General features: G+C 71.4%; 55 protein-coding genes, 2 tRNA genes and 2 pseudogenes. 29 read left to right on the top strand and 30 right to left on the bottom strand.

Features of this window, described 5'->3' with window-relative positions; genetic code table 11:
* Positions 1-132 precede the first annotated feature (132 nt).
* Complete coding sequence (locus ACQEV1_RS01015) at positions 133-1,965, top strand: sensor histidine kinase (RefSeq protein WP_285629627.1); 1,833 nt, start codon at positions 133-135, stop codon at positions 1,963-1,965.
* A gap of 139 nt (positions 1,966-2,104) precedes the next feature.
* Positions 2,105-2,608: an ATP-binding protein gene (locus ACQEV1_RS01010; protein ID WP_433390109.1), complete on the top strand. Its 504-nt coding sequence runs from the start codon at positions 2,105-2,107 to the stop codon at positions 2,606-2,608.
* 15 nt (positions 2,609-2,623) lie between these two features.
* On the opposite strand, the gene ACQEV1_RS01005 is transcribed toward ACQEV1_RS01010, so the two are convergent.
* The 8 genes and pseudogenes from ACQEV1_RS01005 to ACQEV1_RS00970 all read right to left on the bottom strand — a co-directional run bounded on the left by ACQEV1_RS01005 (position 2,624) and on the right by ACQEV1_RS00970 (position 9,820).
* Positions 2,624-3,817, bottom strand: coding sequence for an arginine deiminase (locus ACQEV1_RS01005; protein WP_285577563.1), 1,194 nt, complete (start codon positions 3,815-3,817; stop codon positions 2,624-2,626).
* A gap of 77 nt (positions 3,818-3,894) precedes the next feature.
* A complete protein-coding gene (locus ACQEV1_RS01000) occupies positions 3,895-4,584 on the bottom strand; it encodes a ComEA family DNA-binding protein (protein WP_433390105.1) in 690 nt (229 codons plus the stop codon).
* A gap of 33 nt (positions 4,585-4,617) precedes the next feature.
* A pseudogene (locus ACQEV1_RS00995) lies at positions 4,618-6,240 on the bottom strand (long-chain-fatty-acid--CoA ligase); the annotation flags it as partial.
* 38 nt (positions 6,241-6,278) lie between these two features.
* Positions 6,279-6,824, bottom strand: coding sequence for a hypothetical protein (locus tag ACQEV1_RS00990; RefSeq protein ID WP_433390102.1), 546 nt, complete (start codon positions 6,822-6,824; stop codon positions 6,279-6,281).
* Complete coding sequence (locus ACQEV1_RS00985) at positions 6,821-7,984, bottom strand: molybdopterin-dependent oxidoreductase (protein ID WP_433390100.1); 1,164 nt, start codon at positions 7,982-7,984, stop codon at positions 6,821-6,823. Before ACQEV1_RS00985 ends, ACQEV1_RS00990 begins: the two co-directional genes overlap by 4 nt.
* Positions 7,954-8,568: a class I SAM-dependent methyltransferase gene (locus tag ACQEV1_RS00980; RefSeq protein ID WP_433390098.1), complete on the bottom strand. Its 615-nt coding sequence runs from the start codon at positions 8,566-8,568 to the stop codon at positions 7,954-7,956. The genes ACQEV1_RS00985 and ACQEV1_RS00980 overlap by 31 nt, the downstream gene beginning before the upstream one ends.
* Complete coding sequence (locus ACQEV1_RS00975) at positions 8,565-9,197, bottom strand: TIGR04282 family arsenosugar biosynthesis glycosyltransferase (RefSeq protein WP_433390095.1); 633 nt, start codon at positions 9,195-9,197, stop codon at positions 8,565-8,567. Before ACQEV1_RS00975 ends, ACQEV1_RS00980 begins: the two co-directional genes overlap by 4 nt.
* The gene (locus ACQEV1_RS00970; RefSeq protein ID WP_433390092.1) at positions 9,194-9,820 is read right to left on the bottom strand and encodes a glycosyltransferase family 2 protein; all 627 of its coding nucleotides are present in this window, start codon (positions 9,818-9,820) and stop codon (positions 9,194-9,196) included. The genes ACQEV1_RS00975 and ACQEV1_RS00970 overlap by 4 nt, the downstream gene beginning before the upstream one ends.
* A gap of 516 nt (positions 9,821-10,336) precedes the next feature.
* On the opposite strand from ACQEV1_RS00970, the gene ACQEV1_RS00965 reads away from it, so the two are divergent.
* The 3 genes from ACQEV1_RS00965 to ACQEV1_RS00955 are packed head-to-tail and all read left to right on the top strand — an operon-like array spanning position 10,337 to position 13,772.
* A complete protein-coding gene (locus tag ACQEV1_RS00965) occupies positions 10,337-11,968 on the top strand; it encodes a hypothetical protein (RefSeq protein WP_433390090.1) in 1,632 nt (543 codons plus the stop codon).
* Positions 11,962-12,654, top strand: coding sequence for a response regulator transcription factor (locus ACQEV1_RS00960; protein ID WP_285629154.1), 693 nt, complete (start codon positions 11,962-11,964; stop codon positions 12,652-12,654). Before ACQEV1_RS00965 ends, ACQEV1_RS00960 begins: the two co-directional genes overlap by 7 nt.
* Positions 12,651-13,772, top strand: coding sequence for a sensor histidine kinase (locus tag ACQEV1_RS00955; protein WP_433390087.1), 1,122 nt, complete (start codon positions 12,651-12,653; stop codon positions 13,770-13,772). Before ACQEV1_RS00960 ends, ACQEV1_RS00955 begins: the two co-directional genes overlap by 4 nt.
* Here the strand turns inward: ACQEV1_RS00955 and ACQEV1_RS00950 are convergent.
* The 3 genes from ACQEV1_RS00950 to ACQEV1_RS00940 are packed head-to-tail and all read right to left on the bottom strand — an operon-like array spanning position 13,769 to position 15,755.
* Positions 13,769-14,248, bottom strand: a complete 480-nt coding sequence (locus ACQEV1_RS00950) for an N-acetyltransferase family protein (protein WP_433390085.1) — start codon at positions 14,246-14,248, stop codon at positions 13,769-13,771. The genes ACQEV1_RS00955 and ACQEV1_RS00950 overlap by 4 nt on opposite strands.
* 23 nt (positions 14,249-14,271) lie before the next feature.
* On the bottom strand, positions 14,272-15,036 hold the full coding sequence (locus tag ACQEV1_RS00945) for an SDR family NAD(P)-dependent oxidoreductase (RefSeq protein WP_433390082.1): 765 nt from the start codon (positions 15,034-15,036) through the stop codon (positions 14,272-14,274).
* Positions 15,037-15,053: 17 nt separating this feature from the next.
* The gene (locus ACQEV1_RS00940; RefSeq protein WP_433390079.1) at positions 15,054-15,755 is read right to left on the bottom strand and encodes a hypothetical protein; all 702 of its coding nucleotides are present in this window, start codon (positions 15,753-15,755) and stop codon (positions 15,054-15,056) included.
* 77 nt (positions 15,756-15,832) lie between these two features.
* On the opposite strand from ACQEV1_RS00940, the gene ACQEV1_RS00935 reads away from it, so the two are divergent.
* Together ACQEV1_RS00935 and ACQEV1_RS00930 are read left to right on the top strand one after the other, a co-directional pair.
* On the top strand, positions 15,833-16,318 hold the full coding sequence (locus ACQEV1_RS00935; protein WP_433390076.1) for a MarR family winged helix-turn-helix transcriptional regulator: 486 nt from the start codon (positions 15,833-15,835) through the stop codon (positions 16,316-16,318).
* Positions 16,319-16,408 (top strand): annotated as a pseudogene (locus ACQEV1_RS00930) (ABC transporter ATP-binding protein); the annotation flags it as partial. It abuts the gene before it with no gap.
* Between the two features lie 57 nt (positions 16,409-16,465).
* Here ACQEV1_RS00930 and ACQEV1_RS00925 read toward each other — a convergent pair.
* Both ACQEV1_RS00925 and ACQEV1_RS00920 read right to left on the bottom strand, forming a co-directional pair.
* Positions 16,466-17,593 carry an epoxide hydrolase family protein gene (locus ACQEV1_RS00925; protein ID WP_433390074.1) on the bottom strand — a complete coding sequence of 376 codons (1,128 nt, stop codon included), beginning with the start codon at positions 17,591-17,593 and terminating at the stop codon, positions 16,466-16,468.
* Between the two features lie 26 nt (positions 17,594-17,619).
* The gene (locus ACQEV1_RS00920) at positions 17,620-18,609 is read right to left on the bottom strand and encodes an NAD-dependent epimerase/dehydratase family protein (protein ID WP_433390071.1); all 990 of its coding nucleotides are present in this window, start codon (positions 18,607-18,609) and stop codon (positions 17,620-17,622) included.
* Between the two features lie 169 nt (positions 18,610-18,778).
* Here ACQEV1_RS00920 and ACQEV1_RS00915 point away from each other — a divergent pair, with 169 nt between their 5' ends.
* Both ACQEV1_RS00915 and ACQEV1_RS00910 read left to right on the top strand, forming a co-directional pair.
* On the top strand, positions 18,779-20,320 hold the full coding sequence (locus ACQEV1_RS00915; protein WP_433390068.1) for an FG-GAP repeat protein: 1,542 nt from the start codon (positions 18,779-18,781) through the stop codon (positions 20,318-20,320).
* Positions 20,321-20,467: 147 nt separating this feature from the next.
* Positions 20,468-22,018, top strand: coding sequence for an FG-GAP repeat protein (locus tag ACQEV1_RS00910; RefSeq protein WP_433390065.1), 1,551 nt, complete (start codon positions 20,468-20,470; stop codon positions 22,016-22,018).
* A gap of 23 nt (positions 22,019-22,041) precedes the next feature.
* Here the strand turns inward: ACQEV1_RS00910 and ACQEV1_RS00905 are convergent, their stop codons facing one another.
* Positions 22,042-22,425, bottom strand: a complete 384-nt coding sequence (locus ACQEV1_RS00905; RefSeq protein ID WP_285577599.1) for a hypothetical protein — start codon at positions 22,423-22,425, stop codon at positions 22,042-22,044.
* A 294-nt stretch (positions 22,426-22,719) separates the two neighbouring features.
* On the opposite strand from ACQEV1_RS00905, the gene ACQEV1_RS00900 reads away from it, so the two are divergent.
* Genes ACQEV1_RS00900 through mptB form a run of 3 tightly spaced genes read left to right on the top strand, consistent with a single transcriptional unit; the run spans position 22,720 to position 25,734 of the window.
* Entirely contained in the window at positions 22,720-23,055 is a 336-nt protein-coding gene (locus ACQEV1_RS00900; protein WP_285577871.1) for an STAS domain-containing protein, read from the top strand.
* A gap of 20 nt (positions 23,056-23,075) precedes the next feature.
* The gene (locus ACQEV1_RS00895) at positions 23,076-23,816 is read left to right on the top strand and encodes a glycosyltransferase family 2 protein (RefSeq protein WP_285577600.1); all 741 of its coding nucleotides are present in this window, start codon (positions 23,076-23,078) and stop codon (positions 23,814-23,816) included.
* A complete protein-coding gene (mptB, locus tag ACQEV1_RS00890) occupies positions 23,803-25,734 on the top strand; it encodes a polyprenol phosphomannose-dependent alpha 1,6 mannosyltransferase MptB (protein ID WP_433390060.1) in 1,932 nt (643 codons plus the stop codon). The genes ACQEV1_RS00895 and mptB overlap by 14 nt, the downstream gene beginning before the upstream one ends.
* Here mptB and ACQEV1_RS00885 read toward each other — a convergent pair.
* Positions 25,616-27,733, bottom strand: coding sequence for a hypothetical protein (locus ACQEV1_RS00885; RefSeq protein ID WP_433390057.1), 2,118 nt, complete (start codon positions 27,731-27,733; stop codon positions 25,616-25,618). The two genes, mptB and ACQEV1_RS00885, sit on opposite strands and share 119 nt — an antisense overlap.
* A 114-nt stretch (positions 27,734-27,847) precedes the next feature.
* Here ACQEV1_RS00885 and ACQEV1_RS00880 point away from each other — a divergent pair, with 114 nt between their 5' ends.
* The 6 genes from ACQEV1_RS00880 (at position 27,848) to ACQEV1_RS00855 (ending at position 34,178) form a co-directional block, all read left to right on the top strand.
* Entirely contained in the window at positions 27,848-29,086 is a 1,239-nt protein-coding gene (locus ACQEV1_RS00880; RefSeq protein ID WP_433390054.1) for a glycosyltransferase 87 family protein, read from the top strand.
* Complete coding sequence (locus tag ACQEV1_RS00875) at positions 29,083-29,538, top strand: DUF4446 family protein (RefSeq protein ID WP_285577609.1); 456 nt, start codon at positions 29,083-29,085, stop codon at positions 29,536-29,538. Before ACQEV1_RS00880 ends, ACQEV1_RS00875 begins: the two co-directional genes overlap by 4 nt.
* Before the next feature lie 72 nt (positions 29,539-29,610).
* The gene (pheA, locus tag ACQEV1_RS00870; protein ID WP_285577611.1) at positions 29,611-30,570 is read left to right on the top strand and encodes a prephenate dehydratase; all 960 of its coding nucleotides are present in this window, start codon (positions 29,611-29,613) and stop codon (positions 30,568-30,570) included.
* Positions 30,571-30,670: 100 nt separating this feature from the next.
* Positions 30,671-32,059 (top strand): hypothetical protein, encoded by a 1,389-nt coding sequence (locus tag ACQEV1_RS00865; RefSeq protein ID WP_433390051.1) that lies wholly within the window; start codon positions 30,671-30,673, stop codon positions 32,057-32,059.
* A 59-nt stretch (positions 32,060-32,118) separates the two neighbouring features.
* Positions 32,119-33,378, top strand: coding sequence for a serine--tRNA ligase (gene serS, locus ACQEV1_RS00860; protein ID WP_285577614.1), 1,260 nt, complete (start codon positions 32,119-32,121; stop codon positions 33,376-33,378).
* Positions 33,375-34,178: an HAD family hydrolase gene (locus ACQEV1_RS00855; protein WP_285629179.1), complete on the top strand. Its 804-nt coding sequence runs from the start codon at positions 33,375-33,377 to the stop codon at positions 34,176-34,178. Before serS ends, ACQEV1_RS00855 begins: the two co-directional genes overlap by 4 nt.
* On the opposite strand, the gene ACQEV1_RS00850 is transcribed toward ACQEV1_RS00855, so the two are convergent.
* Positions 34,173-34,697 carry a bacterial proteasome activator family protein gene (locus ACQEV1_RS00850; RefSeq protein WP_285629181.1) on the bottom strand — a complete coding sequence of 175 codons (525 nt, stop codon included), beginning with the start codon at positions 34,695-34,697 and terminating at the stop codon, positions 34,173-34,175. The genes ACQEV1_RS00855 and ACQEV1_RS00850 overlap by 6 nt on opposite strands.
* A 6-nt stretch (positions 34,698-34,703) precedes the next feature.
* Positions 34,704-35,669 (bottom strand): NAD(P)H-quinone oxidoreductase, encoded by a 966-nt coding sequence (locus ACQEV1_RS00845; protein ID WP_285577620.1) that lies wholly within the window; start codon positions 35,667-35,669, stop codon positions 34,704-34,706.
* 188 nt (positions 35,670-35,857) lie between these two features.
* Between ACQEV1_RS00845 and ACQEV1_RS00840 the strand changes: the two genes are divergently transcribed.
* Positions 35,858-37,687: an AAA family ATPase gene (locus ACQEV1_RS00840; RefSeq protein WP_433390047.1), complete on the top strand. Its 1,830-nt coding sequence runs from the start codon at positions 35,858-35,860 to the stop codon at positions 37,685-37,687.
* Positions 37,688-37,745: 58 nt separating this feature from the next.
* Here ACQEV1_RS00840 and ACQEV1_RS00835 read toward each other — a convergent pair whose 3' ends face one another.
* Entirely contained in the window at positions 37,746-38,351 is a 606-nt protein-coding gene (locus tag ACQEV1_RS00835; RefSeq protein ID WP_433390044.1) for a TetR/AcrR family transcriptional regulator, read from the bottom strand.
* Positions 38,352-38,439: 88 nt separating this feature from the next.
* On the opposite strand from ACQEV1_RS00835, the gene ACQEV1_RS00830 reads away from it, so the two are divergent.
* Positions 38,440-38,874 (top strand): hypothetical protein, encoded by a 435-nt coding sequence (locus ACQEV1_RS00830; protein WP_433390042.1) that lies wholly within the window; start codon positions 38,440-38,442, stop codon positions 38,872-38,874.
* A 135-nt stretch (positions 38,875-39,009) separates the two neighbouring features.
* Here the strand turns inward: ACQEV1_RS00830 and ACQEV1_RS00825 are convergent, their stop codons facing one another.
* From ACQEV1_RS00825 to ACQEV1_RS00815, 3 genes are all read right to left on the bottom strand, one after another.
* The gene (locus tag ACQEV1_RS00825; RefSeq protein ID WP_285629191.1) at positions 39,010-40,080 is read right to left on the bottom strand and encodes a hypothetical protein; all 1,071 of its coding nucleotides are present in this window, start codon (positions 40,078-40,080) and stop codon (positions 39,010-39,012) included.
* Positions 40,081-40,103: 23 nt separating this feature from the next.
* A complete protein-coding gene (locus ACQEV1_RS00820) occupies positions 40,104-40,451 on the bottom strand; it encodes a PadR family transcriptional regulator (protein ID WP_433390040.1) in 348 nt (115 codons plus the stop codon).
* 281 nt (positions 40,452-40,732) lie between these two features.
* Positions 40,733-40,821 (bottom strand) — tRNA-Ser (locus tag ACQEV1_RS00815).
* 98 nt (positions 40,822-40,919) lie between these two features.
* Between ACQEV1_RS00815 and ACQEV1_RS00810 the strand changes: the two genes are divergently transcribed.
* A complete protein-coding gene (locus ACQEV1_RS00810) occupies positions 40,920-41,828 on the top strand; it encodes a TIGR03620 family F420-dependent LLM class oxidoreductase (protein WP_285629195.1) in 909 nt (302 codons plus the stop codon).
* Positions 41,829-41,834: 6 nt separating this feature from the next.
* On the opposite strand, the gene ACQEV1_RS00805 is transcribed toward ACQEV1_RS00810, so the two are convergent.
* Entirely contained in the window at positions 41,835-42,170 is a 336-nt protein-coding gene (locus ACQEV1_RS00805) for a hypothetical protein (RefSeq protein ID WP_285577632.1), read from the bottom strand.
* A gap of 115 nt (positions 42,171-42,285) precedes the next feature.
* Between ACQEV1_RS00805 and ACQEV1_RS00800 the strand changes: the two genes are divergently transcribed.
* Positions 42,286-43,467: a hypothetical protein gene (locus ACQEV1_RS00800; RefSeq protein WP_285629197.1), complete on the top strand. Its 1,182-nt coding sequence runs from the start codon at positions 42,286-42,288 to the stop codon at positions 43,465-43,467.
* Positions 43,468-43,753: 286 nt separating this feature from the next.
* The gene (locus tag ACQEV1_RS00795; protein ID WP_285577635.1) at positions 43,754-43,921 is read left to right on the top strand and encodes a hypothetical protein; all 168 of its coding nucleotides are present in this window, start codon (positions 43,754-43,756) and stop codon (positions 43,919-43,921) included.
* 21 nt (positions 43,922-43,942) lie between these two features.
* Here the strand turns inward: ACQEV1_RS00795 and ACQEV1_RS00790 are convergent, their stop codons facing one another.
* Positions 43,943-44,686, bottom strand: coding sequence for a M15 family metallopeptidase (locus ACQEV1_RS00790; RefSeq protein WP_285629199.1), 744 nt, complete (start codon positions 44,684-44,686; stop codon positions 43,943-43,945).
* Between the two features lie 89 nt (positions 44,687-44,775).
* On the opposite strand from ACQEV1_RS00790, the gene ACQEV1_RS00785 reads away from it, so the two are divergent.
* Complete coding sequence (locus tag ACQEV1_RS00785; RefSeq protein WP_285577638.1) at positions 44,776-45,090, top strand: hypothetical protein; 315 nt, start codon at positions 44,776-44,778, stop codon at positions 45,088-45,090.
* On the opposite strand, the gene ACQEV1_RS00780 is transcribed toward ACQEV1_RS00785, so the two are convergent.
* Positions 45,091-45,552 carry a MarR family winged helix-turn-helix transcriptional regulator gene (locus ACQEV1_RS00780; protein WP_285629201.1) on the bottom strand — a complete coding sequence of 154 codons (462 nt, stop codon included), beginning with the start codon at positions 45,550-45,552 and terminating at the stop codon, positions 45,091-45,093.
* Between the two features lie 231 nt (positions 45,553-45,783).
* On the opposite strand from ACQEV1_RS00780, the gene ACQEV1_RS00775 reads away from it, so the two are divergent.
* Positions 45,784-46,779, top strand: coding sequence for a pirin family protein (locus ACQEV1_RS00775; protein WP_285629203.1), 996 nt, complete (start codon positions 45,784-45,786; stop codon positions 46,777-46,779).
* A gap of 338 nt (positions 46,780-47,117) precedes the next feature.
* Entirely contained in the window at positions 47,118-48,299 is a 1,182-nt protein-coding gene (locus ACQEV1_RS00770; RefSeq protein WP_285577644.1) for an ATP-binding protein, read from the top strand.
* A gap of 189 nt (positions 48,300-48,488) precedes the next feature.
* Here ACQEV1_RS00770 and ACQEV1_RS00765 read toward each other — a convergent pair whose 3' ends face one another.
* Both ACQEV1_RS00765 and ACQEV1_RS00760 read right to left on the bottom strand, forming a co-directional pair.
* On the bottom strand, positions 48,489-49,289 hold the full coding sequence (locus ACQEV1_RS00765) for a MauE/DoxX family redox-associated membrane protein (protein ID WP_285629208.1): 801 nt from the start codon (positions 49,287-49,289) through the stop codon (positions 48,489-48,491).
* Positions 49,289-50,239: a hypothetical protein gene (locus tag ACQEV1_RS00760; RefSeq protein WP_285629210.1), complete on the bottom strand. Its 951-nt coding sequence runs from the start codon at positions 50,237-50,239 to the stop codon at positions 49,289-49,291. Before ACQEV1_RS00760 ends, ACQEV1_RS00765 begins: the two co-directional genes overlap by 1 nt.
* Before the next feature lie 224 nt (positions 50,240-50,463).
* Here ACQEV1_RS00760 and ACQEV1_RS00755 point away from each other — a divergent pair, with 224 nt between their 5' ends.
* Both ACQEV1_RS00755 and ACQEV1_RS00750 read left to right on the top strand, forming a co-directional pair.
* Positions 50,464-51,003, top strand: a complete 540-nt coding sequence (locus tag ACQEV1_RS00755; protein ID WP_433390031.1) for a SigE family RNA polymerase sigma factor — start codon at positions 50,464-50,466, stop codon at positions 51,001-51,003.
* Positions 51,004-51,074: 71 nt separating this feature from the next.
* Positions 51,075-52,694: a fatty acid--CoA ligase gene (locus ACQEV1_RS00750; RefSeq protein WP_285629214.1), complete on the top strand. Its 1,620-nt coding sequence runs from the start codon at positions 51,075-51,077 to the stop codon at positions 52,692-52,694.
* A gap of 9 nt (positions 52,695-52,703) precedes the next feature.
* Here ACQEV1_RS00750 and ACQEV1_RS00745 read toward each other — a convergent pair whose 3' ends face one another.
* Positions 52,704-53,150: a hypothetical protein gene (locus ACQEV1_RS00745; protein ID WP_433390028.1), complete on the bottom strand. Its 447-nt coding sequence runs from the start codon at positions 53,148-53,150 to the stop codon at positions 52,704-52,706.
* Positions 53,151-53,380: 230 nt separating this feature from the next.
* Between ACQEV1_RS00745 and ACQEV1_RS00740 the strand changes: the two genes are divergently transcribed.
* Positions 53,381-53,470 (top strand) — tRNA-Ser (locus ACQEV1_RS00740).
* A 167-nt stretch (positions 53,471-53,637) separates the two neighbouring features.
* Here ACQEV1_RS00740 and ACQEV1_RS00735 read toward each other — a convergent pair.
* From ACQEV1_RS00735 to ACQEV1_RS00725, 3 genes are all read right to left on the bottom strand, one after another.
* Positions 53,638-54,519 carry a hypothetical protein gene (locus ACQEV1_RS00735; protein WP_285629219.1) on the bottom strand — a complete coding sequence of 294 codons (882 nt, stop codon included), beginning with the start codon at positions 54,517-54,519 and terminating at the stop codon, positions 53,638-53,640.
* Between the two features lie 235 nt (positions 54,520-54,754).
* Entirely contained in the window at positions 54,755-55,432 is a 678-nt protein-coding gene (locus ACQEV1_RS00730) for a hypothetical protein (protein ID WP_433390026.1), read from the bottom strand.
* Positions 55,429-55,566, bottom strand: coding sequence for a hypothetical protein (locus ACQEV1_RS00725; RefSeq protein ID WP_285629223.1), 138 nt, complete (start codon positions 55,564-55,566; stop codon positions 55,429-55,431). The genes ACQEV1_RS00730 and ACQEV1_RS00725 overlap by 4 nt, the downstream gene beginning before the upstream one ends.
* Positions 55,567-55,631 lie beyond the last annotated feature (65 nt).

The following is a 55,631-nucleotide window of genomic DNA, read 5'->3' as shown; positions in this document are numbered from 1 at the left end:
CGACATTCACCGCGTCGGCGACGACTCATGCACAAATGCGAAGTCCCCTTGACCTTCGCTTAAGAGTGGTTTCGCAACCGTTCGACCCGTCGGCGGTGGCACTATGGCCCCGTGGACACCTCCGACGCGACGATGCGCGCGGCCGTGGCCTCGGCCGCCGACGCAATGATCGCGCTCGGGCCCGACCTGACCGTACGCCTGTGGAATCCCGCTGCCGAGCGGCTGTTCGGCTGGTCCGCCGACGAGGCGATCGGCCGGCCGCTGCGGACGGTTCCGGAGGAGTACACCGCCGAGCACCGGGCCGTGCTCGAGCGGGTACGCGAGGGCGGGCACATCTCCTTCGCCACCCGGCGGCTGCACCGCGACGGACGCCTGCTCGAGGTACGCGCCGTGGTGAGCTCCATGCGGTCCGACGACGACGAGCTGCTCGGCTGGGTCGGCTTCTACCGGGCCGCCGACGAGGACGAGGCGGTCCAGCACCAGGCGGCCGAGCGGATCCGCCTCGTACGGCGGCTCAACGACGTCGTGGCCGACCTGAACGCCGAGCGTGAGCTGTCCGCCGTCCTCGACCGGGTCGCGGACAGCGTCATCGAGCTGACCGGCGCCGACGCGGCCGGGTTCGTGCTCATCGAGCAGGCCACCGGCACGCTGCGGCTCGTCAGCATCAGCGGCCTGCCGGAGCGCCTGCGCGGCGTCACCTCCGACCTGCGCACGAGCCTGGTCGGCGAGCTGCTGCGCTCCGGCCGTACGGTCATGCTCGCCACCGCCGACACGCGCAGCCTCGGTGACCTGATCTGGTCGGAGCTGGACGGCCTGCACACGATCGCGCTCGGCGTCTCCACCGTGCACGGCCGGCCGTACGGGGCCCTCTACGCCCTGTTCTCCGGGCACAGGGCGGGCCACATCGAGCTGGAGCTCCTGGAGCTGTTCGCCGGCCACGCCGGGGTCGTCGTCGGCAACGCGGTGAGCTACGCCGAGGTGGTCAAGCAGCGCAAGCACGAGCGGGCGGTCATCGAGGCCAGCGCCGACGGCATCGCCGTGCTCGACCGCGACGGCATCGTCCGGCAGTGGAACCCCGCCGCCCGCGCGATCACCGGGATGGACGCCGACGAGGTGATCGGCCGGCCGCTGCCGTTCGCGCTGCCCGCGCCGGACGCGGAGCCGACGATCCAGGTCGAGTCGGGCACCTGGCTCAACGTGCTGTACTCCGAGATCGAGGACCACGACGAGATCGTCGTGGACTTCCGCGACGTGACCGAGGCCAAGTCGCTGGAGGCCGCCAAGGACCTGTTCCTGTCGATGACGAGCCACGAGCTGCGCACCCCGATCACCGTCGTGCACGGGTTCGCCCGCACGCTCGTCAACCGGTGGGACAAGCTCGGCGACGCCGACCGGCGGCAGGCGGTCGCGATCATCGCCGAGCGCGCCCAGACGCTCGGGCAGCTGGTGGACAACCTGCTCTACTCCCGTACGGTGCCCGACGGGCTGGACGTGACCAACGAGCCGTTCGACCTGGACCGCCTCCTGCGCGGCGCGGTCGAGGGGTTCCGCGGGATGTCGGAGCAGCACACGCTGGAGCTGGTCATCGACGAGAAGCTGCCCGCGGCACTCGGCGACGCGATGGCCACCGACATCATCGTCGGGCAGCTCCTGGAGAACGCCGTGAAGTACTCCCCGGGAGGCGGCACGGTCACCGTACGCGCGGGGGCCGAGGACGAATTGATCGTTGTCACCGTCGAAGACGACGGGGTCGGCATCCAGGCCGCAGACCGCGAGCGGATCTTCGAGCGCTTCGTCCAGGGTGAGGCGGGGGACCGCCGCCGGTTCGGCGGTCTCGGGCTCGGGCTCTACATCGTGCGCAGACTCGCCCGTGCCCAGCACGGAGAGGTCACCGCGCACGCCAGGCCGGACGCTCCGGGCACCTGCATGCGGTTCACCCTCCCCCGTGTCGACCACGCACAGTAGTCGGTCATACTGGACGTTCTGTGCCTATCTACGCCATCATTTCGTGCGCGGTCGAGGTCACCGTTGCTCGTTGTGTTGGCAATAGATTCCTGTGGCAGGGTTTCCGACCGCTTTAACTGGGCATTTCGGTCGTACCGGAGTGACGTTACGGGGAGTGTCCGGGAGAAGTTCCGCGCCCCCTGGGGAGGTGAGGGCGTCGAGCGTCGTATTCCTGCCGCATGCGCCGTCGAGTGTGTCGATGGTCCGCAGGCGTCTCGCGGCGGAGCTGCTCGAGTCGGGGGTGTACGAGGACATCGCCGACGACGCCGCTGTGATCGTCAGCGAGCTGATCAGCAACGCTCTGCGGCACGCGCGCCCCCTGCCCTCCGGCGACATACGCGTCGCGTGGACCCGCCAAGGCGATCTCATCCAGCTCGCGGTCAGCGACGGCGGCGCCATGACCGAGCCCCGGCGTGCCCGCGCCACGCTGTCCTCACTCGGCGGACGCGGCCTCGGCATCGTCGAGTCCCTCGCGGACGGCTGGGGCGTCCTCCACGACGACGACGGCACCACCGTCTGGGCCACCCTCCACTCCCCGCACACCAGCAACGGCCGCTCGGCGGCCGATCCCCCGCAGAGCCTGATCGACCAGCCGACCCACTGAACGGCGCGGCTCGGCTCAGACCGGGTCGCGCAGCACCGGGCAGGACATGCAGCGCGGGCCGCCTCGCCCGCTGCCCAGCTCACTGCCCTCGATCCGGATGACCTCGATGCCCGCCGCCTCCAGCCGGGCGTTGGTCTCGACGTTCCGCTCGTACGCCACCGCCAGCCGCGGCCCGACCGCGAGCGTGTTGTTGCCGTCGTCCCACTGCTCGCGTTCGGCGGTGACCGGGTCGAGGCCGGTGTCGATCACGCTGAGCCGGTCGATGCCCATGGCCTGGGCGGCGGCCTCCAGGAACGGCCGGGCGCGCGACACCCGCAGGTCGCCGTTCTCACTGGTCACCGTGTAGGCGGTGAGGGAGTACGCCACGGCCGGGTACATCACGACCTTGTCAACGTCGACCATCGTGCAGATCGTGTCGAGGTGCATCGTCGCGCGGTCCTGGGCGATCGGCACCGCGAGCACGGTGTGCACCAGCCCGCTGGCGAAGACCTGCCGGGCCAGCCGCTCGACACCCGCCGGCGTCGTCCGCTCTCCGGTGCCGATGGCCAGCACGCCCGGGGCCAGGAGCAGCACGTCGCCGCCCTCCAGGTGCTCCAGGGCGGGCTCGTACACGGGCGCGGCGTGCTCGAACCTCGGGTGGTGCCGGTAGATCAGCTGGGTGAGCGCGGTCTCGCGCTGCCGCGCCGGCATCGCCAGGCTCGTCACCGCCACCCGGTCGCCGATCCAGACGCTGGAGTCGCGGGTGAACAGCAGGTTCGGCAGCGGGTCGATGACGAAGTCGTGCCGGTCCATGAGCTGGTAGACCAGGCCCCGGCCGGTCTTCAGCTCCTCGTGGGCGAGACCGGCGACGAGCACCTGGGTCAGGCCCTCCGGCGTCAGGTCGCCGAGGAACGCCCCCAGGATCCGGCGAAGCTGGTCGCCGAGCCGGGGGTCGTCGAGCACGCCGGCGATGGCCTCGTCGCGCGCCGGCTGGTACTCCAGCGTGTCCTGGAGCAGTTCGGTGAGGTAGAGGACCTCGACGTCGTGGTCCCGCAGCGCCTGCGCGAAGGCGTCGTGCTCCTGCTGGGCGCGGCCGACCCACGGGATGCCGTCGAAGAGGAGCTGGTCATTGTTCCGCGGCGTGAGCCGCCTCAACTCAGCGCCAGGACGGTGCAGGAGCACCGTCCTCAGGCGGCCGACCTCACTGTCGACACGGTAGGCATGAGTCACATTTGCGAGCTTAGTCGCCCTAAGTGAAGCCGTGAGTTTTCGCCCAGTCGGCATCTTTCATGGACTTTCCCACCTGCTCATGGCAGAAAGATGCCGTACTCCTTGATCTCCGGTGTCAGGTCCGGGTGCAGGTCCGCGGTCGCCACGAGCTCCTCGGCGGAGGAGAAACCGCCGACGTGCTCGCGCATCGACACGATCCGCTCGGCGATCTCCGGGGTCACGCCGGACAGCATGGTCAGCGCGCGCGCCGGCACGTGGTTGACGTCGACCAGCCCGCCGTCGTCGTACTGCCGGGGCAGGTCGGGCCGGCCGATGCGCAGCTCACGGGCGAGCGCGGGGTCCTCCGCGGCGTGCTCGCGAGCCTGCCGGCGCAGCTCGCGGCGCATGTTGGCGGCGGCGATCGCCTGAGCGTTGGCGTCGCCGCGCGGTCGGGGACCGCGCCGCGGCCGGCCCGGCGGCGGGGCGACCATCGGCGCCGGGCGGCCGTTGAACAGCACGACGCCGTTGCCGTCGATCGTGATGACCACCCGCTTCTCGCTGTTGACCAGGCCGATGATCAGCCAGACCGGCACCCACGCGCCGCACGTCAGCACGCTGATCAGCAGGTGCGCCGCATGGTTGACGTCGCCGCCGGTGGCCATGACCGCCTGGCTGTCGACCTGCGACTCGATCCGCCAGCCGCGCGCGACCTGGCGCATGATCGCATTGCCGAGGATCGCGCGAAGCCGGTCGGGCGGCAGCGGAGACCCGGGCTGGAACGGAACCATGCTCCCCCTCTTGACCCCTTCGCTCTCGGCGGCTCAGTGCACCGCGCGGGACTCGCCGGCCCAGTACGGCTCGCGGAGCTGCCGCTTGAGGACCTTGCCCGTCGGGTTGCGCGGGATCGTGTCGACCCACTCGACCGAGGTCGGGCACTTGAAGTGCGCCAGCCTCTCGCGGCAGTGGTCGATCAGTTCCCGTTCGGTGACCTCGCCGCCGCTCACGACGATCGCTTTCGGAGTCTCGCCCCACTTCTCGTGCGGCACGCCGATCACCGCGCAGTCGGCCACGGCCGGGTGACTCATCAGGACGTTCTCCACCTCCGCCGGGTAGATGTTCTCCCCTCCAGAGATGATCATGTCCTTGACGCGGTCGTGGATGAACAGGTAGCCGTCCTCGTCGAGGTAGCCGGCGTCGCCCGTGCGCAGCCAGCCGCCGGGCAGCAGGGTGTCGCGCGTCGCCTGGTCGAGCGACCAGTAGCCCCGCATGTTCTGCGCGCTGCGGCAGACGATCTCCCCGACCTGGCCGGTGGGCAGTGCGTCACCGGTGGCCGGGTCGAGGATCCGCAGCTCGACGCCGGGGCCCGCCACGCCGGCGCTGCGCAGCCGGGCGCCGTCGGGCACGTGGTCCTCCGGAGGCAGGTACGTGATCGAGCCGGTCGTCTCCGTCAGCCCGTACACCTGCATGAACCCGGTGCCCGGCAGCAGCGCCATCGCGCCGCGCAGCACCTCGTCGCTGATCGGGGAGGCGCCGTACAACAGGAGCCGGAGGCTGGACATGTCCGCCTCGCGGACCTGCGGGATCTGCTGCATGAACAACAGCAGCGCCGGGACGAGGAAGACGTGCGTGACCCGGTGAGCCTCGATCGCCCGCGCGATCGCGACCGGGTCGGGCTCCCGGATGATCACCGCGGGGATGCCGGCGTAGACCACGCCGACCGCGAGGGCGCAGCCCGCGATGTGGTACAGCGGCATCGCGACCATGTCGACGCTCTCGGGCCCGAGGTTCCAGAGCTGGTCGACGACCGGCAGCAGGGCGGCGAAGTTGTCGTGCGTGAGCATGACGCCCTTGGGCCGGCCGGTCGTGCCGGAGGAGTAGAGCTGGACGAACACCTCACCGGTGTCGTCGCGCCGCTCCGCCTCATGAGCGGATGCGGTGTCCTCTGGTCGCGTTCGCTCCTCACTCGCTCCGTGGGCGGCTCGTCCCTCACCGCCCACGCCGCTCGCTCGGTCGCTCCCGCTCCACGAGGAGTACTCCTCGTATCTGTCGCTCTCGCCCACCACGATGACGTGCTCGGTGTGCTGGAGGCCGTCGGCGATGGCGTCCAGCACGGGGGTGAACTCGGCGCCGGCGACGAGGACCTTCGCCTTGGCGTTGTCGACGATATAGGCGATCTCGGCGGGCGCGAGCCGGTAGTTGACCGGCACCTGCACCCCACCGGCACGCGCCGCGCCGAACAGCAGCTCGACACAGGCCAGGGAGTTCTTGTCGAGCACGGCGACACGGTCGCCGGGCCCCACACCCGAAGCGCGCAGCGCTGCGGCGACCTCGTCCACCCGCCGGTCGAACTCGGCGAACGTGACCTGTTCGTCCTGGTAGATGTAGGCGATCTGGTCGGGGCGTGTCGCCGCGCACTCACGGAGCATGCCAGTGAGATTCATGGCCGAATCATGCGCGACCCGACATCACGCGACAAGGTTCGCTAACTGCTTTTCGCCATCTTGCTGATGAGGGTTACGACCACCGCGGCGATGACCGCGAGGAAGCCGATCCAGATGAGAAACTTCAACGCCGAGATGATCATGCCGATCACCATGAAGACCAGCCAGATCGCCAACAGGATGCCGACAATCGAAAGTATCGCCTTGCCCATGGGGCGAGCGTACGCGTTCAGCGCGGCGACGGCACCGGTTACAAGCCCGATCAAAATGACAATCGCGACAAGATGCTTCCCGTACGCCTGCGGGAGCACCGACGGATTGTCGCGGCGCCGGCCGAACCCGAGTACCGCGGGCAGGGCGACGAGTGTGACCGTGCCCGCGATGACGGCCGCGCGGCGCCACGGCGCCGGCATCCGCCTCGTCACGTACGCCACGCCGAAGACCAGCGGCGCGAACACCGCGTCGTGCGCGACCGCGACGCCCGCGAACCAGAGCGCCCAGCCCGCGACCCCGACGTGGCGGCCGATCCCGGCGAGCCCGATGGCGACGAACACGGCGCCGGCCGCGTAGAGCGCCCTGCGCGTCATCGGCTCACCTCCAGCCGCGCGACCCACTTCGTCTGCATGACACCCGGCCGGTCCGGCGCGATCAGCCGGCAGGGGTAACCGTGGTCGAGGGAGAGCGGTTCGCCGTTCACCTCGAGCGCGAGGAGGGTCAGCGGGTCGTGCCAGTGGGGCGGGTCGACCTGCGACGTCCGGTAGAGGCCCGCCTTCTCCAGCGACTCGACGCGTACGCGGACGTCTTCCTCGACGCCGGCCGCGCGCAGGACGTCCCTCAGCCGTACGCCGGCCCAGGTGGCCTCGGCGCTCCACCCTTCGACGCAGGCGATCGGCAGCCGTACGACGTGCCGGGGCATCGCGCGCAGGTCGTCCAGACTCAATGAGAGTTCGCGTCGTACGGCACCGGTGACCGTGAGCCGCCAGCCGGTGCCGCGGGTGACGCCGGCCGCGAGCGCGGTCTTGTTGACGGGAAGGCGCTGCGGGCCGGCGCCGGGCCGGCGGGGGGCGAGAACCGCCAGGTCGCCGAGCGGGGTGAACGTCTCGCCGACGGTCGTCACCGCGACGAGGCCGCAGGCTCCCGCGACCGTGGCGAGGAAACCGCGCCGCGACGGCCCGTACGGCGGCGGAGGCCGGCGCAGGCCCCGCACCTTGGCCCACTCGTCGGCGGCGTGGATGAGCAGCGCGCCGAAGACGACGTAGGCCGTCCAGTAGTGCGCCACGGTGAAGAAGAACGGGAACGGATACCAGTAGTTGACGTTGAACAGGCCGGTGACCAGCTGGAACAGTGATCCGCCGACGAGGAGGAAGACGACGCCCCGCCGGGCCGCGTGCGCCGCCGAGCGGATCGGCGGCCACTGCCACAGCTTCGGGTACACCGTCCACAGCTTGGCGAGCAGGAGCGGGATGGTGGCCATTCCGCAGATGACGTGGGCGCCCTGGGTGAGCCGGTACAGCCCGACCGGCCGCGACGGCCAGACCATCCACGACGGCGGATGCTGCATGAAGTGGCTGACCAGGCCGGTGACGAACGCGACGGTGAAGCTGACGCCGAGGCACACCCCCAGCCAGGCCGCGGTCCGCTCGTCGTGGAGCCGGCTGGTGAAGACGGTCGCAACCCGGCGGGTCAGGCGTTCGGACTCGGCGTCGATCCGGCGGATCAGGCGTCGGGGGTCAGCTCGGCGAAGCATCGCGCAGCCTCCGTCCAGATGGTCGTCACGGTCAGCCCGGCCTCGCCGGCGCACACGCCGACCGCTCCCGGGTCGAGATGCGCCCAGCGGAACCAGTCCCCGGCCCGCCGTCCGTCGCGGAGCCGCAGCCGTTCGGTCCGGGTCGTGTCGCCGAGCTCGACGATGGCGCGCCCGGTCCGGTCGAGGAGCGTCGCGACGCGTCGCAGGAGCATCGGCGGATCGCCGCCGATGCCGATGTTCCCGTCCGCGAGCAGGACGGTCCGCCAGCGCCCCGCGCCGGGGATCCGGTCGAAGACGTCGCGGAGCAGCGCCATGCCGCCGGCGGCCCGGGTCATCTCCACGGCGTACGGGGTGACGTCGATGCCGAGGGCGGGGAGCCCGCGTTCGGCGAGGGCGACGGTGAGGCGCCCGGGACCGGACCCGATGTCCAGCGTCGGCCCCTCGCACCGGTCGAGCAGGGCGTCGTCGCCGGGCCGCCCGTCGCGCCACTGGCCGACCGGGAGCCGCTCCGTACGGCCGTCCTCGTGTTCGATCGCCACCTCGCCGAGGCCGGCGAGCGAACCCTCGTACAGGTGGCCGATCATCGTGCTCCCGCGCGTACGGCGGCGGCGAAGCGGGTTCCGGGAGCCTGGGCGGCGACCTGTACCGCGTCACCGGCCGTGTCGACGTCCCGCAGCGTGCCGAGCGTCGCGACGCGGAGCCCGTCCAGGCGTTCGAGCTGGCGGGCGCCGGTGTCGGGACGGGACATCGGGACGCCGCGCAGCCGGCGCGGGTCGGGGTCGCGCAGCCCGAGCAGCCAGAACCCGCCGTCGGCGGCGGGTCCGTACACCGCGTCGCCCGCGCTGAGACGCCGGCCCGCGTCGGCGAGCATCGCGGGTGTCACCTGCGGTGTGTCCATGCCGATCAGTACGGCGGGACCGCCGACGTCCGCGAAGGCGTTCGCGAGCCGTTCGTCGAGCCCCGCGCCGCGCTGGGCGATGACCTCGAACCCGCGCGGCAGCCACGCGCCGGGCCGTCCCTCCAGCGCGACCACGCGACGCGTCGCGGTGGTGGCGGCGACGGCGTCGAGCGTGTCGGCGAGCGCGGCCTCGGCGATGAGCGCGGCCTGCTCCGAGGTGTACGGCGGGGTGAGCCGGGTCTTCACGCGGCCCGGCACCGGTTCCTTGGCGATGACGATGAGCGTGATGCCGCGTGGGTCGCCTTGTTCCGTCATGACGTCTCCAGCACGCGGCGCATGTCGCGTACCGCCTGGAGCGTGCCGCGGACCGTTCCGGTGACCTTCGACCGGCCCGTACGCGGGTGGTAGGCGACGTCGGTCTCGGCGATGCGCCAGCCGTTCCCCGCGGCCCGCAGCACCATCTCCAGCGGGTAGCCGGAGCGCCGGTCGGTCAGTTCCAGGCCCAGCAGCCGCTCGCGGTACGCCGCCCGCATCGGGCCGATGTCCCGCAACCCGAACCGGCGGGCGATGAGCGCGTTGCCGAGCCGGGCGTGCGGCGGCCAGGCGCCACGAGCCGTGGGCCGCCGGCGACCGAGCCCGAGCGCGGCACCGGCGAGAAGGCCGGTGACCTTCGGCAGCTCGGCGGGGTCGAGCGAGGCGTCGGCGTCCATGAAGCAGACGATGTCCCCGGTGGCGGCGAGCAGCCCCGCGTGACAGGCGGCACCGAATCCCCGTTGCGGCTCGTGCACGACGCGGGCACCGTACGCGGCGGCGACGTCCGGCGAGCCGTCGGTGGACCCGTTGTCCACCACGATGGGGCGATATCCGGCCGGCATGCGGCCGAGCACCCAGGGCAGCGCCGTCGCCTCATCGAGGCAGGGCAGTACGACATCGATCATGCGAGGGACGCTAGGCCCGCGGACCCTCCTCCGACCCTTACAGGATGATGACGTTGCGTCACAGCCGGTCACCGTGCGGGTGCTTACGAAGCGATGACGCGCCCTTCGCCGCAAACCCTTACGGAGTGATGACGTACCAGGCCTGTACGGGCTGGTCAGCCCTAGTGTCGAGGCGTGTCCCGCTACCAGCCGCCACCTTCCGAAGGCGCCACCCGTGGCCCCGCGCCCTCACCCGGAGACCGCGGGATGCCGAGCCGGCCGGACTCACACGCCGAGCCGAGCGGCATCGGCGAGGCCGGCCGGGATGAGGGAAGCGGCCGAGGGGCCGCTGGGACCGCTCGATGCGGCGGAGCGGGCGGAAACGGCGAGGTCGGCGGGACTGGCCGAGGGACCGGTGGGACCCCTCGAAGCGGCGGAGCGGGCGAGGTCGGCGGGACCAGTCGAGGCGGGGGAAGTGGTCGAGGTGGCGCGGACCGCGGAAGCGGCGGAGTACACGAGGGCGGCGCGGTGGCGGTCTTGAGGGAAGACGCCGTCCTGCCGGGGCAGCCGGGATACCCGGCGTACCGCCGGGCGGCGGGCGGGGCGGTCGTCTGGGCGGGCTTCGTCGCCGTCGTCTTCGGGGTGGGAGCCGCGTTGCGAGCGGCCGGGAAGCTCCCCGTGGACCCGGTGCCGCCGCTGCACGCCTCCGCGCGCCTGCTGATCGGCCCGCTCGTTCCGGCGGCCGTGGTCGCGTTGGCCGGGGTGGCCGTGCTGCCCGCGGCCGCCCGGCGGCTGCGCTGGCGGCCGCTCCTGACCGTCGCCTGGCTCGCGTCCGCGTTCTGGGCCGTGGTCCTCCAATGGCCCGACGGCGTGAGCCGCCCGCTGACCGCACCGACGGAGTATCTCGCCGGCCTGCCCGCGATGGGCGACCACCCGCTGTCCTGGCTGCGCGGCTTCACCCGCCACCTCCAGGAGTACCCGACACACGTCAAGGGTCATCCACCGCTGCCGGACCTGATCCTGTGGATACTGCGGTGGACAGGACTCAACGAGCCGGGCTGGGCCGCCGCCCTGGTGATCGCGGTCGGCACGTCGTCGACCGCCGCGATCGCCATGACGATCCGTACTCTGGCCGACGAGGAGACCGCCCGCCGCGCCCTGCCCTTCCTGGTGCTCGCCCCCACGGTGATATGCCTCGCGACCAGCATGGACGCCCTTTTCCTAGGCGCGGCAGCGTGGGCCGTCGCCTTGACCGCCGAAGCGACCGCCCCCGCCGGAGAGGACACGCCCCACCCGCCCTGGGGGACCATCCCACTTCAATCATCAAGCCCTGTGGATGTTGGGCACAAGGCATTCCACAGGCTGTGGATAACTGTCCTCCAGTGGGCCGGCGTCCACGGGCGATCCACGGCACGAACCGCTCGGGACGGCGCGGTCGACGCGCAGGCACCCGGCCCCGCGCGCGAGCGGCTGCCCGCAGTGTTCCGTCCGCGTCTGGGCAGGCCGGCACGGGAGCGGTTCCCGGCCGCGTCCCGCACGCGTCTGGGCAGGCCGGCACGCGAGCGGCTGCCCGCCGCGGCCCGCACGCGTCAGGGCAGCCTCGTGCGGCGGTTGGTGGTCGCGTTCGTGGGTGGGATCGTGACCGGCTCCCTGCCGTACCTCAACTACGGCCTCGTCACGATTCTCGCCCTGCCGCTCGCGGTGTTCCTCCTCACCCGGCCGCGGCGCGCGGTCGTGGTCACCTTCGTCCTCGGCTGTGCCGTCGTTCCGCTCGCCTTCACGCTGGGCGGGTTCCTCTGGTGGGACGGCGTGGCCGCCACCCACGCCGCCTGGGCCGCGGGCGCCGGGTCGGAACGGCCCTACGCCTACTTCCTCGTCGGGGATCTCGCCGTCCTCGCACTGATCATCGGCCCCACGGCCGCCGGTGCGCTCCCGTACGTGCTGCGCCGCGGAGGCGCGTTCGGGGTCCTGACGGCCGCGACGCTGCTCGGCGTGCTCGCGCTCGACCTGTCCGGGGTCACGCGCGGCGAGGTGGAGCGGATCTGGCTGCCGTACGCTGCATGGTTGACGGCGGCGGCCGCCGTCCACCGGCCTCCCGCCCGGCGAGCGCTGCTCGTTCAGGCCGTCACCGCCCTCCTGATCCAGGCACTGGTGAGGTCGCCATGGTGAACACCGGACGCATCCTGGTCGTCGACGACGACCCGACCGTCGCCGAGGTCGTCGCCCGCTACCTCATGCGTGACGGGTACGACGTCGACTGTGTCGCCGACGGGTACGCCGCGCTGCGCGTCGCCGCCGAGACCGATCCCGACCTGGTCGTCCTGGACCTCATGCTGCCCGGCATCGACGGGCTGGAGGTCTGCCGCCGGCTGCGGGAACGCCGCCCCGTGCCGATCGTCATGCTGAGCGCGCTCGGGGAGGAGACCGACCGCCTCGTCGGGCTGGAGACCGGCGCGGACGACTACGTCACCAAACCGTTCAGCCCCCGCGAGCTGGCCCTTCGCGTACGGTCGGTGCTCCGCCGGGCGCGCGGCGCCCTGGCCCCGACCGGCGAGACGATCCACGATGGTGATCTCACCGTCGACTCCGCCGCGCACGAGGTGCGCATCGGCGGCCGGGCGATCTCGCTCACTGTACGGGAGTTCGACCTCCTCGCCTTCCTCATGCGGCATCCGCGGCAGGCCTTCACCCGCGCTGAGCTGCTGGAGAAGGTCTGGGGCTGGGAGTTCGGCGACTCGTCGACGGTGACCGTCCACGTGCGTCGCCTGCGCGAGAAGATCGAGAACGATTCCACCGTCCCCCGGCGCATCCTGACCGTTTGGGGCGTCGGCTACCGCTATGAGCCCACGACATGATCCCTTTCCACGCGTTCGCCGAGGTCGTCGCGTACGCCGCCGGGGCCGCGCTGGTCGCGGGCGGTGTCGGCGTCGGCCTGCTGTACGCCCTGCGCGCCCGCTCGATCACGACCCTGCTGGCCGTCGTCTCGGCGGCGACCGTGCTGGCGACCGTCGCCGGCATCGTCACGATCACCCTGAAGATGCTGATCACCGACCACGACCGGTCGGTGACCCTGACCGTCACGGCCATCGCCGGCCTCGTCGGGCTGGGCGTGTCGCTGGTGCTCGGCCACCGGCTGATCGCGGGCACCCGGGCCCTGCTCGGCTCCGTGCGCCGCGCCGGTGACGACGGACGTTTCGTCCCGCCGGACCGTACGCTGCCGGCCGAGCTGGACGAACTCGCAGCCGAGCTGTCCGCCGCCTACGCGCGCCTGGAGACCGCCCGCGCGCGCGAGCGCACCCTTGAGACCAGCCGCCGGGAGCTGGTCGCCTGGGTCAGCCACGACCTGCGTACGCCGCTGGCCGGGCTGCGGGCCATGGCCGAGGCGCTCGAGGACGGGGTCGTCGCCGACGCCGAGACGGTACGCCGGTACCACGCCCAGATCCGCGCCGAGGCGGACCGGCTGGCCGCGATGGTGGACGACCTGTTCGAGCTGTCCCGGATCCACGCGGGCGCGCTCCGCCTGTCCCGGCGGCGCGTCGGCCTGGCCGAGCTGGTCTCCGACACCGTGGCCGGTACGGAGCCGCTCGCCCGAGCCAAGGGCGTACGGCTCAGCGGCCTGGCCCACGAGATCCTCCCGGTCGAGGCCGACGCGGCCGAACTCGGCCGTGCCCTGCGCAACCTCGTCGTGAACGCCATCCGCCACACCCCGGAGGACGGCGGCGTCGAGGTCGTCGCCGGAGTCGAGCGGGGCATGGCGTGCGTGACCGTGTCCGACGCGTGCGGCGGCATCCCCGAACAGGATCTGCCCCGGCTGTTCGACGTGGCCTTCCGCGGCGAGGCGGCCCGTACGCCGGGCGGCGGCGCGGGCCTGGGCCTGGCCATCGCCCGTGGCATCGTCGAGGCGCACGACGGCGAGATCGGCGTGTCGAACGCCGGCACCGGCTGCCGCTTCGTCATCCGTCTCCCCCTTTAGAGGTCGAGCACGAACTGCTCGATGGGCCGCGTCGGCCCGAGCGACGCGACCCGGCCGCTCGGCGCGAACCCGGCACGTCGGTACAGCCGCCGCGCCCGTTCGTTGCCCGCGCCGGTCCATACCTGCAGGCGCGTGCCGCCGAGCGCGGCCACGTGCGTGCGCAGCCGCTCCAGGAGCAGCCGGCCGAGGCCACGCCCCTGCCAGCCGGGATGCACGAACACCATGGAGATGTGGCACAGCCCGGCCACTCGCGGCCCTCGCCCGTCGCGGTCCCGGCCGGGCTCGGCCAGGAGCATGCCGCGCACCCGCCCGGACGCGACCGCCACGATCACGATGGCGTCCGGCTCGCCGAGCTTGGCCCGTACCCGGTCGACCCGCGTGGCCTCCGGCGGCCGCCCGCGCGCGGTGTTGGCCGCGCGCCACACGGCGACCGCGTCGTCGTGATCCGTGCTCTCCGCCAGGCGCGTCGTCACCACGCGACGATTGTGGTCCAGGGCGGTCAGTTGGTGATGCGGCCGCCGGCGACGTCGACGGTGACGCCGGTGAGCCAGGAGGCGGCGTCGGAGGCCAGGAAGAGCGCGGTCCGCGCCACGTCCTCGGGAGTCCCCAGCCGCCGGAGCGGGTGCGTGCCGGCGACCTTGTCCTGCGTCTCGAGAGGCATGCCGGCCAGGACCTTCTCGGTCGCGATGGCCGAGGGGGCGATGGCGTTGACGCGGACGCCGTGCGGCCCGACCTCGGTGGCCAGGTGGCGGGTCAGCATGACCAGGCCGGCGTTGGCCACGCCGTACGCGAGGTTGGCCCGGCTGGGCTGCCGTCCCGCGGCCGAGGACATGGTGATGATCGACCCTCGGCCGCGTTCGACCATGCCGGGCAGGAACGTGCGGATGGTGAGGAACGCCGAGGTCAGGTCGGAGTCGAGGACCTGACGCCAGCGCTCCTCGGTCAGCTCCGTGGAGGGCACGGGGAAGCCCTGCCCGCCGGCGAACGCGGCCAGTACGTCCACCGGGCCGAGTTCGTCCTCGGTCCGCCGGCGAGCGTCCTGAAGGGCGGCGGAGTCGGTGACGTCGGCGACGACGGCGATCGCCGTACCGCCCCTGCCGGTGATGTCGGCGACGACCGAGTCGAGGGCCGCGCGGTCCCGGCCGACCGCGGCCACCTTGGCGCCCTGCGCCGCGAACTCCCGCGCCGTCCGCGCGCCGATGCCGCGCGATCCGCCGGTGATGAGGACGACACGACCGTTCAGGTCCGAATAGCTGCTGGACATCGCGAAATGACTCCTGATCACTGGTTCTGGGGCTGGGTACGGTGCCGGGTCCGAGGCAGCAGGGCCGCGACGGACACCAGCCAGATGACGCCGCCGAAGCGGACGACCGGCAGGAGGTAGCCGAAGTCCGAGGCCACCAGGGTCAGCAGGGACACCATGCCGATGACGGCCAGCGGCAGCCCGGTCCAGGTCACGCCGCGCGGAAGCAGGCCGGCCAGCAGGCCCGTCACCGAGATCCCGGCGATGAGCAGGGCGAATGTCACCGCGTAGAGCGGGCCACCGGACAGGAACGACAGGTCGGCGAGGGCGCGGGCCAGAGCCGGCGGGGCGTCGGCCGGCAGCCGTCCACCGGTCCAGCCGAAGATCGAGCTGAGCGCCAGCGCGACCGACGCCAGCACTCCGCCGACCAGGGTGATCGCCGAGCCCGGCGCGGTGATGCCCAGGGCCCGCAGCCGCCGGTACAGCACCGCGGCGCCCAGCGCCAGCGGCACGGCGGAGGCCAGCAGCAACAGCGCGCCGAGCTCGGCGGTCGTCTCGTGCGTCCGCGCGTAGTGCAGGACGGCCGTGCCCGAGGCGTCGGGGTGCGGAGTGTCCCGGTTCACGACGGTGTAGGCGACGGTCGTCACCGCGAAGGCCACGACGGGGGCGAGCAGCGGCGGCCCGGTCTGCGGCCGGCGCCCGGAGCCCGTCGACCGCCGTGAGGTGGTGGTGCCGGTCATGGGTTGCTCCTTCCAATCGGTATACATCTGATAATGATTACAGATTGGAACGATTGTCAACTGTGTATGATGTTCGCATGAGTACGGAGCGCGAGAACGAGCATCCGGCGTCCAGGGGCGGCGCGGCCTTCCTGCTGGCCCAGCTCGGCGCCCACGCGGCTCAGCGGTTCGCGGACCGGGTCGCGGAGCTGGATCTGACCCCGGCGCAGGCGGGCCTGCTGCGCCTGCTGGCCCAGGCCCCCGGCCACAGCCAGCGTGAGCTCGCCGACATGCTGGGGATGCCGCCGAGCCGCTTCGTGCCGTTCGCCGACGGCCTGCAGGAACGCGGCCTGATCGAGCGGCGCAGGAAGCCCGGCGACCGCCGCGTCCACGCCCTGCGCCTGACCGACGAGGGCATGGAGCTCCTGGCCCGTCTCCGCACCGTGGCCAGGGCGCACGAAGAGGACGTCTGTCAGGCGCTCTCTCCGGACGAACACCAGCAGCTGATCGGCCTGCTCCGGCGCATCGCCGACCAGCAGCAGCTCACCCCCGGCATCCACGTCGGCTACCGCCGCCTCCGCTGACGCTTGACGGCCGCGGCGGCGCTGCTCGGCGACCCGGAGGTGCTCGTCCTGGACGAACCGGTCAACGGACTCGACCCGGAGGGCACGCGATCGCCGTCGCCACCGTGACGCGGGACGTCACGGACTGACCCGTGGCACGGCCGGAGGTCAGCGGAGCGGGCGGAAGAACGCCCGGACGTCCTCGATGAGCAGGTCCGGCGCCTGCAGCGCGGCGAAGTGCCCGCCCCGGTCGAACTCCGACCAGTGCACCACCTCGTGGTCGCGTTCGGCCAGGCGGCGGATGGTCGAGTCACCGGGGAAGACCGCCACGCCCAGCGGTACCTTCGACGGCTCCGGCCGCCCCCAGGAGGCGGCGCTCTCCCGGTACAGCCGTGCCGCCGAGCCGGCCGTCCCCGTCAGCCAGTAGACCGTCACGTTCGTCAGGATCGCGTCCCGGTCGATCGAGCCCACGGCGTCGCCGTAGTCGTCGAACCATTCCGTGTACCAGCCGAGCTGCCCGGCCGGTGAGTCCGCCAGCCCGTACGCGAGGGTCTGCGGCCGGGTGCTCTGGATCGCCGCGTAGCCGGACCGCTCGTCCTTCCAGCGGGCCAGCCCGGCCAGCCGTTCCCGCTCGGCCTCCGTCAGGCCGGTCAGCTCATCGGGATCACCCGACGGCAGGGCGGTGAGCGCGTTCGCGTGCACGCCGACCACCTGTGACGGGGCGACCCGCGCCAGCTGAGGGGAGATCCGGGCGCCCCAGTCGCCGCCCTGCGCGCCGTACCGCTCATGGCCCAGCCGGCGCATCAGCTCCGCCCACGCCCGCGCGACACGCGTCACGTCCCAGCCCGCCGACCGCGTCGGCCCGGAGAACCCGTAGCCCGGCAGCGAGGGCACCACGATTTCGAACGCGTCCGCCGGATCGCCGCCGTGCGCGGCCGGGTCGGACAGCGGGCCGATGAGGTCGAGGAAGTCCGCGACCGTGCTCGGCCAGCCATGGCTCAGGATCAGCGGCATCGCCGCCGGCTCGGGCGACCGTACGTGCAGGAAGTGGATGCGCTCACCGTCGATGACGGTGGTGAACTGCGGAAACGCGTTGAGCCGGGCTTCGTGCGCACGCCAGTCGTAGCCGGTGCGCCAATACTCGGCCAGCTCCCGCACCCGCGCGAGCGGCACGCCGTACGACCAGCCCGCGCCGGGCAACTCGTCCGGCCAGCGCGTACGGGCCAGCCGGTCGTTCAGGTCGTCGAGGTCGGCCTGGGGGACGTCCACGCGGTACGGGCGAATGGCGTCGCTCATGCCCGCCAGTGGACACCCCGTTCAGGTCAGGTCCTGTCCTCTGCGAACTCCGCCATCCCGTCGGCGAAGGAGATCGAGGCGCGGAACCCCAGCTCGGCCGCGGCGCGCTCCGGTGCCGCGACGATGTGCCGGACGTCCCCGAGCCGGTACTCCCCGGTCACCACCGGCTGTGGGCCGCCGTACGCCTTGGCCAGGGCGATCGCCATCTCCTCGATCGTGTGCGGCTCGCCGCTCGCCACGTTGTACGCCCGCAGGGCGCCGGCGGCGTACGGCGCGGCCGACAGCGCCAGCACGTTGGCCCGCGCCACGTCGCGTACGTGCACGAAGTCGCGCCGCTGGCCGCCGTCCTCGAAGACCCGCGGCGCCTCTCCGCGTTCGAGACGGGACCGGAAGATCGCGGCGACACCGGCATACGGGGTGTCGCGCGGCATCCGCGGGCCGTACACGTTGTGGTAGCGCAGCGCGGTCACCGAGCCGCCCGTCGCGCGCGCCCACGACGCGGCGAGGTGCTCCTGGGCGAGCTTGGTGTCGGCGTAGGCGTTGCGCGGATCGGCCGGCGCGTCCTCACCGACCGTGCCCGGCGTCAGCGCCGCGCCGCACGACGGGCAGCGGGGCGCGAACCGTCCGGCGGCCAAGTCGGCCTCGTCGCGCGGCCCGGGCCGTACGCGGCCGTGCGCGGCGCAGTCGTAGGCGCCCTCCCCGTACACCACCATCGACGAGGCCAGCACGAGCCGCCGGCAGTTCGCCCGCGCCATCGCGGCGAGCAGCACGGCGGTGCCCACGACGTTCGCGGACGCGTAGCCGGGCAGGTCGGAGACGTCCACGCCCAGCCCGACCTTGGCCGCCTGGTGGCAGACCACGTCGACCCCGTCGAGCCGACCGGAGACGGTGGCCTCGTCGCGTACGTCCTGGCCCGAGCGCAGGTCGAGAGTGCGCACGTCATGGCCGCCTTCCCGCAGCGCGTCCACGACGTGGGAGCCGATGAAGCCGGAGGAGCCGGTCACGAGTACACGCATGGCCGCACGCTAACCACCCGGTCCGGGCGGCGTCCCGCGACGGAGGTATGCCGTAGCACTTCCGTAAGAACGCGAACCACCTGCGTACGGGCGTAAACCGACTTGAAACCTCCGACGTCCTTTGTAAGCCGCGCGCCATCGCGCGCGGCGAGGCCTTAGGAGGGCTTGAGTGAGAAGCAGCGTTTTCTCGCGAGCGTTGGCCGCCGCGGCGGTCACCGCGTTGGGGGCGGCGGGAACGACCGGCGTGGCGCACGCGTCCGTCGTCTCGGCCGGCACGACGGTGCGGGCGACGACGGTGAAGGCGGCGGCGACGGGGGCCAAGCCGTACGACTTCAACGGCGACGGCTACGCCGACCTGGCGCTCGGCGACCCGTACGGCAAGGTCGGGAGTCTGACGAGCGCGGGCTTCGTGACGATCGTGTACGGCTCGAAGTCGGGCGCGAACACCGCGAAGAAGCAGGTCATCAGCCAGAACACCAGCGGCGTGCCGGGGGCCGCCGAGAAGACCGACCACTTCGGGTACTCCCTTGCGTCCCTGGACTACGACCGGGACGGGTACGCGGACCTGCTCGTGGGCACCCCGGACGAGGACACGACCGCCGGCACGAACGCCGGGTCCGAGACGATCCTGTGGGGCAGCAAGTCGGGGCTGACCGGCACCGGCTCGCAGACCATGGCCGAGCCGTCGAACGCCGGCGCGAACCACCGGTTCGGTTTCTCGGTGACCACGGGAGACTTCGACGGTGACGGTCTGACCGACTGGGTGGACACCTCGCCCGGCGACGCCTACTTCTGGACGTTCACCACGTCGTCGCAGAACCTGCGCGCCGCCGCCGCGGCGCGGACGTTCCGTCCGGCGGCCAAGGGGCGGCCGGTGCGCGGTTCCCAGAAGGGGATCCACGCGGCGGCCGCGACCACGCTCGACGCCCTGGTCCCGGTCGGCGGTGACGTCAACGGCGACGGCCGCCTCGACCTGATCGTGGGCTGGCGCAACTCCAAGGCGGAGGCCAAGTACCAGTACGGCTTCGACGTGTGGACCGACATCTCCGCCGTCTCCCAGGACCCGGCGAAGGAGGTGCTCACCAAGCTCGACGGGCTCGCGGCGGGCGACTTCAACGGCGACGGTTACGCGGACGTCGCCGCCGGCGCGGCCGACGACAGCGGGCGCGCGCACAGCCACCTGGTGGTCTTCCCGGGCGGCGCCGACGTCGCCATGGACGCCTCGTACCTGGTCAACCAGGAGACCGCCGGGGTGCCGGGCGCCACCGCGCTGGGCGACAAGTTCGGCACGTCGCTGTCGGCCGGGGACGTGAACAAGGACGGCAAGGCCGACCTCGCGGTCGGCGTGCCCGGACGTACCGTCAGCGGCGCGGCGCGGGCCGGCGAGGCCATCGTGCTGTACGGCGGGACCGACGGGCTGACCGGCACCGGTTCGCAGGCGGTCTCGCAGAGCACCTCCGGCGTTCCGGGCTCGGCCGAGACCGACGACGCGTTCGGCACCGGGGTGAGCCTGCTGGACATCACGGGTGACGGCTACGCCGACCTGATCGCCGGGGCCTCGGGGGAGAACTCCCTCGACGGCTGCGTGAGCGTGCTCAAGGGCGGAACCTCCGGCGTGACCGGAACCGGCTCCGCGACCTTCGGCGCGGGGACGGTCGGTGTCTCCGGCAAGGGCGCCCAGCTCGGACGCGTCATCGGCCGGATCGGCTGACGACGGACCGGGTCCTGCCGCCGGGTTCGGAGCACTCGGCGGCAGGGCGTCCGATTTCGGCCATTTTCAACCAGTAAACCCGCCAGATACCTCCAACGTCTTCTTGATCGCCACTCGCCATCGCGAGCGGCAATCTGAGGAGGTTTGGTGAAAGTACGCGTTTTCTCGCGCGCGCTGGCCGTCACCGCGGTCACCGCGGTCACCGCACTGGGCGCGGCGGGCGTGGCCGGCACGGCTCACGCGTCCGCCGCTCCGAGCACGGCACAGGCCGCGGTGAAGGCCGCGCCGGCCGGGGCGAAGCCGTACGACTTCAACGGCGACGGGTACCCCGACCTGGCGCTGGGCAGCCCCTACGGCACCGTCGGCAGCCTCACGACCGCGGGCTTCGTGACGATCGTGTACGGCTCGGCGTCCGGGCCGAACACCGCCAAGAAGCAGGTCATCTCGCAGGACACCGCCGGTGTGCCGGGCGTCGCGGAGAAGGCCGACCACTTCGGGTTCTCGCTCACGTCCTTCGACTACGACGAGGACGGGTACGCCGACCTGATCGTCGGCGCGCCGGACGAGGACACCACCGCGGGCTCCAACGCCGGTTCGGAGACGATCCTGTGGGGCTCGTCGTCCGGGCTGACCGGCAGCGACTCACAGGCCCTCAACGAACCCGACAGCCCCGGCGCGGACCACCGGTTCGGCTACTCGCTGGTCGCGGCCGACTTCGACGGTGACGGCCACACCGACTGGGTGGACGGAGTGCCCGGCATCAACGCGTTCTACCCGTTCCACAACCCGGGTCCGCCGGCCGTCGCGGCCAAGAGCACCACCACCCGGCCCGGGCGGGCGTTGCCGCCCGCCCCCCACGCCCAGACGGTCCGCAAGGGCAAGAAGGCCGCGACGGCGGCTGCCGCGGACAGCACCACCACCGGGTTCATCCTGGCGGCCGGTGACGTCGACGGCGACGGGAAGCCCGACCTGGTCCTCGGCTGGCAGCAGACCGTGGCGCCGACCTCCGGGTTCGACGTGTGGCACAACTTCACCGACACGGGCCTGTCCCACGCGAACACGGCGGCCACCAGCCTCAACAGTGTCGCCGTGGGCGACTTCGACGGTGACGGGTACGGCGACATCGCGGTCGGCGGCGCCGACGAGAGTGAAGGCGTCGGCGGCCACGTGAAGGTCTACAAGGGCGACGCCGACGTCACCCTCGGCACGACGACCACGCTCACGCAGGACAGCGACAACGTGCCGGAGACGGCCGTGGCCGGCGACCGGTTCGGCTACTCGGTGGCGGCCGGTGACGTGAACAAGGACGGCAAGGCCGACCTGGCGGTCGGCGCGCCGTACAAGACCGTCACGTCGCAGTCGCACGCGGGCGAGTTCTTCCTGCTGTACGGCGGCGCGTCCGGCCTGACCGGCACCGCCTCGCAGGCGGTCTCGCAGGACACGGCCGGGGTGCCCGGTGCGGCCGAGGCCGATGACGAGCTCGGCTGGACGGTCAACCTGACCGACGTCAACAAGGACGGCTACGCCGACGTGATCGGCGGCTCCCCGAAGGAGAACGGCACCGACGGCGCGGTGACCTACCTGGGCGGCACCGCCTCGGGCGTCACCGCCACCGGCTCGCAGGGCTGGGGCGCCGGCACGCTCGGCGTCACCGGCCGGGACGCGCAGATCGGCGTCCGCCAGGGCCGCGACGGCTGATCCACACCGGGCCGGCCGCCCGCTCAGGTGCCGGGCGGCCGGCCCACCGACTCCTCGACGGCGCGAATGGTCGGGCACGGCCAGCGCCACATGCACGCCCGGCAGCGGCGGATCGGGCTGGCCGGGTCGCTGGAGATGCCGCCCGCGTCGCGCGGCTGGTGCAGGTCGAGCAGCCGCAGGCCCAGGTCGGCGAAGGCGATCACCTCGTCGCGGGCGGAGGCGAGGAACCGCAGGTCCTCGCGCGAGAGCCGGGCCTTCACCGGCACGACGCCCTCACGGTTGATCAGCCCCGAGAAGTAATGCGTGACGGACCGCCACGAAGTGGACTTCTGGGAACGGGTCCGGATGATCTCCAGGCGCTCGCGCAGCCGGGCGCGCCGCGGATCGTCGAGCCTGCCGCCGGTCACCGTGCCCGCCCCGCATTCCGCGCGGCGCGCGACGGGCCCGCATCGCCATTACCCACGGCATCTAGCTTCCCTTAAGCGCGACGCGCCGGTGGGCGAAATCCCGCACATCGGGTCCCCGGAGCAGAGATGATCTAGATGTGCCCTGACCTGCGTCGGAACAATTTATAAATGTCGGGTTAAATGCGGAAAACTGCGCAGCGTTCAGGCAAAGGACACCCCACCGCCGGGCAACGGACAGTCCCTAATCTGGCTCGCCTCTGGTTCCCCCGAGCAGGGGACGCTAGTGTGCGGCTCGTGGAGCTAAAGATCTCGACTGCATCTCAGGGAGGTCACGCCGTCGTCTCGGTCTACGGCGAGGTCGATCTCTATACGGCACCTAGATTGCAAACGGAGCTGGCCGCGCTCGTGCGCGACGGAGTCAGCCGGCTCGTCGTGGACCTCAGCGGGGTCGAGTTCTGCGACTCGACCGGCATGAACGTCCTGCTCTCGGCCATGAAACGCATGCGTGAGCACGGTGGTTCGCTCGAACTCGCCGCGCCGCGTTCGGCGGTCCGCAGGATTCTCCAGGTCACCGGCCTTGACACGGTGTTCTCCGTGCACGATGCCGTACCTGCCTTCGGACGGACGTAGCCGCCACTACCATCGCCATCATGCAGGCGGACATCCAGGCCGACACGGCCGTGATCATCTCGGCCAAGGACGAGCAGGACCGCATCGGCGCGACCGTGGAGGCCGCCGCGACACTACCGGGCGTCGACCTGGTGGTCGTCGTGGACGACGGATCCACGGACGCGACGGCGCGGATCGCCGAGGGCGGGGGCGCGAAGGTCGTCCGGCACTCGCGCAACCGCGGCAAGGCCGCGGCCATGGAGACCGGCGCGTCCGCCGTGCGTCTTCTCGACGGCGACGTGCCGCGTCACCTGCTCTTCCTGGACGCCGACCTGGGCGAGACCGCCAAGCAGGCCGGCCCGCTCGTCGAGCCGGTACGCGACGGGTCCGCCGACATGACCATCGCGGTCTTCACCGAGCTGGTCAAGCTCGGCGGACACGGCTTCGTCGTACGCCTGTCGCGCGACGGCATCAAGCGGCTCACCGGCTGGTCGGCGTCCCAGCCGCTCAACGGCCAGCGATGCATGACCCGCGCGGCCTTCGAGGCGGCCCTGCCGCTCGCGCCGGGCTTCGGCGTCGAGACCGGCCTCACCGTCGACCTGCTGCGCAAGGGCTTCCGGATCACCGAGGTCGAGGTGCCGCTCGCGCACCGCGCCACCGGCACCGACTGGCGCGCCCAGCTGCACCGCGCCCGCCAGTTCCGCGACGTCGGGCGCGCCCTGGCGGCCCGCGAGCCGGCCGTGGCCAGGCAACGGGACCGCCTGCGCCGTGCCGGACGCTGACCTGCCCCCACCCGCCGGCACCACCCCGCCCGCGGTCTCCGCCGAGCCGGAATCACCGGCCGGCGAACCCGCCGACCACTCCGCCCCACCGGACCGTCCGCTCCCCAGCCGTACGGGCGAGGCGGCCGCCGTGCCGCCGCACCGGTCCGGGGAGCCCGCGGACCGTTTCGGCTCACTGGATCGTCCGTCCCCGAGCCGTACGGGAGAGGCGGCCGCCGTGCCGCCGCATCGGCCCGGGGAGCCCGCGGACCGTTTCGGCTCACTGGATCGTCCGTCCCCGAGCCGTACGGGAGAGGCGGCCGCCGTGCCGCCGCATCGGCCCGGCGTCCCCACGGCGCGCCGTGACCGTCGCGGCCCGGCCGGGCTGGGCCTGAGCGCCGCCGGCCTGACGTGCTTCCTGCTCGTCGCCCTGCTCGGCCCCTCCGTCATGGAGCCCGCCCTGCCCGGCGGCGCCGGCCAGCCCCCGTACTCCCTGGTCGTCCACCCCTCCCCGTACCTCGTCATCGGTCTCACCGTCGCCGGCGTCGTCCTCTCCGTCGCCGGCGTGGCCCTGTGCGCGCTCGCGGCACGCCGCGGCTGGATCTTCCGGCCGCGCCTGCTGCTGGCCGCCGGCATCATCGCCGCCGGGGCGTTCGCGCTGATGCCGCCGGTCGGCTCCGCCGACCACCTCAACTACGCCGCGTACGGGCGGATGGCCGTCACCGGCAACGACCCGTACGTCACGACCGCGCGGAGCCTGCCCGCCGACCCGGTCGCCCGCGCCGTGCAGGACTGGCGCGACACCCCGACCGTGTACGGGCCGATCGCCACCGCCCAGCAGACGTTCGCCTCGCTGGTCGGCGGCGCGTCGGTGCGGCTGACCGTGTTCGTCATGTCGCTGACCAACGCGCTCGCCTTCGTGGCCGTCGGCCTGCTGCTCTACCGGACCGTACGCGGCGACCCCGCCCGCGAGCTCCGTGCCGTCCTGCTGTGGATCGCCAACCCGCTGCTGCTCTTCGAGCTCGTCGGCGGCGCGCACAACGACGTGCTGGCGATCGCGTTCGCGGTGGCCGGGCTGGTGGTCTTCGGGATGCCCGACCCGCTGCGACCCCGGCCGGGCGACGGCCGTGGCCTGAGCCGCTGCGTGTCCGCGGGCGTCCTCATCGGGGCGGGCGCCGCGATCAAGATCAATGTCGCCATCGCGGGCGGCGGTCCGCTCCTGGTGCTCGTGAGCGAGTGGTGGCGGGCGCGCGGCACCGGCGAGACCGGGCACCGCACCGGCCTGGGGCCGACCGTGGCGCGCGCCGCGACCTTGTGCGCCTCCGCGGCGGCCGTCACCGGCCTGGCCTACCTCATGGCGGGCCCGCACTCGCTCGACCAGCTCGGCCGGGCCTCCAAGTCGGTGTCGCTGGCCACGCCCTGGCACCTGCTGGCCGGCACGGGCGGCGGCCTGCTGGTCACCATGCCACGCTCGGGCGTACGGCTCGGCTCGGTGCTGCTGACGCTCGTGCTCCTGGTGCTGCTGCTGCGCGCACTGCCCCGGCCGCACGTCGGCGGCCTGGCCGACCCGGTCGGCGACGAGACGTTCCGCGTCGCCGCCGCGCTCTCGCTGGCCTGGCTGTTCGCCGCCCCGTACGCCCTGCCCTGGTACGACGGGCTCGGCTGGGCGACGGTCGCGCTGCTGGCCTGGTCGCGGTTCGACGGGCTCCTGCTGGTGCGCACCGGCGTGCTGGCCCTGGCCTACCTGCCCGCCCGGGACCCCCGGCACGCCGGGCTGCCGCACGACCTCGACTGGCTCGTCACGGTCGTACGGGCCCAGGTCACGCCTTGGGCGCTGACGCTGACTCTGATCGCTCTGATCGCGGCGGCGGCGCGCTGGTCTCCTCGGGCCCAATCGCCTGGATGCTCGCCGCGAGCGCCAGCGGGATCGCCACGGTGAACGCCAGCGCCGGGATCGCCACCCCGGAGTCGTTGACCAGCATGCCGGCCCCCGCCGTGACCAGCGCGGCGACGAGCGTCGGCCGCAGCGCGGGCGCCCGCTCGTAGGCGGTCTGCAGCACGGCGGCGCGCAGGGCCGTCGGGCGCAGCAGCGCGAAGATCAGGAAGGCGACGGCGGCCACCGCGATGAGCGTCAGCTCCCAGTTGACGAAGGTGCCGACCATGCCGCGGAACTTGCGGAACACGACCGTGCCGCCGTCTCCGTTCATCAGGCTCTTCCAGAACTCCCCGATGTGGGTGGGCTCGGCCCGCAACGAGTCGAGGAACGCCACGCCCAGCACCACGACCGCCCCCACGGCCAGCACCGCCAGCAGCCGCGACAGCCGGATCCGCCGGCCCGCGATCATCAAGGCGAACACGGCGAACCCGGGGAAGATCGCGATGATGCCGCCGAAGTCGGCACCGGCGAACGGCGCGCCGTCGATCACCAGGCCCAGCACCCCGGCGCCGATCACGACCGCCGTCGCCGCGGTCCGGCGGCCCGAGCCCAGCAGCCATCCGGCCACCGCCCCGGTCACGATGATCAGGCCGGTCACCCACAGGGCCCACGGGATGTTGCCGAAGCCGTAGAAGCGGCCGGCGACCACCGGCGTGTACCCGAGCATGCTGCACGTCTGCAGGTGGCTGCCGGTGAGCACGTCGAGCGTCAGCACCAGGGCCGTCACGGCGCCGACGACGGCACCCGCGCCGGTGATCGAACGGCGCCACGGCCCGGCGAGGGCGACGGCGGTGATCACGGCGATGGAGACGAGCACGCCGGTGACCATGACGACCGCCGGGTGCCCGGAGGACCACCACGGGATCACGTTGGCGAGGAACGTCGCCGCGGGCAGCGCGGCGCCCGCCAGCGCGGCGACCCGGGCCGCCGTCAGGAGGCGGCGCTGTTTGCGCCTGAGGGCGAACAGCCCGAACGCGTACAGGGCCACCTGCACGATCACGAGCGCGAGGTAGAAGGACGACAGGACGCCCCGGTAGACCTGCGCCTGGACGTCCTTGTCGTTCAGCCGGTCGGCGAGCGTGGCGACGGAGTGCGGCTTGGCGCCGCCGTCGCGCCACCGCGTGCCGACCGCGTCGCTCGGCTGCTTCAGGCCGAGGGAGTGCAGGATCGTCGCGGTGACGTCGGTCAGCGTGACCAGGCCGCCGGTCCGGGTGGAGTCGGCGGTCAGGTAGCGGGAGGAGTACCCGGGGCCACTGGCGATCGCGACCCGCAGGTGGGCGATGACGTTGGCGTCGGACAGGCCCGCGACCAGCACGGTGGTGTTCGGCGGCAGGGTGGTCAGCGCCTGGCCGATCTGGTCGTCGGCGGTCTTCACCGCCGCCGCCCGCTTCTTGGCCGTCACGTTCGCCTGGTGGCCGTTCACGTCCACGCCGGCGTCGATGTAGGCGTGGACGACGTCGTCGACGTCGACCACGGTGAGCGCGCACCGGGAGAGCCCGTCGGCCGGGATCTGCTCGGTCGAGGGGACGTATCCGTCGACCCGGCCGGCGCTGTCGGCGGCGCCGAGGACCGCGCCCGGCCCGACCGCCATCGTGCAGCCGCCGGCGCGGTGCACCGCGTCGCCGAGCAGGCCGACGCGCGACTTGTATTTGTTGTGTGCATTGTCGTCGCGCATGGCGGCGAATCCGGGGACGGCGCTGCCCTCGGGCGCCGGCGGCAGGCCGCAGCTGCCGTGGCGAAGCTGTGATCTCTGTCCCGCGGAGACCGTGAGCCAGCCGTCGATCGGGCACGTGTGCGGGCCGACCGTCTTGACCGACAGGGCGGCGGCGGAGCCCTGCGTGGCGAGCCTGGCGAGGTTCGGCGTGGCGGTAGCGTTGATGTCGCCCCACTGGAGCCCGGGCACGCCGATCAGCACGACGTGGCCGCTGGGCGGGGCGCTCGCCGACGCCGCCGGTGCCATGGCGGGCAGGAGAGCCAGCGCCACGGTCGTGAGAAGGAGCAACGCGACCGCTGCACCTTTTCTGTGGCGACGTCCCGCATTGCGCGGCTGTGCCACGATCACCTCCATGTCTGGGACGTCCCCAGGCTAGTCGCGGACGCGGGACAGGATGGACACATGGGTGAACGAAGGACGATACGCGGGGCGGTGATCGTCACAGTGGCGTTCGCCATCGCCGCCGTCGCGGTCGCGCCCCTCGTCCTGCACTGGCTGACGAACCAGCCTGATCAGCGGCTCGTCGATCTGGACGTCTACCGCTCGGGCGGGCAGGCCGTGCTGCGCGGGGCCCCGGTCTATGACTTCCTGACCCAGCCGCCGCAGCTCCTCCCGTTCACCTACCCGACGTTCGCGGTGCTGCTGGCCGTGCCGCTCGCCCTGGTCCCGTGGACCGTCGCCCAGTGGCTGTGGACGGCATTGATCTTCGTCGCCATGACCCTGGTCGTGCGGTACTCCTTCGCCCGGCTGCTCGGCCGGATCCGGCCGTGGGCGCCGATCATGGTCGGGGTGCTCGTCGCGCTCTGCGCGTACGCCATGCCGCTGCGGGACCAGGTGCGGTTCGGGCAGGTCGACATCATGCTCGTGGCCATGTGCGTGGCGGACGTCGCCCCCGCGCGCACCCGCTGGCCGCGCGGCGTCCTGGTCGGGCTGGCCACCGCGATCAAGCTGGTGCCCGGGGTGTTCGTGCTCTACTTCCTGATCACCGGCCGGCGGCGCGAGGCGATCCACGCCGCCGTCGCGGCCGTGGCGGCGACGCTCCTGACCTTCCTCGTCCTGCCCGCCGACTCGGCCGACTACTGGTTCCGCGCGCTGTTCGACAGCGATCGGCTCGGCTCCAACAACGGCACCACCAACCAGTCGATCCGCGGCATGCTGCTGCGCCTGTACTGGCCGGACGCCGTGACGTCGCTGATCTGGCTGGTCTGCGTCGCGATCGTCGCCTACATCGGCTTCCACGCCGCCCGCGCCGCCTGGCGGGACGGCGACGAGATCCGCGGCATCGCGATCACCGGGCTGATCGCCGTGCTGGTGTCGCCGGTCTCCTGGATCCACCACCTCGCGTGGCTGGTCGTGGTCCTCGGCGCGATCGTCGGGGACGGACGCGGCCTGCGCCGCATCGCGCTCGCCGCCGGCGTCTGGCTCTTCTACGTGCTGGAGGTGCCCTGGTGGGGGATCACCATGCTGGCGCACCACATCGGGCCCCGGTTCGCCGGCCGGATCGTCCAGGACGCGTACGGCCTGGGGGCGGTGGTGCTCTTGGTCGTCTTGTGGCGGATTCGCCGGTACCCCATTGATTCGCAAAGTGACGGCCCGGACACCTCGCGTAATGAGCCCAGGGTGGGTACGCTCAATTCGTGATCCACATCACTCTGGCATTGATCGGCATCATCCTCGGCGGCCTGGGCCTCTACGCGGGTCTGACCGCGCGCAAGCGCGCGGTGCAGGCGTTCGAGGAGTGCGCGGAGATGATGCGGCGTCAACTCCAGGTGACCTCCGGCGCCGGCGACAACCGCGCCGTCCGCGACGTCGCGATCGTGCACTACGACGCGCTGAAGGAGTCCTCCGCCGGGCTGTCCTTCTCCGTGGCGATGCTCAACGCCCTGGGCGACGGCATCGTGCTCACCTCGATCAACGGCCGCACCGAGGCCCGCACGTACGCCCGGGTGATCCAGGGCGGGCGCAGCCAGCAGGTGCTGTCTCCGGAGGAGGACCACGTCGTCCGCGCCGCCCGGCTCGGCCGGGGTCCGGCCATCCGGCTCGACGAGCGGCTCGACGTCCGCGTCAACGGACAGCCCTCTTCCCCCTCATAACGGCCCTGCCGGTCCATGGCAGCCCGTAACCTGAAATCGCACCGGACCGGATCAGGGCAGAGGGGAACTTTCGTGATCGACCCACGTCACAGTGCCGTGGCCGGCACGCGGTTCGCCTATTTCGGGCCCGAGGGCACCTTCACCGAGGCGGCCCTTCTCACGTTGCCCGAGGCGGCCGAGGCGTCCCGTGAGCCGTTCGCCACCGTCCCGGCGGCCCTCGACGCCGTACGCCGCGGCGACGCCGACGCCGCGATGGTCCCCCTGGAGAACTCCGTCGAGGGCCCGGTCACCACCACGGTCGACGACCTCGCTGACGGCGACGCGCTGATCATCGCGGGTGAGGTCCTGATCCCCGTGGAGTTCTCCCTGCTCGTGCGCCCCGGCACGGGGCTGGGCGACATCAAGCGGATCTGCACCCACCCGCACGCCTACGCCCAGTGCCGCAAGTGGCTGGCCGCGACCCTGCCGGAGGCCGACGTGTCGACCGGCACCTCCACCGCCGGCGCCGCCATGGAGGTCTCCGACCCGACCTCGAGCTTCGACGCGGCGATCGCCGCCCCCATCGCCGGGCGGCGCTACGGCCTCGTCGCCGCCGCCGAGGGCATCGCCGACCACTCCGGCGCGGTCACGAGGTTCGTGCTCGTACGCCGCCCCGGCCCGCCCGACGCCCCGACCGGCGCCGACCGCACCTCCCTGATGGCGTACCTCACCGACGACCACCCCGGCGCGCTGCTGGAGTTCCTCACCGAGTTCGCGGTGCGCGGCGTCAACCTGACCCTGATCCAGTCGCGCCCGACCGGAGACGGCTTCGGCCGCTACCGCTTCTGGATCGACTGCGAGGGCCACGTCGCGGACGCCCGGGTCGGCGAGGCGCTCATCGGCCTGCGCCGCGTCTGCGCCGACATCCGCTTCCTCGGCAGCTACCCGCGCGCCGACAGGGTGCGCCCGGAGATCCGCCGCGGCACCCACGACGACGACTTCGCCGAGGCGTCCGCCTGGCTGTCGGCCATCCGCTCCGGCCGCGACCTGTAGCTCCTCGTATGTGATCAAACCGTGTCCGGACGGTGGACAACGCCCGGCCCGGCGCCCGCGTCACCTAGGGGATCACCGCCCCTACCCCTTGGAGACGCGCGTGTTCAAAGCTCTTGGAGCCGTCTTCGCGGCCGTCGTCGTCGTGGCCGCCGCCCAGGTGCCGGCGAGCGCCGATGGCACCCCCGCGCCGACGCGCTTCAGCGAGTTCTCGATCAACCCGACCGCCGTCGACGTCGACCATCCCACGGTCACGTACACGGGGCGCGTGGTCTACACCGACGCCGGCGGTACGGAGGAGGGCCTGCCGGACGCGCGCGTCTGCCTGCGCAAGGACGAGGTCTGCCTGGATTACGTGAACACGGACGCGGACGGCCGGTTCACGGCCCCGGTGACTCTGGGGACGACCGGGGAGCATCCGACGATGGTCGAGGGGAACGCGGGAGCGTACTTCCAGGGCAACGCGGACTACCGGTACGCGCTCGTCACCCCCGGCGTCTTTCTGCACGTTCTTCCCGCCAAGACCCGGATCTCGATGGCGTTCGACCCGGCGCCGTCCGTGATCGGCGCGACGGTGAAGGTCACCGGGCGCCTCGAACGGGTCATGCCGGACGGAGGGGCGACCGGCGCGGCGGGTCAGGTGGTGAAGGTCTTCTTCCAGCCTGACACCGGTGGTGCTGATCCGGCGGTCCAGATCGCGCAGGGGCTCACGGCCGCCGACGGCTCCTACAGCGTGCCCGCCACCGTGCCCGGCGAGGGCTACTGGCACGTGGAGACGCCCTACGTCTACGACCGCGGTCCGGCGGGCGACGGGTACGGCCCGTATCTCGGCGCGCGGGCGGACAGCGGCGTCATGGTCGCCGACCACCGTACGGCGGTCATCGGTTTCAACGCCGCGCCCGAGCCGGTGGGCAAGGGCAACACGATCACCGCCACCGGCCGTGTGGTGCGGTACCGGGCGGACGGGTCCACCGAGCCGGGGACGAGTTCGCCTCTGCTGCAGTTCTCCACCGACGGCAAGAAGTGGACGGACCTGTACGGCGTCGACCCGGACGCCGACGGCTACTTCAAGATCACCACTCCGGCGGTGCGCGACGGCTACTGGCGTGTCGACACCACCGAGATGCCCGGCGCCGGGGAGCTGCCCGCCACGAGCGGTTCCGACTATGTGGACGTGCGCTACCGGACGGCGATCTCGTCGTTCAACGCTTCGCCCGAGCCGGTGCGCAAGGGCAGGACGATCACGGTGAGCGGCACGTTGAAGCGTGACACGACCGCCTGGAAGGCCTTCTCCGGCCAGAGCGTGAAGATCTACTTCCAGGCAAAGGGCGCCACGACCTGGACGTACGAGGGAAGCGCGAAGACGACTTCCACCGGACACTTCGCCCACGGGTTCAAGGCCGCCAAGGACGGTACCTGGCGCGCGACGTACTCGGGAGGCTCTTCGTACCTGGCGGTGACCGGTTCCGGCGACTATGTCGACGTCCGCTGATCGGCGATCGGAAGTTATCGGGGCGCGGAGGCCAAGGACGTCCGGGTAACCTCGTGCCTGTGATCGACCTGCGAACCCTTCGTGACGACCCGGAGCGGCTGCGTGTGAGCCAGCGCGCCCGAGGCGAGGACGACACCGTCGTCGAGCGGCTGCTCGACCTGGACGAGCGGCGGCGGTCCGCGCTGAGTTCGTTCGAGTCGCTGCGGGCGGAGCAGAAGTCCTTCGGACGGTCGGTCTCCAAGGCACAGGGCGACGAGCGCCAGAAGCTCCTCGACCGGGCCAAGGAGCTCGCCCAGCAGGTCAAGGAGGCAGACGCCGAGGCGCAGCGGCTCGACCAGGAGCTGACCGAGCTCCTGCGCACGGTGCCGAACATCGTCGAGGAGGGCGCTCCGGCCGGCGGCGAGGAGGACTACGTCGTCCTGGAGACCGTCGGCACCCCGCCGACCTTCGCCTTCGAGCCCAAAGATCATCTGGAGCTCGGCGAGGCGCTCGGCGCGATCGACATGGAGCGCGGGGCCAAGGTCGCCGGCGCCCGGTTCTTCTACCTGACCGGTGTCGGCGCCCAGCTCCAGCTCGCCCTGCTCAACCTCGCGATGGAGCAGGCCATCGGGTACGGCTTCACCGCGATGGTCCCGCCCGTGCTGGTCAAGCCCGAGGCGATGGAGGGCACCGGCTTCCTCGGCGCGCACGCCGCCGAGGTCTACCAGCTGCCCCAGGAAGACCTCTACCTCGTCGGCACCTCCGAGGTGCCCCTGGCCGGCTACCACATGAACGAGATCATCAGCGATCTCCCGCGGCGCTACGTCGCCTGGTCCTCCTGCTTCCGCCGCGAGGCCGGGTCGTACGGCAAGGACACCCGCGGCATCATCCGGGTGCACCAGTTCGACAAGGTGGAGATGTTCTCCTACTGCGACCCGGCGGACGCGCACGAGGAGCACCTGCGCCTGTTGGAGTGGGAGAAGGAGATGCTCGCCAAGGTCGAGCTGCCCTACCGCGTGATCGACACCGCGGGCGGCGACCTGGGCACGAGCGCGGCCCGCAAGTACGACTGCGAGGCGTGGGTGCCGACCCAGAAGCGCTACCGCGAGCTGACCTCCACCTCCAACTGCACCGACTTCCAGGCGCGCCGCCTGTCGGTGCGTCACCGCGACGGCAACGGCCGCACCCGCCCGGTGGCGACGCTCAACGGCACATTGGCCACGACCCGGTGGATCGTCGCGATCCTGGAGAACCACCAGCAGGCCGACGGTTCGGTACTCGTGCCCAAGGCACTCCAGCGGTTCCTCGGTCGCGAAGTGCTCGAGCCCGTCGCGAAATGACGTCCCCGCGCCTGATCGCGACCGACCTGGACGGCACGACCGTACGCAGCGACGGCACGGTGTCCGAGCGCACCGTCAAGGCGTTCGCCAGAGTGGAGCGGGCCGGGGCCATGCTCGTCATGGTCACCGGCCGGCCGCCACGCTGGATCCACCCGGTCGCCGAGGCCGTGGGACATCGCGGCGTCGCGATCTGCGCCAACGGCGCCCTGGTGTACGACCTGCACGACGAGCGGGTGATCCGCTCGCACCTGATGACCGCCGAGGCGCTGCGCACCGCGATCGAGACGCTGAACGCCGCCCTACCCGATCTGGGCTTCGCGGTGGAGTACGAGAACGGCATCCAGTACGCGCGCGGCTATGAGCTGTCCGGCTGGGACAACGCCGAGCGCGACGACTCGATCGCGCTGAAGGAGCTGATGACGCGGCCGGCCGCCAAGCTGCTGGCCCGCCATCCCGAACTCGACGCCGACGCGCTGCTCGCCGCCGTCACCGACCTGGTCGGCGAGGTCGTGCTGCCGACCCACTCCAACGGCCGCCGGCTCGTCGAGATGAGCGCGCCGGGCGTGTCCAAGGCCAGCTCGCTCGCGGAGCTGTGCGACGAGCACGGCATCGCCTCCGCCGACGTCGCGGCGTTCGGCGACATGCCCAACGACCTGCCGATGCTCATGTGGGCGGGCCGGTCCTACGCGGTCGCCAACGCGCACCCGCAGGTGCTCTCCGCGGTGGGCCGTACGGTGGCGGGCAACGACGATGACGGCGTTGCCCGCACCATCGAAGAACTGTTTCCCGAGGAACTATAGGTACGGGCCGGAGGCGCGGCCGGGGGCGCTGTCCTCCTGCGGGATCGCGCCGGGAGGCAGCGCGCGGCGCATCTGCTCGAGCTGGGCACGAGCCGCCATCTGCTGGGCGAACAACGTGGTCTGAATGCCGTGGAACAGGCCTTCGAGCCAGCCGACGAGCTGCGCGTGGGCAACCCGTAGCTCGGCCTCGCTGGGGGTGTTGTCGGTGGTGAACGGCAGCGCGATGCGCTCGAGCTCCTCGATGAGCTCCGGCGCGAGCCCGTCCTCCAGCTCCTTGATCGAACGCTGGTGGATCTCCGCCAGCCGGGCCCGGCTGGCCTCGTCGAGCGGTGCCTGCCGGACCTCTTCGAGCAGTTGCCGGATCATGCTGCCGATGCGCATGACCTTGGCCGGCTGCTCGACCATCTCGGCGACCGAGCGCTCCTCCGACTCACCGTCCTCACCGGAGGCCGTCGCCATGCCGTTCTGGCCGACGACGACGATATGCGGGTCCTGGTTGCTGTTCAGTGGATTGTTCATGGGGCCTCAGTTTCCCACCGTGAGGAGGATCTTGCCGATGTGGGTGCTTTCTTCCAGGATGCGGTGCGCGGCGGCCGCATCGTGCATCGGGACCGTCCGATCCGTGATCGGGCGCACGGCCCCCGACTCCAGCAGCGGCCACACGTGCTCGCGCACCGAGGCGACGATCTCAGCCTTCTCTTCGCGTGGCCGGGACCGCAACCCCGTCGACTGTATCGACGCGCGCCGGCTCATGAGCTTGCCGAGGTTCAGCTCGGCCCGGGCGCCGCTCTGGAAGCCGATGATCACGAGCCGGCCCCCGGTGCCCAGGGTCTCCACGTTACGCGCCAGATATTCGGCGCCCATGTTGTCCAGGATGACATCGACCGGCCGGGCCGCTTTGACGAAATCCTCGGTGCGGTAGTTGATGGCGATGTCGGCACCGAGCTCGCGGCAGCGTTCGAGCTTTTCCTCGCTGCCCGCGGTGCACAGCACTCGCGCGCCGTGCGCCTTGGCGAGCTGGATCGCCATCGTGCCGATTCCGCTCGAACCGCCGTGCACCAGGAATGATTCGCCTTCGCGGAGTCCGGCCAGCATGAAGACGTTCGACCAAACGGTGCAGACGACCTCGGGCAGGCCCGCGGCCTCGACCAGGCTCACGCCTTTCGGAACGGGCAGCACCTGCCCCGCGGGCACGGCCACCCGCTCGGCGTAACCGCCGCCGGCGAGGAGCGCGCACACCTCGTCACCGACGCTCCACCCGGTGACACCCTCGCCCAGCGCCGCGATCCGCCCGGAGGCCTCGAGCCCGGGATATTCGGACGCGCCGGGCGGCGGGGGATAGGCGCCCTTTCGCTGGGAGACGTCGGCGCGATTGAGACCGGCCGCGACGACGTCGAGTAGCACCTCACCTGGGCCGACGACGGGATCGGCGACCTCGGTCCAGCGCAATACGTCTGGCTCGCCCGGATTTTCGATCACGATCGCATGCATGGGCCTCACGTTAGTCGGGCATGGTGACGCGACACGGTATGGGCCGGTACCTAGAGTGGCTTAGGCTGCCGATGAGCGTCTTTTTGCGGGTTCATCCACTGCGCGTCCACGAGGGGGACCTAGTGGCACGAAATGATCAGGATAAAACGGGTCGTTCTCTCGAAGAACAACTCGCGTCCCTTGATGCGATGAGCGGCGACGACGCCGCGAGGCCGAGCGAAGAGGACAGGGCGAAAAAGCCCGGCGAGGACAAAGCGGTCGAAGAGGACGAGGGCGAGTCCACCGGCGTGTGGACGAACACGCCGCCCGCGCCGACCTTCCCGCAGTACCCCGCCCCGCAGGACGCCCCCGCCCAGCCGCCCGCGCAGCCGTCCACCGAGGGGCCGCAACCCTACGGCTTCGGCTTCCCCGGCTATCCCCCGCAGGACTTCGGCGGGGTGCAGCAGCCGCCGCAGTTCCCCGGCATGCCCGCACCCGGCCTGGAGTACGGCCCGTCGCCGTACCAGCCGCCCGAGCAGCCCGGTCCGCCGCCGTACGAGAGCATCCCGCCGGTGAACGGCACGGGCGCCGCCGAGGCCGCCCCCGCCGAGCCGGAGGAGCGGTACGAACCGGACGAGGAAGAGCGGACCCAGTACGTCGACCGGCGCCTGCCGGCCGCCGAGGCCACCCAGGTGGACTCCGGCTACGACAACTACTCCGAGGGCGGCTACCCCGGCTACGCGCAGTACCCGCCGCCGCAGTACGGTCCCCAGCCGGAGCAGGGCTACCCCGGCCAGCAGTACTACGGACCGCCCCAGGGCGGCGAGCAGCCGCCGTACCAGGGACAGCAGCAGTACGGCCCGCCGCCGGAGGCCGAGCAGGGCCAGTACCAGGGCCAGTCGCCGTACGCTCCGCAGGCCGAACAGGGCCCGTACCAGCAGTCCTACCCGCAGCAACACCAGCAGTACGGCCCGCCGCCCGAGGCCGAGCAGGTCCCGTACCAGCACCAGGGCTACGCCCCGCAGCAGTACGGGCCGCCCGGCGCGGAGCAGGGACCGCCGCTGGCCCCGCTGCCGGACGCGTACGCCCCGCAGCCCGAGACCGGCCAGACCGCCGACAGCCTGAGCGCCGACACCTTGCTGCGTGGCCGTCGGCACGCGCCGGCGGGCGGCTGGCGGCGCGCGGTCTACAAGGCGTCGGGTGGCGTCATCCACCCGGGCGAGTCGCCGCAGGAGCTGCGCAAACGCGAACTACTCGCGCGCGCCCGCACGCCCGTCGCCGGCGGCCACCACCGTGTGGCGGTGATGAGCCTCAAGGGCGGCGTCGGCAAGACGACGACCACCGTCGGGCTCGGCTCGACACTGGCGTCGCTGCGCGGCGACCGGGTCATCGCGGTCGACGCCAACCCCGACCGCGGCACGCTGTCGGACAAGGTCCGCCTGGAGACCGCCACGACCGTACGCGACCTGCTGAACGAGCACCAGCAGATCCAGCGGTACGCGGACGTGCGGGCCTACACGTCGCAGTCGTCCTCCCGGCTGGAGGTGCTGGCCTCCGACCGCGACCCGGCGGTGTCCGAGGCGTTCAGCGAGGACGACTACCGCACCGTCGCGCACGTGCTGGAGCACTTCTACTCGATCTGCCTGACCGACTGCGGCACCGGCCTGCTGCACTCGGCGATGGCGGGCGTGCTCGGCCTGGCGAACCAGCTGGTGCTGGTCAGCTCACCGTCGGTCGACGGCGCACGGTCGGCCTCGGCGACGCTCGACTGGCTGGAGGCCCACCACTACGGCGACCTCGTACGCAACGGCGTCGTGGTGCTGTCCATGGTGCGCTCCCGCAGCCGCAGCACGGTCGACCTGGACCGGCTCCAGGCCCACTTCGAGAGCCGCTGCCGGGCGGTCGTCCGCATCCCGTACGACCCCCACCTCGAAGAAGGCGCCGAAGTAGAGCTCGACCAGCTCTCCGCGGCCACCCAGGACGCCTACCTGGTCCTGGCCGCGACCGTGGGCGACGGCTTCGCCTGGCCCACCAGCTGAGGCCTTGTCCCAGAGCCTCCTGCCCCGCCACGGGCGGGGACTCTGGGACGAAGGCCCCCTACGGGCCGTCCGGGGAGGGCCAGAGCGCGCGCAGCGGTGCCATGCCCTCCTCGACGTAGTCGGCGATCGGCCGCACGCCGCCGTCGAGGTACCACTGCTCCAGCGCGGCGAAGTAACCGAACACGAGTGCGTTCGCGGTGACACGCGCCTGGGCCTCGGTCCGATCGCCGCGGGCCGCCATCATCGGGGCGATTCGCTGACTCGCCCGATCGAGCGCCGCGCACGCGGCCATCCGCACCGAGGGCTCCTGGAAGAAGTAGCGCACCCGGCGCCAGGGGCTCCTGTCGGTACGCGAGCCACCCGGCACGTCCTCCGGCGTCGTCTCGTACCGGCGCACGATCCGCAGCAGGCTGCCGACGGGATCGTCCAGATCCAGGAGCTCCTCCAGCGCCTCCTGGCTCATGCTGTCGAACTCGTCGGCGACGAGCAGCCCCTCCTTGGTCCCGAAGAAGCGGTAGACCGATGACGGCGACACCTCCGCCGCGGCGGCGATCTCCTCGATCGTGACCGCGTCGAACCCCCGCTCGTCGAAGAGGTCTAGCGCCCGCTCCTGAATGGTGCGCCGCGCCTTCACCCGCCAGCGTTCCCGCAGCCCAGATGCCATCCCCCGAGGCTATCGACGTCCGCAACGTTCAGCAAGTGACTTTCTATAGCGATTGACTCGCTGGGCGACCGTACATACAGTCACTCGCATGAGACAGTCACTTTCTGAGAAGTCGATCGCTCTGACAACGGCGACGGCCCTGTCGGCCGTCCTGGCGGTGGCGGCGATCATCGACCAGGCCGGCGGCCACACCCTCATGGATCACGCCGACACGGTGTACGCCCCGGTCGGCAAGCACCCGTCCGCAGGCCTGCTCTACGGCCTCGTGTACACCGTCGCGATCATCGACGCCGCGCTGTGGCTGCTCGTGCGGCGCGTCGCGCGCTCACACCGCCGGTCGGCGTCGATCCTGGCCATGACCGTGACCGTGATCTCCGCGAGCCTCGCCATACTCCTGCTCGTCTCTTCCGAGTACGGCGCACGGATCTTCCCCCCGCTGTGGGGCGGCCTGGCACTCCTCCCGTCCGTCGCGGGCACCCTCGCGGCCGCGTTCCTCCTGCGCCGCGACCCGGGACGGCGGTGATCGCCCCGGGTGGTGGCGCAGAGCGTCGGCAGGCGGCGACGGTGCGCGGACGTGTCCGATGAGCCACCAGGGCACATCGCGCGCAGGACGAAGCGGCGGCGGATCCGCGGTCGTCGCGGACCGGGGTGGGGGCGTTCAGGCTGGGCGCTGTTCGCGGTCGCCTGTGCGCCTTTCGGATGAGAGTTCCGCGAGGCGGACGCCGAGCATGACCACGGTGAAGCCGGCGAGGCCGCCGAGGAGCAGCCGTGCGAGGTGGGGGCCGTCGGTGAGGAAGCCGTTGCCGACCAGTTCGCTCCATTCGGTGATCAGCGGGGTGGCTGGGATGGCCAGCAGCGCGCAGGCACGTCGGCCCTCGCGGGTCCGTGCCAGGACGACGAGGAGGAGGATGAAGGCCGTCAGCAGAGCGGCCAGTTGGAGCGTGTTCCAGACGTGCGACGAGTGCTTGAACGCCTGGAGGCGCTGGTCGGCCTGACGGGCGTCGGGAGCCGTGTGGGGCCACGGGACGAACAGTGCGGACAGCGGTGCCGTGGTCAGGGCGATGAGGACGGCCGCGGCGGCCGCCGCGCCGAGTACCGCGCGTCGGCCCAGCAGCTCCGCGCCGTGGCGGGGGCCTGGCGATGCCAGCAGTGACGCGGTCGCCACCAGCGAGAGCGGCAGGGAGGTGGTGACCAGCGTCTCGGTGAAGATCGCACCCCACAGTGTGGTGGCCGTCCCGTACACCACGAGCAGGAGCTGGGCGCCGGTGAGGACGGATGCGGCACAGGCGGCGGGGCGGCGGGCACCGCGCCAGGCCAGGACGGCGATGACCAGCCAGACCGCCCAGTACGGGGCGGTGCCGAAGGACTGGACCAGCATGTGCGGCAGGGAGAAGGGCCGGTGCGCTCGCGCCTCGATGAACTGGGACACGGCTTGTGGCGTGTTGACGGCGAATCGCAGGCCTTCGGCGACCAGCAGGAGGGTGGCCACGAACCCGGCGATGGCGGTGGCGGCGGCCCAGCCCGGGGTCGTGGACCCGCCGACCGCCCTGCGCAGGTGGATCCGCACGGCGCCGCGCAACAGGTCGTACACATCGGCGGCGGACGGGCGGGTCTGACCTGGCCGGGCTCCGGCCAGCAGAACGCCGAGCATCTCCTGCTCGTGTTCCCGCCGGTGATCGGCCGGATACCAGCTCAGCAGGCGACGGTAGCGGTCTTCGAGAATGCTCAACAGTGTCCCCTTCGAGTAGACGATCAGGCGGGAGAGGCCCCGCGGTCCAGGCGCGGGAAGGCGGCCAGGCGGCGGGCCGCGGCCTCGGTGCGACGGCGAAGCGCCTGGATCTCGGTGGCCAGCGCGGCGGCGCCGTCGTCGGTCAGCCGGTAGTAACGGCGCAGCCGGCCGTCCACGACTTCCTCACGGTCGACGGCGATCAGCCCATCGGACTGGAGCCGGTCCAGTGCGGCGTACAGGGTGCCGGCGCGCAGGCGGGTGCGCCCGGCGGAGATCTGTTCGGCGTCGGAGATGATTCCGTACCCGTGCTGTGGCCCGTCGGCCAGCGCGGTCAGGATCAGGAACGTGGGTTCCTGCATGGCCTTGGTCATATAGGCTTTATATACCGATGATCTATCTATCGCCAAGTGGTCAGGGTGCACATTCGCTGGCCACGCTCGACGACCCGCGGCCAGTACACCGCTGCCCAGAACCAGGGAAGCCCAAGGAAGGCCAAAGACCGACTACGTACGTCGCGGACAGCGGGTACGGCGAGAGGCGAGGCGACGGCGAGAAACCGTCAATCGCGGGGGTTCCGGGGGGCTCGGCCCCCGGGCAGACATGGCGGTCCCCGGCGAAGCCGCCCCAAAGCGGCGAGTAGGGTCATCCGACGCGGAGGGTGTGGGATTCGAACCCACGAGGACTGTCACCAGCCCTGGGCGCTTTCAAGGCGCCTGCACTAGTCCACTATGCGAACCCTCCAGGCGGGGTCCACGATAGCGGTCCGGCCGCGTCGCCGCTCATTCCGGTGTGAGGCGGGCCCGGTGAATGGGCATGATCACCGGAGGAGGGGGTGCGTGATGGCCGAGGGCAGGTCCGTCGACGTCGCCGCGGTGAAGCACCGGCTGGGCCGGGTGGGCGTCTGGCTGGCGTCGGCCTCGGACGCGCCGGCCGCGGTGGAGCGCCCGGTGGTGGTGGCGATCGAGCAGCTCGGCTACTGCGCCTTCTGGTTCGCTGAGACGCCGCGGGGCAAGGAGGCGCTCACGCACGCCGCGACGGTGCTGTCGTGGACGGAGCGCATGCTGGTGGCCACGGGCATCGCGAACATCTACGCGCGTGACGCGGTCGCGGCCGCCAATGGGGCGGCGACGCTGGGCGACGCGTGGCCGGGCCGGTTCGTACTGGGGCTGGGGGTCAGCCACGCCCCGGCGGTGACCGCGCGCGGGCACGACTACGGCCGGCCGGTGGCGACGATGCGTTCGTACCTGGACGCCATGGACTCCGCGGAGCACACGGTGCCGGTGGCCGTGCCACGGCTGCTCGGGGCGCTGCGCCCCCGGATGCTGGAGCTGTCGCGGACGCACGCGCAGGGCGCGCACACCTACTTCACGACGCCCGAGCACACCGCGCGCGCCCGTGAGGTCCTCGGCGAGGACGCGATCCTGGCGGTGGAGCAGGCCGTCGTGGTCGGTACGGACGCGGAGGCGGCCCGTGCCACCGCGCGGCAGTACGCCGCGCGCTACCTGAGCCTGCCGAACTACCGCAACCACCTGCGTGAGCTGGGCTTCTCCGACGCGGATCTCGACGGGGGCGGCAGCGACGCGCTGATCGACGCGGTCGTGCCGTCGGGCGACCCGGACGCCGTCGCCGAGCGGGTACGGGCCCACCACGACGCCGGCGCCGACCACGTCTGCGTCCAGCCGCTCGCCGCCACGCTCGACGACCAGGCCGAGCACCTGCGCCTGCTGGCGCCGGTCCTCACGACCTGAGCGCTGTCAGGGCATCGGCCACTGCCGCCACTCGCACGTGTCGCGCCACCCGTGCGCGCCGCCGGCCCAGCCGGTGAGCACGGTGAACGTCGTGCGCAGGTCCGCGGCGACCGTCTCGAAGTGGCGTTCGGGCGCCCCCTCGCGGTACTCGACGACGTACGTGCCGTCGACCTCGCGGTACACCTGCATGTAGTGCTGCCCGCCGGGGACGTCGACCCGGTCCACGACGAGGAACTGGTTGCCCGGTCCGAGCTCGCCGAGCAGCCGGAACAGCAGCGCCTCGCTGGGCGCGTCGTACGACCGGCCGCCCGCCGTCTCCGCGCGCAGCGCCCATTGCCCCATTCCCCGGACGCTACGACATTTCCACGCTTGATGAAGCATCGCGGGATCCGGCGATGTCTCCCCTACGTTTCTCATCATCCAGTCCGAAACAGGGGGAGCACACCCAGTGAAGCGGATGAAGACCATCGCGGTCGCGGCCGGTGTGGCCGCAGCCGTGACCTCACTGTCGGTCGGCGCGTGGGCCGCCACCGGCCACTCCAAGCCCGCGCCGAAGAAGGCCGCGGCCACGGCATCGCAGCAGAGCGCGAACGCCGCCGCTGCCCCCGCCGGTCAGCCGGAGAGCGACGTCCAGCCCAAGACCAGCGCCGCCGCTAAGGGCCTCGTCAAGCCCGGCCACGTCTTCAAGGTCGGCGCGTGGACCCGTTCGGCGAACGGCAAGTACGGACTCGTCCTGCAGCAGGACGGCAACCTGGTGCTCTACCAGGGCAAGAAGGCGCTGTGGTCGACCGCCACGGGGCGCCACCCGGGCGCGTACGCCGCCATGCAGACCGACGGCAACCTGGTCGTCTACAGCAGCGCGAAGAAGGCGCTGTGGTCCAGCAACACCGGCAAGCACCCCGGCGCGTCGCTGCTCGTGCAGGACGACGGCAACCTGGTGATCTACAGCACGGCCAAGAAGGCGCTGTGGTCGCGGCACGTCTCGCTGGGCAGCCTCCAGGCGGGGTACGTCCTGTCGAAGGGCCAGGCCGTCCGCTCGATGAACGGCGACTACCAGCTGCTCCAGCAGACCGACGGCAACCTCGTCCTCTACCGGGGCAAGACCCCGCTCTGGAGCACGGAGACGGGCCGCCACCCGGGCGCGTACGCGGTCATGCAGACCGACGGCAACCTGGTCGTCTACGGCTCGGACAAGAAGCCGCTCTGGCACAGCAACACCCACGGCCACTCCGGCGCGCACCTGGAGGTGCAGAACGACGGCAACCTGGTCATCTACGGCACCGACCACAAGGCGCTGTGGTCGCGGCACATGGCCATCGGCAACCTCCAGCCCGGCCAGAAGGTGATCACCGGCAACGAGGTCCGCTCGCCGAACGGGGTGTACTCGCTGCAGGTGCAGACCGACGGCAACGTCGTGCTGTACAAGGACGGCAGGACGCCGATCTGGAGCACCGCGACCAAGGGCTCGGGCGTGTACGCCCTGATGCAGACGGACGGGAACTTCGTCGTCTACGAGGGCACCAAGCCGCTGTGGAGCTCGAAGACGGGCGGCAACCCGGGCGCGAGCCTGAACGTACAGGACGACGGCAACCTGGTGGTCTACAAGGACAAGCACCCCTTGTGGGCCAGCCGTAAGTAACTCCCGCCGGCCGACCGCGGCCCCGTGACCACCGAGGTGGTCGCGGGGCCGTCCCTTTTCACGCACCCCGGAACGCGGTCACGCTCCTCGCGGGAGGCCGGCCCAAGGTCACGACCGTGCAGCCGGGTGCCGGGGGCGGACGCGCCTGGATGATCAACCGGCTCATCGGCCGGCTGCGGCCGCTGCTGCCCGACGAGCCGGACTGCGTCGCGGCCACTCCGTGACGGCGACGACGTTCCGGGAAAGTCCGATGACACTGTGCTTTCGTCGACTAGTCTGTCGGCGCATGGCGAGAAACGAACAGGATCCCGCAGCGAGCACGCAGCAGTTCCGGGCCTTCGCCAACCGCGGGGGCGGTGAGGCCGCGAAGCAAGGCCCGAACACCGGACTGATCATCGGTCTGATCATCGGCGTCGTGGTCGTCGTCGCGGTGATCGCCCTGCTGGTCGTCTAGAGACGGGCGTACGGGCGCGGCTCAGTGCCCGGTGGCGGAGAAGTGCTGGAAGTCCCACGGGCCGCCCCAGGTGCCGCCCCAGCCCCAGCCGATCGAGCGGAACGCCTTCACGACCTTGTCGCCCGCGTGGACGAGCCCCGGATCGTGCCGCTTGCGGTTGCCGTACTTGACGCACCGCGGGTGCTCGATGTGGCCGTTCGCGTGCACGTAGGGGTTCTCGCAGGTGTTGAGGTCGACGGCGTGCCCGTAGGCGTGCTGTGACCAGGAGCTGGCGCCGGTGGCGTTGCGGCAGTTGAACGCCGAGGTGTTGTCCGCCTCGATCGACTTGAAGTCGCTGCCGCCGTACTTGTCCACGAGCTCCATGCGCCGGATCGGGTAGCGCTCGTCGTACAGCTTGTGGAAAACCTTGACGATCTTGCTGGCGACGTCCTCGTTGACGACCAGCTCGCCCTCGTGAGGCTTCTTGTCCATGCCCCAGTACGTCATGGTGATCAGGCGCAGGTCGCCGAGGCCGACGGGGCAGCCGGAGTGCCAGGAGTGCTTCACGGTCGCCCGGGTGACCTTGCTGATCTTGGCGGAGAACGGCTTGGGCCCGGTCGGCGAGGCCTTCGACGGTGAGGGCGACGCGGCGGCGGGCGTCGACGGGGCCGTGGAGGCCGCCGCCGCGGGCGGGGACGCCGCGGCACCCGATCCACCGCCACCGCAGGCGGACGAGACCGTCACGCAGAGTCCGGTCGCGAGGATTCCGAGAGTGGCGCGTCTCATCTTCGAAGGATTACACGTCCGAAGCCGTGCTTCGGACACTTTCATGCGGGACGATGTGGCTGCCATGTCCGGCGGACAGAGGACCGATCATGGAGGAAACGGACCCCAAGCGCCGCCCGCCGCTCGGTATGCGCGAGATCACCGCGGTGGGCAGCGGACTCGGCACATTCATCCTGGTGGACGCCATCATGATGTACTCCGCGTTCGAGCGGAACGTCATGCACGGCAACGACGCCAACCTGGTGGCCCAGGCGTTAGCCCTGCTGCTGCTGGCGTTCGGCCTCGGTGGCTTCCTCGCCTGGAAGATGACCGGGTTCATGCGCCTGTACGGCGTGGGGCTGATGTGCGGCTGGACGTTCCTGACACTGTTCTCGCTCGGCTTCTGTACCGGGCTGAACGCCTAGTCAGCGTGCCTTGGCGACCTGGTCGGCGATGGCGGTGAACGCGCGGCCGATGGCCCGCAGATCGTCCGGGTCGATCACGTCGACGAAGAAGTCGCGTACCGTCGCGACGTGGTCGACGGCGGCCTTGGACAGGAACGCGAACCCGTCCTCGGTGAGCTCGGCGAAGACGCCGCGCTTGTCCGCGCCGCAGTTGTTGCGCGCCACGAGGCCCTTGCACTCCAGGCGCGAGACGGTGTGGGAGAGACGGCTGCGTGACTGGCTGGCGATGTCGGCGAGCTCCGCCATGCGCAGCCGCCGCTCGGGCGCCTCCGACAGGCGCACGAGGATCTCGTACTCGGCCATGGTCAGGCCGTGCTTGGACTTGAGGTCACGGTCGAGAAGATCGGCCAGCCGCACGCTGCCTTCGACGTAGGCACGCCAGTCGCGCTGCTGCACGGCGTCGAGCCAGCGCGGTTCGGTCATGTCTCGATCCTACACGCTTGATTGAATATTCAACAAAATTCCCTGCGGGCCCACTCTCGGATGATCTCACCGGCCGTCGTGGCCGGGGGGCGTTTCCGTGACCTGTTCGGAAGGTTGAAACTTCAACCGCGACGGCTACCCTGGCCGCAGACCCGCCGGGGCCGTCGCTCCGAGGAATAGTTGAAAATTCAACTTGGTTGCACGACGCGTAACCCGACCGAGGAGGTCCCGATGCCTGCCGTAACCGCCGACCCGCTGACCCTGACGCGACTGCCCCGGCTCCCGGAGCAGGAGACCGCCTGGCGGCCGGTCGCCCGCGTCGTCACCGCCGCCCGTCACCTCGAAGGCGAGGGCTTCGAGGTCCGCCGGCCGTTCCCGGGCATCGACCTCTCGCTCGCGGACCCGTTCCTGCTGCTCGACCACATGGGCGCCGTGGAGTACGCCCCGGGCGAGGCGAAGGGCACGCCCTGGCACCCGCACCGCGGCTTCGAGACCGTGACCTACATCATCGACGGCGCGTTCCAGCACCAAGACACCACCGGCGGCGGCGGTCTGATCACCGACGGCGCCACGCAGTGGATGACGGCCGGAAGCGGGATCCAGCACATCGAGCAGCCCCCGCCGGAGCTGGTCGCCTCCGGTGGCCTGTTCCACGGCGTGCAGCTGTGGGTCAACCTGCCCCGCGAGCGCAAGTGGGTGCCGCCGCGCTACCAGGACATCGGGTCCCGCGACGTGACCCTGCTGAGCAGCGACGACGGCTCGTCGATCGTGCGCGTGATCGCCGGTGAGCTGGCCGGGCACCAGGGTCCGGGCACGACGTACACGCCGATCACGTACCTGCACGCCACCGTCGCCCCCGGCGCGCGGCTCACCCTCCCGTGGCCGCGCGACTTCAACGCCCTGGTGTACGCCCTGAGCGGCCGCGGCACGGCGGGACCGGACGGGCGCCCGGTGGACGAGGGGCAGCTCGCGGTGTTCGGCCACGGCGACGCGCTGACGGTCACCGCCGCCGACTCGCAGCCGCTGGCGGCGAGGAGCGGCTGGGAGATCCTGGTCCTCGGCGGCCTGCCGATCCGTGAGCCGGTCGCACGCTACGGGCCGTTCGTGATGAACACCCGCGAAGAGCTCGTCGAGGCCTTCCAGGACTTCCAAGCGGGCCGCATGGGCACTGTCCCGGCCGAGCGCGTGCCGCACCTGAGCAGCGCCGACGAGTCCGTCGAGGGCTGATCCGGGCCGGCGGGGAATGGCCGACGGGCCGGCGCGTCCGCGACGTCGCCGGTCCTCGGCCCGGCCCGGCGCCGGTACTCGGCCGGGACCGCTCGTCGATTCTTTGTTCGAAAAGAGCGCCACTTCTCCTGACGACGCCTCGCCCCGTGCGCTACGGTGATGAACCTCTTCGAACAGAGGTTCGACATTTATCGAGGGAGGCGAGGCCGGTGGCGACCCTCACCGCTCCGGTCGCGACGCGCTGCCGTCCGCGGCATCGCGCGACACGCCGTAGCACTTTCTACGGAAATCTACGGCCGCAGCTATATCCCCTCATAAAGTCCGAGAGCGTGGACCCCGTGCGCAATCCCTACGCCCCCGGAGCCGGACAGCGGCCGCCCGAGCTGACCGGCCGCGACCGCGAGCTCCAGCAGTTCGACGTCGTGCTGGAGCGCGTCGCCCGCGGGCGCCCCGAGCGCAGCATGATCCTCACCGGGCTGCGCGGGGTCGGCAAGACCGTGCTGCTCAACACCTTCCGGTCGATGGCGATCCAGAAGCTCTGGGGTACGGGCAAGATCGAGGCGCGGCCCGACCAGTCGATCCGCCGCCCGGTCGCCTCCGCTCTCCACATGGCCATCCGCGAGCTGGCGCCCCGGCACCGCGCGCCCGACCGCATCGAGGAGTTCCTCGGCGTGCTCAAGGCGTTCGCGCAGGCCGACGCCGAGCCGGCCAAGGGCAAGGTCGCCCCTCGCCGCTGGAACCCCGGCATCGACGTGCCCGCCGCGCGCGGCCGTGCCGACTCGGGCGATCTGGAGATCGACCTCACCGAGCTGTTCGTCGACGCGGCCTCGGTCGCCACCGACCTCGGCGTCGGCATCGCGCTCTACGTCGACGAGATGCAGGACATCCCGGCCGACGACGTCTCGGCGCTGTGCGCCGCCTGCCACGAGTTGTCGCAGAGCGGCGGCCCGCTCATCGTCGTCGGCGCCGGCCTGCCCCACCTGCCGGCCGTGCTGTCGGCGAGCAAGTCCTACTCCGAGCGGCTGTTCCGCTACGCCCGTATCGACCGGCTCGACCGGGACGCCGCCGACCTGGCCCTGCTCGCCCCGGCCGAGCGCGAAGGCGTCACCTTCACTCAGGACGCCCTCGACGCGCTGTACGACGCGGCCGACGGTTACCCCTACTTCGTCCAGGCGTACGGCAAGGTCGCCTGGGACATCGCGCCCGAGACGCCGATCAGCGAGGGCGACGTCCGCGTCGCGGCGCCGGAGGCCGAGGGGGAGCTGGCGGTCGGCTTCTTCGGCAGCCGGTACGAACGCGCCACCCCCGCCGAGCGCGACTACATGCGGGCGATGGCCTCGCTCGGCGACGAGCCGGTGCCCACCTCCAACGTCGCCGACGAGCTGGGCCGCAAGCCCTCCAGCCTCTCGCCCGCCCGCGACGGCCTGATCAAGAAGGGTCTCATCTACAGCGCCGAGCGCGGCCTGGTCGCCTTCACCGTCCCGCACTTCGGTCATTTCCTCAGATCGCAGCCGGTCTGAGCACCGCTACCGCTCTCTAAGTCAGTCTTGCGCCACGGCTAGAAAGCCGTAGACACCGCCATGGCTGTTGGCGAGTATTCGGCTGTCTTGCTCATTCGCTAGAGACGGCTAGAGAAGCCGATGAACGATGTCGAGTCATTTCTATGCGTCTCTAGCGAATTCCCAAGAACGCGCTAGAGAGCACCAGACTCAGGCGGGGGTGTGGACGCGGCGGGGGCCGGAGTCGTCGTCCTGCTCCTCGTGCCCGCCGTCCCAGACCAGCGCGGCTCGTACGTGTCGCCGTCGCCCGTCGACCGGCACGGCGAACACGACCTCCGCCGTCCGATCGTCGATCCGCGCCGGGTACACCACGTAGCGAACGCACAGCTCACGCCACGTCTCGGTGGGCTGCGCCGAGGTGAGGTCGTCTTCGTGCTCGCGCCAGGCCTCGCTCGCGCGCAGCCGCGTGTACGTCTGCTCCAGTGGCACGTCGAGCAGCTCGCACGGCGTCGTACTGCGGGTGCGCTCGACGGCGAGGGCGATCTCCGGCGAGAGCATCAGCAGCAGCGCGGTCTCGGCCGCCAGGATCAGCACCGCCCCGGCGCCGGCCCGGTCCAGCACCGCGGCGCCGCTCTCCGGCACTCCGGCCGCCGCGACCGCCGCGACCGTCAGCAGTGCCGCGCGAACGAGCCCGCGGCGACCCGCCGGGGCCGAGCTGAGGCCGCCGAAGCACCCGCATCCCTCGTCGGTGCCGCGCCGCGCGAGGTCACCGATGATCCACGTGGCCGTGGCGAAGAACACCACGCAGGCCAGGCGTACGAGGCCCATGGGAGTCACCAGCAGGGCGACGCCGATCGTGCCCTCGGCGAACGCCACGCCGTACACGAACGGACGCCGGTGGTGCGGCGCGGACCCGGAGTCGTCTCCGCGTACGGTCAGCTTCGCGGCGCAGGCCAGCAGCAGCACACTGGCCAGGAACGGGATCTGCAACTCCCGCATCGCCTCGGCCATCACAGCTCCACTCGCGCGGTGACGTTGAAGCATCCGGCGTCGAGGTCGCCGCCGAGGTCGACGAAGGCGGCTCTGGTGAGCTCGATGACCCGGCCGCGCGGCGAGATGCCGCAGCAGACACAGCGGTCGCAGAAGTGCGCCGCCACGCAGCCGCACTCGATGACCGGCACCCGCGTCGCCAGGCCGGTGCAGTCGTTGCGGACGTGGAGTTCGCTGGCGATCGACAGCAGCGGGAGCGGCAGGGGCGCGGCCGGACCCGTGCCGCAGCCGCCCGCGTCGCCGTACGGGTCGAGCGCCGGATACGCCGCGCCGCGCCGCCCCGGAGGCCCGTCGAACCAGGTCGCGGTGCCGCGCAGGATCCGCGGCACCGATCCGGAACGGTGCGCCGGTGGATGCTCGGCGTGCGAGGCCGGCTGCGGCGACCTCGACGCGGGCTGCAGACCGTGGACCTCGCCGCCCCGGCGTACGCCGATCACGTCGATCAGCGCGCCCGGCTCCAGCCGTGGATGACGGACCCGGATGCGCGTCATCGCCTCGGCCGGGATGACCAGCGCGGTGCGATCGCGGTGCGGCCCGGAGTCCACCTCGACCGTGCGCCCGGACCGGCCGGCGATGATCCCGGTCACGCGGGCGATGTCGACCCAGACGCGTTCGGCCACCGCGCCGCCGGTGCCGGACGGGCGGACGACGACGTCGTGGCCGGGCCGCAGAGCGCTCACGCCCGCCCGGCCGGCGTGCCAGACGAAGACGTCGGCCGCGATCGGCATGCGCACCTCCTCGCCGTCCGGCGTGGCCAGGACGAGCAGGTGCGGGCTGGCGTCGACCACCGTCCCCTCGACGCCGTGCAGGGGACGGGCGCCGGCGTCGTACGGCTCGGACGCCCGGTCGCCGGACACGGCTTCGCGGAGCCGGCGTCGGCGCAGGACCAGATCGCGGGAGGGCGACGGCATGGGGGTCTCCGGAGCTTCGATGATCGTAACTCGTCGTGCGTTGAGTAAGACTGCATGTCAACACTTACCCCGAGCCCTCCTTCTGTCGACTCCTTTGCCCGAATAAACCAATGAACCTCGCCGGAAATACATGATAATTATTCGCAATGCGGCATGCCGCGTTGACCGGAATATGAGATTCGACTTGATCCATAATTACGGTCTTCATGCGATCGTCAGGCCTGGTGGCAACAGCACTCCCCAGCCTTCCGGACGGTCACGTGGGCGCACTACCGCAGGACGAGTTCCATGACTTCGTGGCCGCGCGGCGGCCGACGTTGCTGCGTGCGGCCATGTTGCTGACCGCCGACCGGGCCGACGCCGAAGATCTGCTCCAGTCCGCGCTGACCAAGACCTACCTCGCCTGGGAACGGATCAACGACCGCGGCGCACTGGACGGTTATGTGCGCCGCACGATGGTGAACATCAACATCTCGTGGTGGCGGCGCAGGAGGCTCGAGGAGTACCCCACCGACGAGCTGCCCGACACTCCGATCGCCGACCACACGCGCCGCAGCGAACTCCGCGACGGCCTCGACCGGATCCTCGACCGGCTGCCCGCCCGCCAGCGTGCCGCCGTCGTCCTGCGCTACTACGAGGACCTGACCGAGACCGAGATCGCCGAGGCCCTCGGCGTCAGCGTCGGCACGGTCAAGAGCACCGTCTCTCGCGCCATGGCCAAGCTCCGCGACGAGGCCGCCGGCGAACTCTCCTCGCTTGAATGATCGTGAGGTGCTGACAACCGCCCACGCTCGGGACAAAATCCGATTCACCACCCTCGAGCGTGGAGGCCGCCGTGTGGAGCACGATGCAGGACTATCCGCTGACCATCTCCTCGATCCGGCGATACGGCACCGAGGTCTTCGGCCACAGTGAGGTCGCCACCTTCACGGGTGACGGGGTGCGCCGCACCTCGTACGCCGAACTGGGCCGGCGCGCGGCGCGGCTGGCGAACGCCCTGCGCGACCTGGGCATCGACGCCGACCAGCGCGTCGCGACCTTCCAGTGGAACACCACCGAGCACCTCGAGGCGTACCTGGCGATCCCCTCGATGGGCGCCGTCATGCACACCCTCAACGTCCGCCTGTCCGCCGACCAGCTCGTCTACATCGCCGACCACGCCGAAGACGAGGTCGTCATCGTCAGTGGTTCGCTGGTGCCGCTGCTCGCCCCGGTGCTGCCGAAGATGGCGACCGTACGGCACGTCGTCGTCATCGGCGACGCCGACCTGTCCGCACTGGCCTCCTCGGGCAAGACGCTGCACTCGTACGAGGAACTCCTGGCCGCGGCGTCCGACACGTACGACTGGCCCGAGATCGACGAACGCCAGGCCGCGGCGATGTGCTACACGAGCGGCACCACGGGCAACCCCAAGGGCGTCGTCTACTCGCACCGCTCGGCGTACCTGCACTCGATGGCGGCCTGCACCGGCAACGCCTTCGCGCTGTCCGCCGCGGACCGCGTGCTGCCCGTGGTCCCGATGTTCCACGCCAACGCGTGGGGGCTGCCGTACGCCGCGCTCATGGCCGGCGCGTCACTGGTGATGCCCGACCGGTTCCTGCAGGCGGAGCCGCTCGCGCGTCTCATCGAGGACGAACGCCCGACCGTCTCCGGCGCCGTACCGACGATCTGGAACGACCTGTTCCGCCACGCTCGCGAGCACGAGTCGGACCTGAGCGCGCTGCGCCTGGTGGTGTGCGGCGGCTCGGCCGTGCCGGAGTCGCTGATGCGCTCGTTCGAGGAACGCGGCGTCCACATCGTGCAGGCATGGGGGATGACCGAGACGTCACCGCTCGCCTCGGTCGCCCACCCGCCGCCCGGCGTCGCCGACCCGTGGCCGTACCGCGCGAGCCAGGGACGCGTCATGAGCGGTCTGGAGGCCCGCGTGGTCGGCGACGGCGACCGCGTACTGCCCGCCGACGGCGCCACCGTCGGCGAGATCGAGGTACGCGGCGCGTGGGTGACCGCGGCGTACTACAAGGACGAGGACTCCTCGAAGTTCAACGAGGGCTGGCTGCGCACGGGCGACGTCGGCATGGTCTCCTCCGACGGCTACCTGACCCTGACCGACCGGGCCAAGGACGTCATCAAGTCCGGCGGGGAGTGGATCTCCTCGGTGGAACTGGAGAACCACCTCATGGCCCACCCGGACGTGATCGAGGCCGCGGTCGTCGGCGTCCCTGATCCTCGCTGGCAGGAACGCCCGCTGGCCTCGGTCGTCCTGCGCCCGGGCGCCGAGGTGACCGCCGCGGACCTGCGCGAGTTCCTGGCCGCGCGTGTGCCGAAGTGGCAGCTGCCGGAGCGGTGGACCTTCATCACCGAGGTGCCCAAGACCTCGGTGGGAAAGTTCTCCAAGAAGACACTGCGCCAGATGTACGCGGACGGCGGCCTGGAGGTCGTACGGGCCGACTCCTGACCGATCTTGTCAGGAGATCTTCGGCCAGTGCGCCAGGTGGGCCCAGGCGTGGGTCTGCTCCCGGACGTTGGCGAACAGCCAGTCGGTGAACCGCGCGTGCCTGAGCGCGGGAGCGGTGTCATCCTCGCAGTAGGACCAGACCTCGGGGTCTTCGCCGTCGCCGCGGAGGAAGTCGAACTGGACGCCCTGGTGCATGAGGATGACACGGTCGGCGTCGGTGAGCGTGAGGCCTCTTCCGGCCAGAAGCTCATCGGCCGCCCGCCGCAGCCCCAGCACGTCGGGGTGGAAGACGTCACATCCTTGGAGGAACCGCCCCGCCCCGGCGCCCGCATGCTCGAGAAAACACCGGTAGGCGAACGGCAGCGGTGCCGGCTGATCGTCGTCGACCTGCCGGATGAGATCGCCGCTGAGCCCCTGGATGTCGTCGTGCGAGGCCGTGGTGCCATCGGAAACCATCGCGATACACGCCCTGACCCGCTCGTCGGTCGACAGCCCTGCCAAGGCGTCGTCGCTCGCCCGCTCCATGCCACCCCCGGTCCGGTTCGTCTGTAAAGCCTGGTACATGGTGGGACGCGCGAAATGGGGTTAATGTTCCGGGCGATGAGGGACGAGACAGCAGGGATGAGCCCCCACTTTGCCGGGAGGGCTGGTTGACCGGTAGCCTGTGTGCGGCCTGAGGGCTACCAGGAGGCTTCGCCTAGTCCGGTCTATGGCGCCGCACTGCTAATGCGGTTTGGGTTTACCGCCCATCCGGGGTTCAAATCCCCGAGCCTCCGCTCACTGATCAGGGCCTTCCCCGCGGACACGCCGAGGAAGGCCCTTGATCGTTTCTGGGCCTGGATGGCCCCCTTGCAGGTGTCATCCCTCGCCCCACAGGGCGGCGCCCATCCGGTTGCCCGCGTCCTGGCCCTGAGCGGTCGTTCAGCCGTTAACCGGACAGGCCCTAGTTGTTCACGGGCCTGGTCAGCGCACCGACGTAGGTGAAGGTGTTGGTTGGTGGTTGGCCCGGTGCGGTGGTGGAGCCGGCGGAGAAGCTGTTGATGTGGTGACCGTCGTCGGTGACCAGCGCCCAGTAGTGCAGTGACCTGTCGCCGGTGGCGGTGTGGCAGGTCTGCGTGGCCGGATCGAGTTCGGCGGTGTCGCCGCGCACGTTCATCGTCCAGTAGCAGCCGTCGGGTGTGTGCGCGATGATCCGGCCGTGAGCGGTGTGTGCGGCGGTGAAGCGGACCGTGCCCTGTTCTGGATAGGCCGTGCCTTTGTCGGTGGTCACGATATTGGTCAGGGTCTGCATGTCCGCGGGGTCGTAGCGGTAGTCGCCGAGGAACCGTTTGACGAACTCGCCGTTGTCCTGGCCGTGGACGACCTTGGTGCGGGACCCGGAAGGCATCGGGACGATAAGGTCCACGCCGTTGGGCTGATGGCTGACCGCCATGATCTGCTCGGTCTCCCGGTTGCCATGCACCTGGACCGACCATCTGGTGATGTTGCCCACGGAGCCGACCGTCGGATTGAAGCACTGCTGGGTGGTCGACGACAGCTCCAACCCGGAGGGATGGACGGTGAAGTTCCAGGTGCAGCCCCCATCGGTGTGCCCGTTGATCGTCCCGTTAGGGCCTGGTGAGAACACCACCCACCCGACCTGCGGCAGTCGCAACGGCAGCGGCAGTTGCGCGTCGCATTGGCCGCTGCCATCGGGACACTCCAGCACCGCGACGTTGTTCAGCGTCGCGGCATCCGGCTGGTCGTAGTTCCATATGCCGTAGTACTTCGCCGCGTCCGTGTGAGTCTCGGCCGATGCCGGGGTCGCGTCGAACGACGCCGCCATCAGGCCGACCGACAGCGCGACGGCAGCCGCGAGTGGCGCGAGCGAGGTCCGCGCGGCGACCGCGCTCGCTCGCGCGAATCGAGAAAGAAATGACATGGGAGTATTTCCTCATTTCGTCAGTGATCGAAGGCGATCAGTGATCTGGTGCGCCGGTGTGGTGGTTGGGCGCCCCGATTCTTGGCGCGCGTCGGTGTCTGTGAGCCCGGACGAGCGCCGAGGGCCCACCGTGCTTGCGTTACCGGTCATCGCTGTTCGTCGCGACCCGGGCGACCTGGGGAAGCCGATCGTCGGTGGCCGAGGTCGGCGCCAGCCGCGTGACGGCGGCAGGCATGGGGCCGACGGTGAACACGCGGGTGACCGAGTCGACGGTGACGCCGGCGAAGGACGCTTCGGGCGGCACCTGGTCTGGAAGCGGAATGATGTGGGTCCCCGCGTCGAGCCGGTCGTCGAACACGTACATCGACGCGCTCTTGGGTTCCGGGGGCACGAAGGACGTGCCCCACCAGGCCTCGACCGTGACGGGGGCGGAATCGTCGAGCGTGAGCCGCAGCGAGCGCTGGGCGGCGTCGTAGACGACCTCGCCGCCGTCGGACGCGCCGTCCGAGGTGGCGGCTCGCACCTGGGCGGCGAGGAGACCGGGGATGCCGGCGAGCCCCTGGACGAACGTCACGTGCGGGTTGCGTTCGAGGATGCCCTCGCGCAGCCGCTGCTTCGTCTCGGCGGGGACCATGCCCCCGAAGACCAGGACGTCGAGATCGGTGACGTCGTAGTCCTCGAGGACGTGGTCGAACTGGTTCGTCGCGTCCGCGGAGTGGCCCCTGGCGCGCAGAAGGTCGACGGTGGCGAGGAGCACACTGGGGCTGCGGCCGACGACGAGAACGCGTTCCGCCATGTTCTTCGGTGACCTGTTCACTGCGAGATCTCCTCAACGGTGGGTTCGGAATCAGCCACGGGCTGCGGCTGACCTGGATCGAGCCAGGCCCCGCGTCCCGTGTTGGGGTCTTCGTCTTCGTGGGCGTTCGCGGTCGCGAACACCAGGAAGCGCACCGAATTAAGTGTTGGTCGTACCAACATACACAGTGTTGGCCTGACCAACAACGGTTATCCTTGAC

The organism is Actinoallomurus sp. CA-142502 (assembly GCF_050936355.1).
In the GTDB taxonomy this organism is placed as follows: domain Bacteria; phylum Actinomycetota; class Actinomycetes; order Streptosporangiales; family Streptosporangiaceae; genus Actinoallomurus; species Actinoallomurus iriomotensis.
This window is presented reverse-complemented; position numbering and strand designations above follow the sequence as displayed.

Coding starts and splice junctions, on each gene's coding strand:
- ACQEV1_RS01015 (WP_285629627.1), top strand. CDS start 133: ATGCGCGCGGCCGTGGCCTCGGCCGCCGACGCAATGATCGCGCTCGGG.
- ACQEV1_RS01000 (WP_433390105.1), bottom strand. CDS start 4,584: ATGGTTCCGTTCCAGCCCGGGTCTCCGCTGCCGCCCGACCGGCTTCGC.
- ACQEV1_RS00990 (WP_433390102.1), bottom strand. CDS start 6,824: ATGACGCGCAGGGCGCTCTACGCGGCCGGCGCCGTGTTCGTCGCCATC.
- ACQEV1_RS00985 (WP_433390100.1), bottom strand. CDS start 7,984: ATGCTTCGCCGAGCTGACCCCCGACGCCTGATCCGCCGGATCGACGCC.
- ACQEV1_RS00980 (WP_433390098.1), bottom strand. CDS start 8,568: ATGATCGGCCACCTGTACGAGGGTTCGCTCGCCGGCCTCGGCGAGGTG.
- ACQEV1_RS00975 (WP_433390095.1), bottom strand. CDS start 9,197: ATGACGGAACAAGGCGACCCACGCGGCATCACGCTCATCGTCATCGCC.
- ACQEV1_RS00970 (WP_433390092.1), bottom strand. CDS start 9,820: ATGATCGATGTCGTACTGCCCTGCCTCGATGAGGCGACGGCGCTGCCC.
- ACQEV1_RS00960 (WP_285629154.1), top strand. CDS start 11,962: ATGGTGAACACCGGACGCATCCTGGTCGTCGACGACGACCCGACCGTC.
- ACQEV1_RS00955 (WP_433390087.1), top strand. CDS start 12,651: ATGATCCCTTTCCACGCGTTCGCCGAGGTCGTCGCGTACGCCGCCGGG.
- ACQEV1_RS00945 (WP_433390082.1), bottom strand. CDS start 15,036: ATGTCCAGCAGCTATTCGGACCTGAACGGTCGTGTCGTCCTCATCACC.
- ACQEV1_RS00940 (WP_433390079.1), bottom strand. CDS start 15,755: ATGACCGGCACCACCACCTCACGGCGGTCGACGGGCTCCGGGCGCCGG.
- ACQEV1_RS00935 (WP_433390076.1), top strand. CDS start 15,833: ATGAGTACGGAGCGCGAGAACGAGCATCCGGCGTCCAGGGGCGGCGCG.
- ACQEV1_RS00925 (WP_433390074.1), bottom strand. CDS start 17,593: ATGAGCGACGCCATTCGCCCGTACCGCGTGGACGTCCCCCAGGCCGAC.
- ACQEV1_RS00920 (WP_433390071.1), bottom strand. CDS start 18,609: ATGCGTGTACTCGTGACCGGCTCCTCCGGCTTCATCGGCTCCCACGTC.
- ACQEV1_RS00895 (WP_285577600.1), top strand. CDS start 23,076: ATGCAGGCGGACATCCAGGCCGACACGGCCGTGATCATCTCGGCCAAG.
- ACQEV1_RS00880 (WP_433390054.1), top strand. CDS start 27,848: ATGGGTGAACGAAGGACGATACGCGGGGCGGTGATCGTCACAGTGGCG.
- ACQEV1_RS00855 (WP_285629179.1), top strand. CDS start 33,375: ATGACGTCCCCGCGCCTGATCGCGACCGACCTGGACGGCACGACCGTA.
- ACQEV1_RS00850 (WP_285629181.1), bottom strand. CDS start 34,697: ATGAACAATCCACTGAACAGCAACCAGGACCCGCATATCGTCGTCGTC.
- ACQEV1_RS00845 (WP_285577620.1), bottom strand. CDS start 35,669: ATGCATGCGATCGTGATCGAAAATCCGGGCGAGCCAGACGTATTGCGC.
- ACQEV1_RS00840 (WP_433390047.1), top strand. CDS start 35,858: ATGAGCGGCGACGACGCCGCGAGGCCGAGCGAAGAGGACAGGGCGAAA.
- ACQEV1_RS00835 (WP_433390044.1), bottom strand. CDS start 38,351: ATGGCATCTGGGCTGCGGGAACGCTGGCGGGTGAAGGCGCGGCGCACC.
- ACQEV1_RS00830 (WP_433390042.1), top strand. CDS start 38,440: ATGAGACAGTCACTTTCTGAGAAGTCGATCGCTCTGACAACGGCGACG.
- ACQEV1_RS00820 (WP_433390040.1), bottom strand. CDS start 40,451: ATGACCAAGGCCATGCAGGAACCCACGTTCCTGATCCTGACCGCGCTG.
- ACQEV1_RS00810 (WP_285629195.1), top strand. CDS start 40,920: ATGGCCGAGGGCAGGTCCGTCGACGTCGCCGCGGTGAAGCACCGGCTG.
- ACQEV1_RS00805 (WP_285577632.1), bottom strand. CDS start 42,170: ATGGGGCAATGGGCGCTGCGCGCGGAGACGGCGGGCGGCCGGTCGTAC.
- ACQEV1_RS00800 (WP_285629197.1), top strand. CDS start 42,286: ATGAAGACCATCGCGGTCGCGGCCGGTGTGGCCGCAGCCGTGACCTCA.
- ACQEV1_RS00795 (WP_285577635.1), top strand. CDS start 43,754: ATGGCGAGAAACGAACAGGATCCCGCAGCGAGCACGCAGCAGTTCCGG.
- ACQEV1_RS00790 (WP_285629199.1), bottom strand. CDS start 44,686: ATGAGACGCGCCACTCTCGGAATCCTCGCGACCGGACTCTGCGTGACG.
- ACQEV1_RS00785 (WP_285577638.1), top strand. CDS start 44,776: ATGGAGGAAACGGACCCCAAGCGCCGCCCGCCGCTCGGTATGCGCGAG.
- ACQEV1_RS00780 (WP_285629201.1), bottom strand. CDS start 45,552: ATGACCGAACCGCGCTGGCTCGACGCCGTGCAGCAGCGCGACTGGCGT.
- ACQEV1_RS00775 (WP_285629203.1), top strand. CDS start 45,784: ATGCCTGCCGTAACCGCCGACCCGCTGACCCTGACGCGACTGCCCCGG.
- ACQEV1_RS00765 (WP_285629208.1), bottom strand. CDS start 49,289: ATGGCCGAGGCGATGCGGGAGTTGCAGATCCCGTTCCTGGCCAGTGTG.
- ACQEV1_RS00760 (WP_285629210.1), bottom strand. CDS start 50,239: ATGCCGTCGCCCTCCCGCGATCTGGTCCTGCGCCGACGCCGGCTCCGC.
- ACQEV1_RS00745 (WP_433390028.1), bottom strand. CDS start 53,150: ATGGTTTCCGATGGCACCACGGCCTCGCACGACGACATCCAGGGGCTC.
- ACQEV1_RS00735 (WP_285629219.1), bottom strand. CDS start 54,519: ATGGCGGCGTCGTTCGACGCGACCCCGGCATCGGCCGAGACTCACACG.